36 protein-coding genes are annotated in these 43,941 nt (G+C 71.0%); 8 read left to right on the forward strand and 28 right to left on the reverse strand.

Annotated features, from left to right (window positions below):
• Nucleotides 1-60 precede the first annotated feature (60 nt).
• The 4 genes from DI005_RS06170 to DI005_RS06185 form a co-directional block, all read right to left on the reverse strand.
• Entirely contained in the window at nucleotides 61-975 is a 915-nt protein-coding gene (locus DI005_RS06170) for an ABC transporter ATP-binding protein (RefSeq protein ID WP_113641512.1), read from the reverse strand.
• A 68-nt stretch (nucleotides 976-1,043) separates the two neighbouring features.
• Nucleotides 1,044-4,364: a phosphodiester glycosidase family protein gene (locus tag DI005_RS06175; RefSeq protein ID WP_233520008.1), complete on the reverse strand. Its 3,321-nt coding sequence runs from the start codon at nucleotides 4,362-4,364 to the stop codon at nucleotides 1,044-1,046.
• 88 nt (nucleotides 4,365-4,452) lie between these two features.
• Nucleotides 4,453-5,196 carry a FadR/GntR family transcriptional regulator gene (locus DI005_RS06180; protein WP_113641493.1) on the reverse strand — a complete coding sequence of 248 codons (744 nt, stop codon included), beginning with the start codon at nucleotides 5,194-5,196 and terminating at the stop codon, nucleotides 4,453-4,455.
• Nucleotides 5,189-6,118: a dihydrodipicolinate synthase family protein gene (locus tag DI005_RS06185; protein WP_113641494.1), complete on the reverse strand. Its 930-nt coding sequence runs from the start codon at nucleotides 6,116-6,118 to the stop codon at nucleotides 5,189-5,191. The genes DI005_RS06180 and DI005_RS06185 overlap by 8 nt, the downstream gene beginning before the upstream one ends.
• 74 nt (nucleotides 6,119-6,192) lie before the next feature.
• Between DI005_RS06185 and DI005_RS06190 the strand changes: the two genes are divergently transcribed.
• Nucleotides 6,193-7,638, forward strand: coding sequence for an MFS transporter (locus DI005_RS06190; RefSeq protein ID WP_112275592.1), 1,446 nt, complete (start codon nucleotides 6,193-6,195; stop codon nucleotides 7,636-7,638).
• The gene (locus tag DI005_RS06195) at nucleotides 7,628-8,554 is read left to right on the forward strand and encodes a dihydrodipicolinate synthase family protein (RefSeq protein WP_113641495.1); all 927 of its coding nucleotides are present in this window, start codon (nucleotides 7,628-7,630) and stop codon (nucleotides 8,552-8,554) included. The genes DI005_RS06190 and DI005_RS06195 overlap by 11 nt, the downstream gene beginning before the upstream one ends.
• Before the next feature lie 71 nt (nucleotides 8,555-8,625).
• On the opposite strand, the gene DI005_RS06200 is transcribed toward DI005_RS06195, so the two are convergent.
• From DI005_RS06200 to DI005_RS06230, 7 genes are all read right to left on the reverse strand, one after another.
• Nucleotides 8,626-10,191, reverse strand: coding sequence for an alpha/beta hydrolase (locus tag DI005_RS06200; RefSeq protein ID WP_233520009.1), 1,566 nt, complete (start codon nucleotides 10,189-10,191; stop codon nucleotides 8,626-8,628).
• Between the two features lie 179 nt (nucleotides 10,192-10,370).
• On the reverse strand, nucleotides 10,371-10,781 hold the full coding sequence (ndk, locus tag DI005_RS06205) for a nucleoside-diphosphate kinase (RefSeq protein WP_110342831.1): 411 nt from the start codon (nucleotides 10,779-10,781) through the stop codon (nucleotides 10,371-10,373).
• Nucleotides 10,782-10,836: 55 nt separating this feature from the next.
• A complete protein-coding gene (locus DI005_RS06210) occupies nucleotides 10,837-12,384 on the reverse strand; it encodes an alkaline phosphatase (protein ID WP_113641496.1) in 1,548 nt (515 codons plus the stop codon).
• A 142-nt stretch (nucleotides 12,385-12,526) separates the two neighbouring features.
• Nucleotides 12,527-12,925, reverse strand: a complete 399-nt coding sequence (locus DI005_RS06215) for a DUF4233 domain-containing protein (RefSeq protein ID WP_112275584.1) — start codon at nucleotides 12,923-12,925, stop codon at nucleotides 12,527-12,529.
• A complete protein-coding gene (locus DI005_RS06220) occupies nucleotides 12,922-14,397 on the reverse strand; it encodes a folylpolyglutamate synthase/dihydrofolate synthase family protein (RefSeq protein WP_113641497.1) in 1,476 nt (491 codons plus the stop codon). The genes DI005_RS06215 and DI005_RS06220 overlap by 4 nt, the downstream gene beginning before the upstream one ends.
• Nucleotides 14,398-14,479: 82 nt before the next feature.
• Nucleotides 14,480-14,671, reverse strand: a complete 192-nt coding sequence (locus DI005_RS06225; RefSeq protein ID WP_112275580.1) for a ferredoxin — start codon at nucleotides 14,669-14,671, stop codon at nucleotides 14,480-14,482.
• A 9-nt stretch (nucleotides 14,672-14,680) separates the two neighbouring features.
• Nucleotides 14,681-15,862: a cytochrome P450 gene (locus DI005_RS06230; RefSeq protein ID WP_112275578.1), complete on the reverse strand. Its 1,182-nt coding sequence runs from the start codon at nucleotides 15,860-15,862 to the stop codon at nucleotides 14,681-14,683.
• 101 nt (nucleotides 15,863-15,963) lie between these two features.
• Between DI005_RS06230 and DI005_RS06235 the strand changes: the two genes are divergently transcribed.
• Nucleotides 15,964-16,587 (forward strand): TetR/AcrR family transcriptional regulator, encoded by a 624-nt coding sequence (locus DI005_RS06235; protein WP_112275576.1) that lies wholly within the window; start codon nucleotides 15,964-15,966, stop codon nucleotides 16,585-16,587.
• A 104-nt stretch (nucleotides 16,588-16,691) separates the two neighbouring features.
• Here the strand turns inward: DI005_RS06235 and DI005_RS06240 are convergent, their stop codons facing one another.
• The 7 genes from DI005_RS06240 to DI005_RS06270 form a co-directional block, all read right to left on the reverse strand.
• Nucleotides 16,692-17,348: a hypothetical protein gene (locus tag DI005_RS06240; protein ID WP_137096136.1), complete on the reverse strand. Its 657-nt coding sequence runs from the start codon at nucleotides 17,346-17,348 to the stop codon at nucleotides 16,692-16,694.
• Complete coding sequence (locus DI005_RS06245) at nucleotides 17,348-20,959, reverse strand: ThuA domain-containing protein (RefSeq protein ID WP_113641499.1); 3,612 nt, start codon at nucleotides 20,957-20,959, stop codon at nucleotides 17,348-17,350. The genes DI005_RS06240 and DI005_RS06245 overlap by 1 nt, the downstream gene beginning before the upstream one ends.
• 60 nt (nucleotides 20,960-21,019) lie before the next feature.
• Complete coding sequence (locus DI005_RS06250) at nucleotides 21,020-21,874, reverse strand: sugar phosphate isomerase/epimerase (protein ID WP_112275801.1); 855 nt, start codon at nucleotides 21,872-21,874, stop codon at nucleotides 21,020-21,022.
• Nucleotides 21,875-21,882: 8 nt separating this feature from the next.
• Nucleotides 21,883-23,058, reverse strand: coding sequence for a substrate-binding domain-containing protein (locus tag DI005_RS06255; protein ID WP_113641500.1), 1,176 nt, complete (start codon nucleotides 23,056-23,058; stop codon nucleotides 21,883-21,885).
• Nucleotides 23,055-24,050: an ABC transporter permease gene (locus DI005_RS06260; protein WP_113641501.1), complete on the reverse strand. Its 996-nt coding sequence runs from the start codon at nucleotides 24,048-24,050 to the stop codon at nucleotides 23,055-23,057. Before DI005_RS06260 ends, DI005_RS06255 begins: the two co-directional genes overlap by 4 nt.
• The gene (locus DI005_RS06265) at nucleotides 24,047-25,039 is read right to left on the reverse strand and encodes an ABC transporter permease (protein ID WP_369973560.1); all 993 of its coding nucleotides are present in this window, start codon (nucleotides 25,037-25,039) and stop codon (nucleotides 24,047-24,049) included. The genes DI005_RS06260 and DI005_RS06265 overlap by 4 nt, the downstream gene beginning before the upstream one ends.
• Nucleotides 25,040-25,112: 73 nt before the next feature.
• Complete coding sequence (locus tag DI005_RS06270; RefSeq protein WP_113641503.1) at nucleotides 25,113-26,627, reverse strand: sugar ABC transporter ATP-binding protein; 1,515 nt, start codon at nucleotides 26,625-26,627, stop codon at nucleotides 25,113-25,115.
• A gap of 186 nt (nucleotides 26,628-26,813) precedes the next feature.
• On the opposite strand from DI005_RS06270, the gene DI005_RS06275 reads away from it, so the two are divergent.
• Entirely contained in the window at nucleotides 26,814-27,695 is an 882-nt protein-coding gene (locus DI005_RS06275) for an SGNH/GDSL hydrolase family protein (protein WP_113641504.1), read from the forward strand.
• Nucleotides 27,696-27,753: 58 nt separating this feature from the next.
• On the opposite strand, the gene DI005_RS06280 is transcribed toward DI005_RS06275, so the two are convergent.
• On the reverse strand, nucleotides 27,754-28,365 hold the full coding sequence (locus DI005_RS06280; RefSeq protein WP_113641505.1) for a bifunctional 2-polyprenyl-6-hydroxyphenol methylase/3-demethylubiquinol 3-O-methyltransferase UbiG: 612 nt from the start codon (nucleotides 28,363-28,365) through the stop codon (nucleotides 27,754-27,756).
• Nucleotides 28,366-28,438: 73 nt separating this feature from the next.
• Nucleotides 28,439-31,069 (reverse strand): valine--tRNA ligase, encoded by a 2,631-nt coding sequence (locus DI005_RS06285; protein WP_113641506.1) that lies wholly within the window; start codon nucleotides 31,067-31,069, stop codon nucleotides 28,439-28,441.
• A gap of 60 nt (nucleotides 31,070-31,129) precedes the next feature.
• Here DI005_RS06285 and DI005_RS06290 point away from each other — a divergent pair, with 60 nt between their 5' ends.
• Together DI005_RS06290 and DI005_RS06295 are read left to right on the forward strand one after the other, a co-directional pair.
• Complete coding sequence (locus DI005_RS06290; RefSeq protein ID WP_233520010.1) at nucleotides 31,130-31,402, forward strand: class I tRNA ligase family protein; 273 nt, start codon at nucleotides 31,130-31,132, stop codon at nucleotides 31,400-31,402.
• A 58-nt stretch (nucleotides 31,403-31,460) separates the two neighbouring features.
• Nucleotides 31,461-33,764: an FdhF/YdeP family oxidoreductase gene (locus tag DI005_RS06295; protein ID WP_113641515.1), complete on the forward strand. Its 2,304-nt coding sequence runs from the start codon at nucleotides 31,461-31,463 to the stop codon at nucleotides 33,762-33,764.
• Between the two features lie 51 nt (nucleotides 33,765-33,815).
• Here the strand turns inward: DI005_RS06295 and DI005_RS06300 are convergent, their stop codons facing one another.
• The 5 genes from DI005_RS06300 to DI005_RS06315 all read right to left on the reverse strand — a co-directional run bounded on the left by DI005_RS06300 (nucleotide 33,816) and on the right by DI005_RS06315 (nucleotide 39,093).
• A complete protein-coding gene (locus tag DI005_RS06300; protein WP_112275554.1) occupies nucleotides 33,816-34,493 on the reverse strand; it encodes a GPP34 family phosphoprotein in 678 nt (225 codons plus the stop codon).
• 43 nt (nucleotides 34,494-34,536) lie between these two features.
• Nucleotides 34,537-34,962, reverse strand: a complete 426-nt coding sequence (locus tag DI005_RS06305; protein WP_112275552.1) for a VOC family protein — start codon at nucleotides 34,960-34,962, stop codon at nucleotides 34,537-34,539.
• A gap of 5 nt (nucleotides 34,963-34,967) precedes the next feature.
• A complete protein-coding gene (locus tag DI005_RS06310; RefSeq protein WP_233520011.1) occupies nucleotides 34,968-37,502 on the reverse strand; it encodes a M14 family zinc carboxypeptidase in 2,535 nt (844 codons plus the stop codon).
• A 95-nt stretch (nucleotides 37,503-37,597) separates the two neighbouring features.
• Nucleotides 37,598-37,732 (reverse strand): hypothetical protein, encoded by a 135-nt coding sequence (locus DI005_RS39425; protein WP_255565667.1) that lies wholly within the window; start codon nucleotides 37,730-37,732, stop codon nucleotides 37,598-37,600.
• Entirely contained in the window at nucleotides 37,729-39,093 is a 1,365-nt protein-coding gene (locus DI005_RS06315; RefSeq protein ID WP_113641508.1) for an OFA family MFS transporter, read from the reverse strand. The genes DI005_RS39425 and DI005_RS06315 overlap by 4 nt, the downstream gene beginning before the upstream one ends.
• Nucleotides 39,094-39,217: 124 nt before the next feature.
• Between DI005_RS06315 and fdhD the strand changes: the two genes are divergently transcribed.
• Nucleotides 39,218-40,045 carry a formate dehydrogenase accessory sulfurtransferase FdhD gene (gene fdhD / locus DI005_RS06320; RefSeq protein WP_112275547.1) on the forward strand — a complete coding sequence of 276 codons (828 nt, stop codon included), beginning with the start codon at nucleotides 39,218-39,220 and terminating at the stop codon, nucleotides 40,043-40,045.
• A 25-nt stretch (nucleotides 40,046-40,070) separates the two neighbouring features.
• Nucleotides 40,071-41,000: an alpha/beta hydrolase family protein gene (locus tag DI005_RS06325; protein ID WP_113641509.1), complete on the forward strand. Its 930-nt coding sequence runs from the start codon at nucleotides 40,071-40,073 to the stop codon at nucleotides 40,998-41,000.
• A gap of 44 nt (nucleotides 41,001-41,044) precedes the next feature.
• Here DI005_RS06325 and DI005_RS06330 read toward each other — a convergent pair whose 3' ends face one another.
• The 3 genes from DI005_RS06330 to clpX form a co-directional block, all read right to left on the reverse strand.
• Nucleotides 41,045-41,980 (reverse strand): anti-sigma factor RsbA family regulatory protein, encoded by a 936-nt coding sequence (locus DI005_RS06330; protein WP_369973559.1) that lies wholly within the window; start codon nucleotides 41,978-41,980, stop codon nucleotides 41,045-41,047.
• A gap of 75 nt (nucleotides 41,981-42,055) precedes the next feature.
• Entirely contained in the window at nucleotides 42,056-42,358 is a 303-nt protein-coding gene (locus DI005_RS06335) for a hypothetical protein (protein ID WP_113641511.1), read from the reverse strand.
• A gap of 67 nt (nucleotides 42,359-42,425) precedes the next feature.
• Entirely contained in the window at nucleotides 42,426-43,721 is a 1,296-nt protein-coding gene (clpX, locus tag DI005_RS06340; RefSeq protein ID WP_112275540.1) for an ATP-dependent Clp protease ATP-binding subunit ClpX, read from the reverse strand.
• Nucleotides 43,722-43,941 lie beyond the last annotated feature (220 nt).

Raw genomic sequence — 43,941 nt, forward strand, 5'->3', positions numbered from 1 at the left:
CAACGCAGCCGGCGGGAAGCTGGGCCGCCGAATTATGTGGCGAACTTCCGGCGGGGCGCACTAGTCCACCAGCGTCCGGCCGGTCAGCCGCAGGAAGACGTCCTCCAGCGTGCTGCGGCGCACGAGGCTCGACAGCGGCCGCACTCCCCTGCCGTGCGCCTGTTCCAGCGCCGCCTCACCGGTGGCGGTGTACAGCAGGATCCGGTCGGGCAGCACCTCGACCCGCTCGCCGAGGTCGGTCACCCGCGCCACGGCCGCCTCCTGGTCACCGGGGGCGAAACGCAACTCCAGCACCTCCCGCGTGGAGTACCGCGCGATGAGTTCGGCCGGCGAGCCCTCGGCGACCACGCGCCCGCCGTCCATCACGACGAGCCGGTCGCAGAGCTGTTCCGCCTCGTCCATGTAATGGGTTGTGACGATGAGCGTGACCCCGGCGGACTTGAGCCGGAAGAGCCTGTCCCACAGCAGGTGCCGGGCCTGCGGGTCGAGCCCCGTGGTGGGCTCGTCGAGCAGCAGCAGCTCGGGGTCGTTGACGAGCGAGCGCGCGATGGTGAGCCGCCGCTTCATGCCGCCGGACAGCGGCTCCACCTCGTCGTCGGCCCGCTCGGTGAGCTGCGCGAACTCCATCAGCTCGACGGCCTTGCGCCGCACGTGGGCCTTGGAGAGCCCGAAGTACCGGCCGTACACCTGCAGGTTCTGCCGGACCGTGAGCTCGGTGTCGAGGTTGTCCTGCTGCGGCACGACGCCGAGCCGGGCGCGGACGCGCGGACCCTCGCGGTCCGGGTCCATGCCCAGCACCTTCAGCTCACCGTCGGAGCGAGGCGACACGCACGCGATCATGCGCATCGTGGAGGACTTGCCCGCGCCGTTCGGGCCGAGGAATCCGAACGCCTCTCCCTTGCGGACGTGCAGGTCGATGCCGCGGACTGCCTCGAACTCGCCGAAGCGCTTCACCAGCGCCTTGGCCTCCACCATGGTGGTGTCGTCTGTCTCCGCTCCCACGGTTGGCACACTGCCACGCACCTCCGACAGAATCGAGCGGTTTAGCCGATGGCGCAGCGCAGGGTGGCGCTCACCCCGTTCACGGTCACGGTCAGCTCGGCGACGCCCCTGCGCAGCGCGGTGAGGGTCCCGGTCGCCGGGTCGAACGTCGCGAGGTCGCGCGGTGACGGCCGGCTTCCCGGTGCGGCCACGTGCACCCGGTCGCCCGCCCAGTCGGCGCTCACCGGGTAGGCGACCGGAACCGTGCGCCCGGACTGCGTCACCTCGGCCGTCACGGTTCCCTCCGCGCCCCTCGCGAGCCGGCCGGGCCCGGCGACCGTGAGCTCGTCGACGTGCGGGCGGGTCTCGACGCGAACGGGTTCGCCGCGGTCGTCCGGGTCGACCCGCACGATGCTCCAGCCCGTGAAGCCCCCGTCGCCGGGCGCGGCCGAGGGCGCCTTGCCAGAGTTGCCGTTCACCAGGTACGGCACGCCGTCCTCGCGCGTGAGGTCGAAGACACCGGCGTGGGACGTGATCGCGGCGGCCGGCTTGCCGGAGCGCTCCTCGAACTCCGTCAGCCAGTCGGTGACCAGATCCGCCTCCTTACGGTCGGCCAGCTGCGAGTTGCCCGCCGGAGCGGGGTCGTCGACCGGGTGGTGCATGGCCACCACCACGCCGCGGATCGCACGGTCGCGGGCGGCGCGGTCGAGGGCCTCGTCGAGCAGGCGCACCTGGTCGAACCCGCCCGCCCGCAGGCTGCCGCGGGAGGTGTCGAGCAGCACGAGCCGGATGCCCTCGACGTCCACGACCCGGTAGGGTTCGCCGAACTCGGCCTGGAACTCCGCGAGCCCGCTGCCGCCGTCGGCCTCGTGGTTGCCGGGCACGTAGTACCAGGGGACCTTGCCCTCCAGCTCCTCGCTGATCACCGTACGGGCGAGAGCGAAGTCGGGAGCCGTGCCGCGATCGGTGAGGTCACCGTTGATGAGCACGAGGTCCGGCCGCGCGGCGACGGCCTCGCGCATGGTGCGCCTGGCCTGCGCGACGAGCGGGCCGTCCGGGTTGTCGGCGGTGAACTGGGCGTCGCTGAGCACGGCGATCCGCAAGCCCCGAGGGCCCACCGTGCCGTCGGTGACGAGCGCGGGGTCGCGGGTGCCGGGGTCGGCGGGCGGCTCGGCCGTCGCCGCCACGTGCGCGGTCAGGTCGTCGAAGACGAGCCTGCCCTCGTACTGCTGGGCCGGCACGTTCTCAACGGCGTAGAAGCGCGTGAGCCGCTGCCCCTGCGGCAGGCCCTCCGGCAGGACGGCCTCGACGTAGCGCCAGCCCGTCCAGTCGACGCTGAGCGCCAGGTCGACCACCGACGCCACGTTCGCGGCGTCCCGCAGCTCGGCGCGCAGCCACGCGCCCTTGCCGTCGCCATTGACCCACAGGCCGACCTTCTGCGTGCCCTCGGGCAGCGCGAGCGGCTGCGCGGCGGTGACGTAGGCGGCGCGCGTGGCGTTGGTTCCGGTGAGGCGGTAGTCGAGCGCGAGCCCCTGGCCGCCGTCGCGGCCCTCGGCCGCCGACAGCGCCGCGCCGACCACGCTGGGGTAGACCGTCGCGCGCCAGCCCCCGGTGCCGTCGAGCGGGGCGAGCACCCTCGGCTCGCTGCCGACCGCGGCGGCGAGGTGGGTGGTGAGCCCGGCCGCGCCGGCCTTGATCACCGAGGCTCCGGTGTCTTTGAGCGCGGTGACGGTGAAGTGGTCGCCCTCGGCCTCGACTCGGACGACCGAGGGGTCGTACTCCAGCTTCACGTCGCGGGGTTCGAGCCACGTGCCGTAGCCGTCGGCGTCGTAGCCGTAGACCTGGAAGGCGCCGGTGGCGCCCTTGCCGGACAGCGCGAGCCGTTCGGTGCTCGTGCCGAGGCGCTCGGGCTCGCCGAGCACGGTGAGCGTGGTGCTGCCGCGCTTGCCGCGCTCCATCGCGACGACGTCCACCTCGGCGCGCTTCGCGGCATCGCGCCGGTCGGCCCGCGCCGTGAACACGCCGTTCCTGACGGTGCCCCGCGCGGCGTTTGTGGTGCGCCAGAACGGCCTGCTCGCCACGGCGGCGCCGGTCTCGTCGTGCCCGCCGGCGTCGAGCACCCGGGTGAGCCCCGAGAGCACGCGTGTGGCGTCCTCGCTCTGCTGCGCGGGTTCCGGCGCGAAGCCGGTGAGCCTGCCGCTGCCGGGCTTGGTCGCGAAGCCGATCCCGTTGGGCACGAGGCGTTCCCCGCCGTCGGAGGGCGAGTTGTGCACGGTCGGAACCTGCTCCCCCTGTTCGCGGGCGAGGAGTGTGGAGGAGCCGCCGCCGTCGAGGTTGAGCGCGTCGTCGGCGCCGAGCGACTTCAGGTGCCGTGCGAGCTCCAGCTCGGTCATGCCCCTGCTGTCGGCCTGCCTGCCGTCGACGGTGACGAGCCACATCCTCGTGCCGTCGGCGGAGAACCCGGCCGCCGTGCGCGGATGCGCCGTCGCCGCGTCGACGTTCTGCACCACGCCGTCTCGCAGCAGCACCTTGTTGCCGCCGACCGCGACGGAGACGTCGCCCGCCTCGGTGCGGGGCGCGTACTCCACCGTCACCGCGTCGCCGGGCTTCAGCGCCGCGAGCGCGTCCGCACCGCCGTCGCGCGCGAGCACGACGGTGCTGCCGCCCGCGATCGGCCCTTCGGCGGGCTTGTCCCGCACGGCGGTGACGACGCCGTCGCGGACCTCGACCTCGCGGACGCGCTGCGCTCCGGCGACCGACGTGGCCCGGGAAGCGCTGCCCCACAACGGGGTGTAGACGCCGATACCGTTCGCGGGCAGGCGTGCGCCGTTGAGGTTGGTGGCCGGCACGACCTCGCCGCCCGGCAACGTGAGCGACGCGGTGAGGAACACCTCGGCGAGCCGGGCGGTCCCGTCCTCCGTGATGGCCGCGGTGAGGTTGTGCCCCGAGGCCGGTGCCGTCTGCAGCTCACCGTCGTCGATGCCGACGCCGAGCGGAGCGCCGGTGGCGTTGATGTCGAAGAAGTCGCCGTTCACGCCCGCGACCGCGCCCGCACGGGCCACCTGCTCGGACAGCGGCGTCCGCGCCGACACGGCGCCCGGGCTGAGATAGGTGGGGCGCAGGCCGGCGGTGAGGTCGATGGCGAGAGTGTCACCGCGGATCCAGCCCTGAGGGTCGAAGCGGTCGAATTCCGTGAGCGTCAGTCCCGGCGCGACGGGAGTCGTCGCGGTGTCGGTGATCAGTCCGGCGTCGCCGTCCGCCGCCGCGACCGTCTCGACGGGAGGCGGCCCGAGCGGCGCGTCGAGCGGATCCGCCGCCGACGGCGTGACGGGCAGGACGACCACCACCGCGGCGCACACCGCGGCCACACGTGCAGTTCTCACCGAACACCCCAGCTTTCCCCAGCGGTCGTGATCATTAGACCGGGGCCGGGCCGACGCCGGAAGTACTGGGAATGAACGGAAAGCGAACCTACGGCGAGGTGGCCACGCGCGCCCTGATGCCGCGGAAGTGCTCGTCGACGGCCGCGCGCAGGGCGGGTTCGTCCTTGGCGCGCAAGGCTTCCAGGATCGCGCGGTGCCACTGCGCGGTGACCACGGGGGTGTCGTCGGCCCTCGGCAGCTGCGCGTCGAGCGCGTTGAACACCTTCCAGAACACCTGCAGCAGATCGAGCACGAGATCGTTGCCGAGCGGCCGGTAGAGCGTCTCGTGGAAGCGCCAGTCCTCCGTCGGCGCGTAGCGGCCCTGCTCGGCCTCGCGCTCCATCGCGGCGACGGCCTCGTCGAGCGCGGCGAAGTCGAGCCGGTCGTAGGCGGCGAGCACGTGCCCCACGAGGCCGGACTCCAGCACCTCGCGCACCTCGAGGAGGTTCCGGATGTCGGCGTAGTCGCCCCGCACCGACAGCGCGCCGCGGAAAGCCAGCCCGGTCTCGAGCGCCGACAGCGGCACGGAGCCGACGTAGGTGCCGTAGCCGTGCCGGATGTCGACGATGCCGACGGCCTCGAGCGCCTTCATCGCCTCGCGCAGCGGGTGCCTGCTCACCTCGAGCTCCTCCATGAGCTCGAACTCGGTGGGCAGCGGGGAGCCGGGCACGAGCCCGCGGTCCACGATCAGCCGCTTGATCGACTCCTGGAGCGCACGCTGGTTGGCGCGTGCGCCCGACTGCCGCCCACTCGCCGAGGTACCCACGGGTACGGAGTCTAGATGTTCACCCATGGGCCACCGGTTCGGCGAGCAGTTCGGGCACGGCCGCGGCGGCCGCGGCGCGCAGCCCGGGGATCCGCTCCGGCGGCACCGAGCGGTGCGGCCAGCGCACCCGCGTGCCGAGGTCCGCCCAGCCGCCGATCGCGGCGAGGGTCTTGTCGAGCGCGGGATCGCAGTAGCCCTCCCGCGCCAGCGGAACGATGTGCTGGTCGAGGAACGCGCGCAGCCGCCGTTCCAGGTCGAGGGCCGACGCCGGGTCGGTGCGCATCGACTCGTACCAGCGCACGGCACCGGCCGGGCTCAGGCACGCGACGTTGGAGTACGAGCCGGCCGCGCCCTCGGCGGTGGCCGACGCGAGCGTGTGGCCGGCGACGAACACCGCGAGCCGCCCGGTGAGGTGGCGTGCGACGGCGATGCCGGGCACCTTCACGCCGATCAGCTCCGGTACCTCCCCGGCGAGGCGGCCGAGCAGCTCCGGACCGAGCTGGGTCTTGGCGTAGGGCGGGCTGTAGAGCACGAGGGGCACGCCGTCCGCCGCATCGGCCATTCCGCGCACGGCGTCGACCACCTCGTCCTGGCCCAGTGGCAGCCAGTCTGGCAGCACGACCTGGATGGCGCCTGGCCGCAGCGCGGCGGCGCGCCGGATCCGGCCGAGGGACACCTGCCCGCTCGGATGGCTCGCGCCGAGCTGGAACGGAACGCCGGCCACCGTGGCCCGCTCGGCGACGAGCGCGTGCAGCTCGTCGCACTCGGCCTCGGTGAGCGTGAAGAACTCCCCCGCGGTGCCGTTGGTGTAGACGCCGTGCACACCAGAGCCCAGCACCTTGTCGAGCGCGGCGCGGAGGCGCTCGAAGTCGATGGCGTCGTCCGGCCCGACGGGCAGCAGCACGCTCGCCCAGATGCCGCTGAGCGTGCCGGAACGGAGTGCTTGCATCCTGGCCTTTCCGAAGCTACGGTACCGCCTGACATAGGACATCCTATGTCCTCGAACCTACGGAGGTCCAGGCCATGGCAGCGTCGCCGCCCGCCAGCCAGGGGTCGTTCCGTGAGCTCGACCGAGGACAGCGCAAGGCGTTCTTCGCCGCCTGGCTCGGCTACCTGCTCGACGGCTTCGACTTCATCCTGATCACGCTCATCCTCACCGAGATCGCCGACGACTTCGGGCTCGACCTGACGCAGGCGGCCACACTCGTCTCCGCCGCCTTCGTGTCCCGCTGGCTCGGCGGGCTCGTCCTCGGCGCGATCGCCGACCGCTACGGCCGCAAACCGGCGATGATCCTCGCGATCCTCGCCTTCTCGGTCGGCAGCGGGCTCTGCGGTTTCGCGTGGGACTACTGGTCACTGTTCATCTTCCGCGCCGTCGTGGGCATCGGCATGGCCGGCGAGTACGGCTCCAGCGCCACCTACGTCATGGAGTCGTGGCCGAAGTCGATGCGCAACCGCGCCACCGGCTTCCTGCTCTCGGCCTATCCCATCGGCACGGTGCTCGCCGCACTCGCCTACGAGCTCATCGTCCCTGCCGCGGGCTGGCGCTGGCTGTTCTACGCCGGGCTGGTGCCGATCGCGCTCACCCTGTACCTGCGGCGCGCGCTGCCCGAAGCCGCCGAATGGAAATCCGAGGTCGGCGACCGCAAGGACGTCACGACCTCGTCGGTGCTGTTCTCGCCGAAGCGACGGCTGCCCAACGCCGCGCTCGCCGTGGTGCTCTCCGCCGCGCTGGTGTTCATCTTCACCAAGACCGGCGGCGGCGCGACGCCGTACCTGATCGCGCTCACGGCGCTCTGCTTCGTGGTGCTCGCGATCCAGCTCGCGGGTCGCATGTGGCCGGTGATGATCGCGATCATGATCACGGTCTTCTGTGCGTTCCTGTACTCGTGGCCGATCCAGTCGCTCCTGCCGACCTACCTCAAGACCGACCTCGGCTACGACGCCGGGCAGGTGTCCAACGCGCTCACGTGGGCCGGGCTCGGCTACGCGGCGGGCTCGTGCCTCGCGGGGATCATCGGCGACAAGCTCGGCACGCGCAGGGCCTACGTGCTCGGCCTGTTCGTGTCGCTGCTGTTCGTGTTCCCCGTGTTCGCGCTTCCGGCCGGCAACATCGTGCTGCTGTGGGTGCTGCTGTTCGTCATGCAGGCGACCAGCCAGGGCATCTCCGGGCTGCTGCCCAAGTACATCGGCGACCACTTCCCGACACGGCTGCGCGCGGCCGGCCTCGGGTTCTCCTACAACGTCGGCGCGCTCGGCGGCGCGGTCGCCCCGCTGGCCGGTGCCGCGATCGCGGAGGACATCGGCAGCCTCGGCACCGCGCTCACCGTGCTCGCCGGCTCGCTGACGATCGTGGTCGCGCTGATCATCGGCTTCAACGTGCCCGCGCGGATCGGCCGCGCCCTCAAGATCGACTCCGACGCGCCCGCGTTGCTGCCCCCTGAAAGGAAGACCACCAGTGGTGTCTGATTCCGGCCTTTTCCTGCACGGTGTCATCCCCCCGCTCGTGACCCCTCTCGACGAACGCGGGGAGGTCGACCGGCGCTCGCTGGAACGGCTCGTGGCCTGTCAGCTCGACGCCGGCGTCGACGGCGTGTTCGTCGGCGGATCGAGCGGGGAGGTCGCCCTGCTGGACACCGCGCAGCGGCGTGCCGTCGTGGAGGTCACCGTTGGCGCCGTGGCCGGTGCCGTGCCGGTGCTCGCGGGCGCCGTCGACACCGGCACGCGGCGGGTGATCGAGCACGCGCGGCAGGCCGCCGAGCTGGGCGCCGACGCCGTGGTGGTGACGGCCCCGTTCTACGTCAAGCCGCACCCGGCCGAGATCGTCGCGCACTTCCGGCACGTGCACGCCGCCGTGGACGTGCCCGTGGTGGCCTACGACATCCCGAGCGCGGTCGGCGCCCGGCTCACACCCGACATCGTCGTGGAGCTCGCGGAGTCGAAGGACGTGGTGGCGCTCAAGGACTCCAGCGGTGACCTGGCGACCTTCCGGGAGATCCTGCGGCGCACCGGGCTGCCCGCGCTGAGCGGATCGGAGCTGCTCGCCGACACGGCGGTGCGACTGGGCGCGGCGGGACTCGTGCCGGGCCTGGGCAACGTGGACCCGCACGGTTACGTGCGGCTGTACCGGGCCGCGCGCGACGGCGATGCGGCCGCCGCGGCCGCCGAGCAGGACCGGCTCGCGCGGCTGTTCGAGATCGTCTCGGTGGCCGACCTCGGCCGCATCGGATTCACCGCGGGGGCACTCGGCGCGTTCAAGGCGGCGATGGCGTTGCGGGGCATCATCGACTGCCCCGCGACGAACCGGCCCCTGGCACCCCTGTCGCCCTCGGAGACAGAGACGATCGCGGAGATCCTCGCGGCCGAGGGCCTCGGCAAGCTCTGACCCCGGATGCAGTGAAGGCCACCATGCCTGCGTTGAACGCAGTGATGGTGGCCTTCACTGCATGGCGCGAACTAGGAAACCGGGTCGAAGGGCTTGCGGTCCGGTTGGCAGACGGTGCCCTCGGCGGGAAGCCTGCCCTCGATGAAGTAGGCGTCCAGGGCCGAGTCGACGCAGGCGCTGTTGCCGCGGGCGCCGTGGCCGAACGACTCCAGCGTCAGCAGCCGCGCGTCGCCGAGGCGCTGGGCCGTGCTGACGGCGTCCTCATAGGGGGTCGCGGGGTCGCCGAGGCTGTTGCCGACCACGAGCACCGGGTTGGCGGTCTGCTTGTCCCACGGGCCCGCGTAGCGGTCCGGATCGGACGCTGGCCACGAGGCGCACGGCAACGACAGCCACGTCCACTGTGGACCGAATCCGGGTGCCTCGCGGTCGGCCTTGCGGCCGTACGCCGTCCACGCCCACGGGTTGCGCGGGTTGTCGGTGTCCGCGCAGAAGACGCCGATCCCCTGCTCCGGTCCCGCGTAGTACTCGTCCTGCTCCTGGAATCCGGGCTGCGGCGCGGGTTCCGGGATCTCGGCGACCGGGACACTCCGGGCCTGCACCCCGGGCTCGGTCGCGTCGGACAGCGCCTGGAGGAACTCGGCGAGACCCGCCGACCCGCTCGCGTCGTAGAGCGCACCGAGCGTGGACGACACGGCCTGCTGGTAGGTCACCTCCACCGGCTCGCCGGCACCCGGCGGCAGGATGTCGACCGGCCCCTCGCGCAGGGCGCCGAGGATCGCGTCGTATTTCTCGCCGAGGTCGCGGCCCGGCTCGCGGAACGCGCAGCGCTCGTCGGCCTCGCACTCGGCAAGGAAGGTCTCCAGCGACCGCTGCGAGCCGTCGAAGCTGCCGAGGCGGTAGGGGAACGGCTGGAAGCGCTCTGCGGGATTGCTCCCGGTCGTCCACTCGACGGGGTCGAGCACGGCGTCGATCACCAGCGAGCGGACGTTCTCCGGGAACAGGTTGGCATAGACGGTGCCGAGGTGGCTGCCGTAGGAGATGCCGTAGTACGACGCCTGTTCCTCGCCGAGCGCCTGGCGAAGCAGGTCCATGTCGCGGGCGACGTTCGCGGTGGACATGTGCCCGATGAGCGGTCCCGCGTTCTGCGCGCAGAGCCGGGCGCCCTTGCGCGTGTCGGCGATGCGCTGGCGGGTTTCCCCGGGCGTCACCGGGAAGTAGCCCGCGAGCAGCTCACCCTGCGCGGGGTCGTCGAAGCAGCGCAGCGGTGTGCTCTCGGCGACGCCGCGCGGGTCGAACCCGACGATGTCGAAGCGCTGGTGCAGCTCCGGGGTCAGCTCGGGCAGGATGCGGCCGGAACCGCCGGGCCCGCCGGGGTTGTAGAAGATCGTGCCGAGCTTGTTCGCCTGGTCGACGGCGGGCAGCCTGCCCAGCGCGAGCGTGATGGTCTCGCCGTGCGGGTCCCGGTAGGACAGCGGCACCTCCGCCTCGGCGCACTCGTACTCCGGGGACACCCACTCGGCACAAGGTCCCCAGCTCAGCTCCGGTACCGGCGCGCCGTTGGTGCCCAGTACCTCGTCCGCGGCTCCGGCCTGTCCCGCGGCGACCAGCCCGGCTGCGACCACGAGCGAACCCAGCACGGCCACACTTCGAAAACGTCTCACATCCCCCAGCCCCTTATGGAGATCAACTACCAGTCACTTGACCGACGGTAGCGAAGAAGGGGGATCACCCGCCAGGGCTGAACACAACAGCCCCCAAGGCCACCTTTGGTGCGCTCAACGCACCAAAGGTGGCCTTGGGGCCGATCAGAGTTGGCTCAGAGGTCGGGGAACCAGAGCTTCAGCTCGCGCTCGGCGGACTCCGGGGAGTCGGAGCCGTGCACCAGGTTGAACTGCGTCTCCAGGGCGAAGTCGCCGCGGATCGTGCCCGGCGTCGCCTTCTCCACCGGGTCGGTGCCACCGGCGAGCTGACGGAACGCCGGGATGGCCCTCGGGCCCTCCACGGCGATCGCGACGAGCGGACCGGAGGTGATGAACTCCAGCAGCTCACCGAAGAACGGCTTGTCCTTGTGCTCGGCGTAGTGCTCCTCGGCGACCGAACGCTCCACGACGCGCAGGTCCATCGCGGCGAGCGTGAGCCCCTTGCGCTCGATGCGCGAGATCACCTCGCCGACGAGGCCCCGCTTGACGCCATCGGGCTTGACCAGAACCAGCGTGCGCTCACTCACGGGGTGTTACTCCTTCATTAACTGCGAGAACGGTGCTGGCAGCCTAGCGGCCCGCTCACCCGCGCTCGGGGCGCAGGGTCCTCGACCAGAGCGAGGCACCCGTGCCGTCGCGCAGGTCCACCGTGAGGTCCCCGCTCCCACCGTCGATGTTGAGCTCCCCGAAATGCTGGTAGCCGTCCATCGGCGAGGTGTTCGCCACCGGCGGCGCGTGCACGAACTCCGCCTTCGGCCCGAACGTCGGGTCGAGCGTGTTCGGGCCGAACGCCCCCGCGTGCAGCGGGCCGGACACGAACTCCCAGAACGGCTCGAAGTCGGTGAACGACGCGCGGTCCGGCGAGTAGTGGTGCGCCGCCGTGTAGTGCACGTCGGCCGTCAGCCACACGACGTTGCGCACCCGCCTGCGCGCGATCTCCCGCAGCACCCAGGCGAGCTCGCTCTCCCGCCCGCCCGGCGCACCGGGCAGCCCGTTCGCGACACCCTCGATGTGCTGGCCATCGGGCACGATCAGCCCGATCGGGAGGTCGGCCTGGATGATCTTCCACGTCGCGGTGCTGCGCGCCAGCTCGCGGACGAGCCAGCTCGCCTGCCGCTCTCCCAGCACCGTGCCCGGCGCCGTCTTGTCCGACGTGTTGGCGTCCTTGTAGGAACGCATGTCCAGCACGAAGATCTCGGCGTGCCTGCCGCGAGTGAAGCTGCGGTACACCCGGCCGTCGACGGCGGCCTTCGCGTCGATGGGCTGCCACTCGTGGAACGCCTGGAACGCCCGCTTCGCCAGCACGTCCACGCGCTTCTCGGTGTACTGCGGCAGGTCCAGGATCTCGCCGGGGTACCAGTTGTTGGTCACCTCGTGGTCGTCCCACTGGACGTAGCTCGGCACGGCCGCGGCGAACGCGCGCACGTTCTCGTCGAGCAGGTTGTACGCGAACTGTCCCCGGTACTCGTCGAGCGTCTCCGCGACTTTGGTCTTCTCGGGCGTGACGACGTTGCGCCACGTGCGGCCGTCCGGCAGCTCGACGGTCTCGGTCAGCGGCCCGTCGGCGTACACGGTGTCGCCGTTGTGCAGGAACAGATCCGGGCGACGTGCGGCCATCGCCGCGTACGCCGTCATGCCGCCGATGTCGGGGTTGATGCCCCAGCCCTGCCCGGCGACGTCGCCCGACCACACGAGGCGCACATCGGCGCGGCCGAGCGGCGCGGTGCGGAACCGGCCGGTGAGCGGCTCGCTGGAGACCCGGCCGTCGAGGTCCTCGGCGGTGACGCGGTAGTGCACCTCCGTGCCAGGCGTCAGTCCGGGGATCCGCAGCTTGCCGGTGCCCCCGGTCTCCGGCGTGAGCAGCGGTCCGCGCAGCCGGCGGGCGCGGCGGAACGACGGGTCCGCGGCGATCTCGACGAGCATGCGCGAGGGCCGGTCCGCGCGGGTCCACACGATCGCGGAATTGGTGCTCACGTCGCCGGACTGCACGCCGTGGGTGAGGACGGGGCGTCCGCCGCGGACGAACGCGGCGGCGGTACCGGCGCCGAGGACGCCGGAGGCGAGCACGCCCGCGCCGGCCAGGCCGGCCTTGAGCACGCCGCGACGGTGGAGGGGAGTCTGTTCGGTCATGCCGAACTTCTATCCGGCTCCGGGGTCCGCCCGGCCAACGGCAGCTTGCCTGCCGGTGAATCCCGGACCGTGTCTGGCGATCCCCTGCCGAGCGAGCGGAATCAGCGTGGTGTCCCGCAGCGGGATGGTCAGCCGCCGCCTATCAGACCTGTTGGCTCGGCAGGCGGCCCTGGGCCATGCGGATGGCGACGTCGCGGCGCAGCCACATCAACCACAGCCACACGGCGAGGAACAGCACGCCGATCACGGCCACCGCCACCATCGACACGACGAACGCGATGAGCGCGACGTTGAGCGCCAGGATCACCCAGATCGTCCACGGCTTGCGCAGGAACCCGCAGCACGCCACCAGCGCCACGGCGATCGCGATGACCGCCCAGCCCTGGAAGCTGGTGATGCCGCTGCCGAGCGTCGCGACGACGGGCAGCGCGAGCGCCACCACGATCGCCTCCAGGATCAGCGTCCCGGCCTGCACGCCGCGGAAGCCCTTCATCGGGTCCTTCGCGGGCGGCTTCGGGGTCTCCTCGGGTTGCTCGCTCATACCGGCTCCCTGCCGAACAACGTACGTGCCTCGCCGACGGTGACCACCGAGCCGGTGACCAGGACTCCGCCCCCGGCAAGGGGTTCCTCGGGATCGTCGGTCTGCTCGACGAGCCCGATGGCGGTCTCGATCGCGGTGCCGAGCACGGGCTCGACCGTCACCCGCTCCTCGCCGAACACCAGCCGGGCCAGCTCGGCGAGCTCCTCCACCGGCATCGCGCGTTCGGAGTTGTTGCGGGTCACCACGATCTCGGACACCGCGGGCTCCAGCGCCTCCAGGATCCCGCGCACGTCCTTGTCGCGCAGCACGCCGACCACGGCGGCGAGCCTGCGGAAGGCGAACTCCTCGTCGATGGTTCTGGCGAGCGCAGCGGCGCCGTGCGGGTTGTGGGCGGCGTCGAGCAGCACGGCCGGTGCGGCCCTGACGCGCTCGAGCCTGCCGGGTGTCTGCACCTCGGCGAACGCCTCCCGCACCGCGTCGGGCACCAGTTGCCGGTCCCTGCCCGCGCCGAAGAAGGCCTCGACGCTCGCCAGCGCCAGCGCGGCGTTCTTGGCCTGGTGCTCGCCGTGCAGCGGCAGGAACACCTCCTCGTACACGCCGCCGAGCCCCTGCAGGCGCAGCAGCTGCCCGCCGACGGCGACATCGCGCGCGAGGACACCGAACTCGCTGCCCGCCCTGGCGACGGTGGCGTCGACCTCGACGGTGCGCTCCAGCAGGACGCGCTCGGCGTCGGGCTCCTGCTCGGCGAGCACCGCGACGCTGCCCTGCTTGATGATCCCGGCCTTCTCCCCCGCGATGCTCGTCCGGTCGCCGCCGAGGTACTCGACGTGGTCGATACCGATCGGGGTGATCACCGCGACCTGCCCGTCGGCGACGTTGGTGGCGTCCCAGGTGCCGCCGAGGCCGGTCTCCAGCACGGCGACCTCCACCGGGGCGTCGGCGAACGCGGCGAACGCCATCGCGGTGAGGACCTCGAACTTGCTCATCAGCGGGTCGTCGGGGCCGGCGCCGCGGTCGACCATGCTCACGAACGGCGCGATGTCGCGGTAGGTGGCGACGTACTTCTCGGCCGAGATGGGAGCACCGTCGATGCTGATGCGCTCGGTGACGAGCTGCAGGTGCGGGCTGGTGTACCGGCCTACGCGCAGCCCCATGCGCGTGAGCAGCGCCTCGATCATGCGGGCGGTCGAGCTCTTGCCGTTGGTGCCGGCGACGTGGATCACCGGGTACGTCGTCTGCGGGTCGCCGAGCAGGTTGAGCAGCGTCGTGATGCGGGTGAGCGACGGCGCGATCTTGCTCTCGGGCCAGCGCTGGTTCAGCTCGGCCTCGACGGCCAGCAGCTCGCGGCGGGCCTCCTGCTCGATCGCGGCCTCGTCGATGGCCGGCGGCTCCGGCTCGTCCGGCAACGGACCGGCGATGAAGTTGTCCCCCTCGGTGAGCTCGGGCGGAAACTCCTGGTCGTCGGACGACACGCGCAACTCCCTGCTGGTTCGGCTGGTCAGCCGAGTCTACGTCCGGGCCGGTGCGCCCGGACGTAGCCCTCGGTGGTCCCGCTCAGCTACCGGCGAGCCGCAGCGCCCCCGACGGGCACAGCTGGACGGCCTCCTTGACGGCGTCGGTCGACTCGGGTCCCGGCTCGTCGGTGAGCGTCACGACGAGCCCGTCGTCGTCCTGGTCGAACACCTCGGGCGCGGTGAGCGCGCACATCCCGGCGCCGATGCAGATGTCGCGGTCGGCTTCGATCACTGTTCCTGCCTACCACTCCACCGGGAGGCTGTGCACCCCGTAGATGGACATGTCGTCGCGCAGGGGCACCTCCTGCGGCGGCACTGCCAGCCGCAGCGCGGGGAACCGCCGGAACAGGGCCCCGTAGGCCACGCGCATCTCGATGCGGGCCAGCTGCTGGCCGAGACACTGGTGCACGCCGTGCCCGAACGCGAGGTGCCCGTGCGCGTCGGCTCCGAGGTCGAGGCTGCCGGGCTCGGCGAAGCGCTCCGGGTCCCGGTTGGCGGCGGGCACCGAGATCGCGACCGACTCCCCCGCCCTGATCACCTCCCCGCCGAGCTCGACGTCCTCGGCCGCGGTGCGCGTGGTGCCGAACTGGATCACCGACAGCCAGCGCAGCAGCTCCTCCACCGCCTTGTCCTCGTCCACGCGTCCCGAACGCAGGTCGTCGGCCTGGTCGGGATGGGTCAGCAGGGCGAACGTGCCGAGGCCGAGCATGTTCGCGGTCGTCTCGTGGCCCGCGATCAGCAGCAGCATCGCGACGCCGACGAGCTCGTCACCGGTGAGCTCGCCGCCCTCGATCAACCCGCTCAGCAGGTCGTCGGCCGGTTCCCTGCGCTTGCGCTCGACGAGCCCGGCGAGGTAGCCCGTGAGCGAGGCCAGCGCCGCGTTGGCGTCCTCGACGGTCGCGTCGAGGCTCAGCAGTACCGCGCTGTCGTGCTGGAACCGCTGGCGGTCGGCGTAGGGCACGCCGAGCAGCTCGCAGATGACCAGCGACGGGATGGGCAGGGCGAACGCGGACACGAGGTCGGTCGGCGGTCCGGTCCGCTCCATCGCGTCGAGATGCTCGTCGACGATCTGCTCGACACGCGGGCGCAGCTGGTTCATCCGGCGCACCGTGAACTGGCCGGTGAGCAGGCGGCGGTAGCGCGTGTGGTCGGGCGGGTCCATCGCGATGAAGAACCCAGGGGGTGCGGGTTTGCCCGGCCGGATCTCGTCGGTCTCGGTCCGGCGAACGACCTGGCGGCGCAGTTCGAGCCGGCTGCTGAACCGCACGTCGGCGAGCACGGCGCGGGCCAGCGCGTAACCGGTGACGAGCCAGCCGGTGTGCCCGTCCGGGAAGGCGAGCCTGCGCAGCGGGCGCTCCTCGTCGGCGAGGTCGGGTGGTGGATCGAACGGGTTGTCGCGGCGGGTGGGCAGGACGGCGGCCATGTTCGGACCCCTTCGAACGGCAATATGACAGTAACTATCAAACACCTATCAGTGGCATTTTACAATCGATGTAAATATGGATCGCCGGTTAGAGTGAGCCGGTGACCGGAGATGGCCTGCGGGAGCGTAAGAAGCAGCAGACGCGCGCGGCGCTGTCCGAGGCCGCCACGCGGCTGTTCCTGGAGAAGGGCTACCAGAGCACGACCGTGGCCGAGATCGCCGCAGAGGCGGGCGTGTCCACCAAGACGCTGTTCAACTACTTCTCCGGCAAAGAGGACGTCCTCTTCGCCCACCGGCGCCAGCGCATCGACGAGATGGAGCGCGTGCTCGCCGAGCAGGTGCGGGCGACGGGGCCGGCCGAAGCGCTGCATCGCACGGCCGAATGCGTGCTCGCGTGGATCGGCACGGGCGACGGGCCCGGGCTGGAGCCGAACGCCACACAGGCCCGGCTGATCATGAGCGTGCCGGAGCTGCGGTCCCGGCTGCTGTCGCTGTTGTGGGAGCTGGAACGCAGGCTGGCGACGGTGCTGCACGAGGCGTATCCCCGGCAACTGGACCTGGTCACGGCGGCGGCCGCGGTGGGAGCGCTGGTGGGCGGGATGCACGCCGCGGCGCGCGCGTGCCTCGACCGCGGCGATCCCGTCGAGGCACTGGTCCCCGCCGCCGAACGCGGCATCGCGGTCGCCATGCGCGGCCTGGAAGACGTGGTGGCCCAGCTGCGGTGAAGGCCACCATCACTGCGTTGGATCAACACAGCGCGCGCAGCGTCTCCGTTTGGGTGGTGATGGGAGACGGGTGGGCGCAGTGATGGTGGCCTTCACCGCGGTCGTCAGCCGCCGTGGGGATCAGTGCCGTCGAGGAAGACGTGCACGTGGCCGATGCCGCTGGCGACGCCCGCGACGTCGAGCTGGGTCGCCGCCACCGACCACGCCACGACGGCGTCGTGGTGCAACTCCCCCGCCAGCGCCCGCAGCCGGACGGCCAGCTCACCCGACGCCTCGAGTGACGCCGCGTAGGTCTCCACGGCCCGGCCGGCCACGGTGACGGCCCCGGCGAAGCCGGACCTCGCCAGGTTGACCTCCGTCCCGCCGGACGGCCGCTCCTCGAACGGCTCCGCCGCCGCCAGCACGGCCCGCCGCCAGCGCGAGACATCCTCCGCGGTGGCGGAGCCGGACCCGGTGGCCTGCTCCAGACCGTCGAGCACCGGCGTCACCTCGGCGCGGGCCCGCTCGGCCGTGGTCACCAGTTCCCTCGTCAGCCCGGCGTCGCGCTGCCGTTCCTGGGCTTCCAGCTCCGCCACGCGGTCCTGTGCGGCCTCCTCGGAGCCACCGAACGGCAGCACCAGCACCGCCGCCACGGCGAGCAGCACACCGGCCAGCAGCCCGGCGACGGCCCGGGGCCGGAGCCGGGACGGGCGCACCCGTCCCGGCTCCGGTCCGTGCGCGGGGCGGCCCGGCAACCGCCCCCGCGTCTTCACCGATCCCATCAGCCGCGCCACCGCTGGATCAGCGACTCGGCATCCCGGACCAGCACTGCCTTCACCTGCGCGTCGGACACCTTGCGCTCTGCCGTCGCGATGAAGACCTCGAGTGCCTGCGCCGCCGCCCGCGGCCTGCCCCACGCGTAGAGCAGCTCAGCCGTGCCGAGCTGCGTGTGCAGAACGAACGCGGCCTGCCGGTCGATCCGGCCCTCGTCGGTGAACCGCGTGACGAGCGCCCGCAGGTCCTTCGTGGACGTGGTCACCGTGAACGACACCGACTTCTCCGTGACGTTGCCCGCGTTGTCGGTGGCCGTGACCACCAGCTCGTGCTCGCCCAGCGCCAGGGTGTGCAGCGGCAGCACGGCGCCGTTCTCCACGGGCTGCCCATCGAGCGTGGCCCCGCTCGTCGCGACCCCCGAGCCCTCGTCGGTGGCCTCCCAGCCCACGGTGAGGTCTTTCGAGTCGCCGTAGGACGCGCCGTCCTCGATCCCGGACACCGCGACCGACGGCGGCTGCTCGTCGGCCGGCACCGCGATGCCGTCGCCGACCACCGTCATCGAGTCGAGGTCGAACGGGCTCGCCGCCGCACCGCGGAACACGAGGAACAGCTCCGCCGTGCCACCCGGATCGGTCACCGGGACCCCGGGCAGCGAGACGTAGTTGTCCCAGCCGCCCGTGCTCGGCACTTCCACCGTGGCGACCAGCGGCCCGTCGACCGCGCCTGAGCGCAGCTCCACGGAACCGCCCGCGCCGTCGGGCGCCGACACCCGCAGCGAGACCGCGTCGATGCCGGTGAGGTTCACCGGGTCGAACGAGATCCAGTCGCCGTCGTTGATGTCGCCGATGCGCTTGCCGTTCTCCGCGCCCTCCTGCGACACGACGCGGATGCCCGACGAGCGCGTGAAGTACTCGCCCTGCTTGTGCTTGGGCTGCAGCAGCACCGTGTCGCGGCCGGTCAGCGCGGGTACGCCGTCGGCGCCGCGGTCGGTGTAGCTCGCGTCGATGGAGTAGTAGATGTTCGCGCCGGCGTGCCCATCGTCCACAATGGTCTCGAGCGTGCCCTCACAGGCGTTGACCGGGTCGAGCGGGTGGGCGTGCGCGTCGTGGCCCAGTGCGGGCTGTACCACCACGTCGGCGCAGTCGATCTCGCCGTCCTCGGGGTCGGTGACGTCCACGTCGAACGGCACGTGGTCGCCGAACTCGAAGAACCCGCCGTGTGCCGGGGCCGCCAGCTCCACAGTCGGCGCCGTGTTGCCCACGGTCACCGTCAGGTTGGTGACCCCGGCCTTGCCGGTCTCGTCGGTCACCGTCAGCTGGACGTTGTACTGCCCCTTGGTGGTATAGGTGTGCACCGGGTTGGCCTCGGTCGACGTCGCGCCGTCGCCGAAGTCCCACCCGTAGGTCACGTCGGTGCCCTCGGGGTCGTGCGATCCCTCACTGGAGAACGTGATCTCCAGCGGCGGCAGCCCGGACTCCGGCGACGCCGTGGCCTCGGCCACCGGCCTGCGGTTGCCCTGCGTGTGCTCGATGCGGTACAGCCCCGAGTCGGGGTTGTCGCGGCCGTAGCCGCCGCCCCACTCCAGCAGGTACATCGCGCCGTCCGGACCGAACCGCATGTCCATCGGGGCGAGCGTCTGCTGGCTGGTGAGCCACGGGTCGATGTCGAGCAACGAACCCTGATCGTCGAGCGCGAACGTGAAGATCTTGTTCCGCGCCCACTCGTAGAAGAACGCCTTGCCATCGTAGTACTCGGGGAACTTGATCTCCGACTCGAGGTTCGGGTCGAAGCGGTACACCGGACCCGCCATCGGGGCGGAGCCGCCGGTGCCCATGTCCGGGAACTCCGCGGACGCTCCGTAGCCGTACCAGACCTCCGCCTCCTGCGACGGCGGCAGCTCGGTCAGGCCGGTGTTGTTCGGCGAGTCGTTGACGGGATTGGCGCAGTCGAACTTCTCGCCGGACGTGCCGGCGGCGAAGTCGTAGTCGTTGTACGGGATGTTGTTGCCGATGCAGTACGGCCAGCCGTAGTTGCCCGGCTCGCGGATGATGTTCCACTCCACCTTGCCGTCGGGACCCCGGTCGGGGTTGGCCGTGCTGGAGTCGGGACCGTAGTCCGCGGCGTAGACAGTGCCGTCGGTGTCGACGGTGAACCGGAACGCGTTGCGGAAGCCCATCGCGTAGATCTCGGGCCTGGTCAGCTCCGTGCCCGACGCGAAGAGGTTGCCCTCGGGGATCGTGTAGCCGCCCTCGGGCTCCGGGTGGATCCGCAGGATCTTGCCGCGCAGGTCGTTGGTGTTGGCCGACGTCTTCTGCGCGTCGAACAGGTCCCGGCCGTCCCGCTCGTCGATCGGCGTGTACCCGCTGGACTCGAACGGGTTGGTGTCGTCGCCGACGCCGATGTAGAGGTTCCCGTTCGGGCCGAACGTCAGGTAGCCGCCCGTGTGGCCGGGTTCCGACCGGCGTGACGCGGGGATGTCGAGCACCTTCACCTCGGACGCGGGGTCGATCGTGGTGCCCTGCACCGTGAACCGCGAGACCCGGTTGAGCTCCTCGGTGCCCGGCGGCGAGTAGTACAGGTAGACCCAGCCGTTGTCGGCGAAGGCGGGGTCGAAGGTGAGCCCGACGAGCCCGTCCTCCCCGCCCGAGTACACGGGCAGGTCCAGCGCCGTCGTCACCGCGCCGGTGGCGGGGTCGTAGACCCGCACCTGGCCGAGGATCTCGGTGTAGAACACCTTTCCGTCCGGCGTGACGTCCAGCGCCGTCGGCGCGCTCGTGTTGGTGTCGAGCGGCACCTTCTCGAACGCGGTGTCCACTGTGGCCGCACAGTCGGCCGCCACGACACCGGCGGCCGTGCGCACGCCGCCAAGGACGTGCTGGACGAACTCGGGCTCGCTGTAGGCGGCGGTCGGGTGACCCATGGCCGTGGCCCACACGCGAGCGGTGCCCACGTCGCGGCACCACGAGATCGGATGGTCGGCGCCCATGGCGTCGGGGCCCGGGTTGTAGGTCGACTCGTCGGCGCTCACCAGCACGTGCGCCTTGCCGCGGATGCTCTGGTCGAAGTTGTACCACTCCTCCGCGCGCTCCCAGCGCTCCGGGAGTCCCGCGGTCGACGGATGCTGCTCGTCGGCGACATAGGCGGTGCCCTGCAGCACGCCCGGCGAGTGCGATGGCATGTGCGCGCCCGCGTTCACCAGGTCGTCCCACCACGGGAATTCGCTCTCGATGCCCATGTCCGTGGCGTTGTGGATCGCGGCGATGCCGCCGCCGTTGTCCACATAGGTCTGGATGGCCTCGCGTTGCGCGTCGTTCTCCCAGACCATGCCCGAGGTCTGGAACATGATCACCACGTCGTACTCGGCGAGCGTGGCGTCGTTGAAGACGCTGGAGTCCTCCGTGTGCTCGATGGTGAAGTCGTGCTCCGCGGCGAGCTGTTCGAACATCGCGACGCCCGCGGGGATGGAGTCGTGCCGGTAGCCTGCGGTCTTGGTGAACAACAGTGCGTTGAACTTGGGTTCCTGCGCCTGCGCCGCCACCGCGGGGGCGAGCCCCGCGGCGACGAGCGCGCCGATCATCACAGCGCCGACCCGTGGCAAGAGCCTCGTGCGTCTGCTCATGGATTCCTCACGTATGGGGAAAGGGAAGAAGACACGGCGTGCCGGCGCCGTCGAGACAACTCAGGACTGCCGCGCTACCACCTCCCTCAGGAACGCCAGGCCGTCGAAGGCCAGCGCGTCCTGGCTCGGCGCCAGCGGCCGCCAGATCGAGGCGGCGGTGGCGATGCTCTGGTTGTGCGCGGTGAACGACTCGATGCACAGCGGCCCGTCGTAACCCGCGTCGTCGAGCGCGCCCAGCAGGGTGGGCCAGTCGAAGTGGTCGCGCCCCGGCGTTCCCCGGTCGTTGCCGCACACCTGCACGTGGGCGATGCGCCCTGCGGCACCTCTGATCGCCGCCGGGATGTCGGTCTCCTCGATGTTCTGGTGGTAGAAATCCAGCGCGACACCGCACGAGGGCAGGCCCTCGACGGCTTCGAGGGTCTGCGAGACGGTGTTGAGCAGGCTCGTCTCGTAGCGGTTGAGCGGCTCGACGCCCAGCACCACGCCCACAGCGGCCGCGTGCTCGGCGACGGGCGCGAGGTTGTCACGCAGCTGCGCGAGGCATTCGGCCCGCTCGTGGTCGGTCATCCGCCACGTGCGCCCCACGGAGGCGTAGGCGGGCCCGCACAGGGCGGGCGCACCGACCTCGGCAGCGATGTCCACGCACGCGCGCAGGTAGTCCTGCGTTGCCGCGACCGTCGCGGCGTCGGCGCGCACCAGCTCGCGGCCCGGTGGCATCACGAGCGCCACCGCGGCCCCGAGCCCGAGGTCCGCCAGCAACGTGGCGGCCTCGGCGGGCTTCCAGTCACCGAGGTTCTCGACGGGCAGCTCCAGCACGTCGAACCCGGCCTCCGCGACCTTGGGCGCGAGCACCGACAGCGACTCGTCAGTCAGCGGCGAGGTCCACACCCATGTGTTGACGCCCAGTGCGTGCATCGTCATGGTCACTGCCACCGCTGCGGGAACCCCGGCATCTCCTGGCAACCGCACAGGCCGTAGTGCAGGGGCGGCATGCCGGCGGTGAGGTACCGGTCGAGGTTCGAGTCGTCGATCACCGGCTGCGGCAGGATCCACTCACTGGGCACCTGCTCGCCTCGCAGGATCTTCAGCGCCGCGATCACCGGGGTCCGCCACTGGTAGGTCGGGTACGTCGGCGCGAGCGCCGTGAGGCCCTCGTCCTTCCACTTCTGCAGGAACTGCTGCTGGTCCTCACCCGAGATCGCGGGCGGCTCCATTCCGGCGTCCTCGAAGGCCTCCAGCACTGCGACGGCGGCGGTGCCGTCGTCCATCCAGATCCCGTCGATCTGGCCCTCTCGCTGGAGGTAGTCCGAAACGATGCTCTTGGCGGTCGCGCTGTCGTTCTCGGTGAACTCCGCGCCGACGACCTGGACGCCGCTGTCGGCGAACTCGCGCTCGGCGGCCGCCCAGCGGTGCTCCAGCACGTCAACGCCGGGCAGCACGCGCAGGCCGAGCACCTTGCCGCCCTCACCGACCTGCTCGGACAGGAACTCCGCCGCCGTGGCCCCGAAGGCGTAGCCGCCGATCGGGTGGATGAACGTCACCGGGCAGTCGGTGTTCACGCCGCGGTCGAACACGATCACGGGGATCCCGCTGTCGCACGCCGACTCGACCGCGGGTGTCAGTGTCGCGGTGGTGTTGGGCGAGACGATCAGCGCGTCGCAGTCCTGCGAGGTGAGTGAGGCGATGTCGCTGATCTGCTTGTCGTCCTTGGCCTCCGCGTCGAGCACGCGGAACTGCGCGATCTCGTCGTGCAGGTCCGCCTCGGCCTGCATCGTCTTGTAGCCCACCTGCCGCCACGGGTTGTCCACGGAGGCGTTGGAGAAGCAGATCTCGTAGGGACCGTCCTTTCTGTACTGGGCGGTGTCCACCATCTCCGGTTCGAGCGCCTGCTCCCACGGCCTGTCGGCGGGCCCCTCCGGGGTGGCGTCGCGCAGCGCGAGCTGGCGTTCGTACTCGGCCTGGTCGAAGAACTCCGACTGGCCCGTGCTCTCCCCCGGCGCCTGCGACGGTGCCGCACCGGTGTCGGCGGGCAGGTCGCTGGAACACGCCGAGAGGATCAGCGCACCCGCGGCCAGCACCACCGTGCAAGCCCTTTTCATGTGGACCTCCTTGTCCGGAAAGGAATCCGGCCGACCGAGGCGTAGGCCACGGCGGCGATGATGATCACGCCTTGCACGGCCGATTCGAGGCCGCCCGCGACGCCGAGCAGGTTGAGCAGGGAGAACAGTGCTTCGAGGGTGAGCGCGCCAGCCATGGCCGCGACCACGGAGCCGCGCCCTCCGCCGAGCACCACACCGCCGAGCACCACGGCGGTGATGACGCGGAACTCAAGGCCGTCGCCGACCTGTGCCGAGACCCCGGCGAACCCGCCGAGCAGGATCGCGGCGATCGCGGCGGAGACGCCGGAGAGCACGAAGGCGAGCGTGCGCAGCCGCTCCACCCGGCCACCGCCGAGCCGCACCGAGGTCTCGTTGTCCCCGATCGCGACGAGCATGCGCCCGGTGCCGCCCCGCATGAACAGCACCGCCGCCACCACGAGTGCGGCGAGCAGCAGCACCGACCACGGGACGGCTCCGAGCAGGGGCACCTCGAACCCTTCGCGGCCCACCACGCGGAAGGCCTCCGACAGCGCGCCGCGCGGCGAGCCGCCGGTCCACAGGAACACCGCGCCGTCGAGCACGAGCAGCATCCCCAGCGTCACGATGAACGAGGGCACGAGCAGCCGCGTGGTGATCAGCCCGTTGACCAGGCCGACGAGCGCACCGGTGACGAGCAGCAGCGGGATCACCCACACCGTCGCGCCCTCGTCGCCGTCGATCAGCCGCGCCGCGATCACCACCTCGGCGGTGACCAGCGAACCGACCGAAAGGTCGAAGCCACCGCTGACGATCACGAAGTACTGCCCGATCGCGAGGATCATCAGCGGTGCGGCTCGCTTGAGCAGAGCGAGGTAGCCGGCGGGCTCGCTGTAGGCGGGGCCTGCGAACGCGAGCGCGACGAGCAGCACGGCAAGCACCGCGAGCACGGGGCCGGTGCCGTCGGCGAGCCGGACGCGCCGGGACTTCCGGCTCGTGGGCAGTGCCTCTGTCATCGCAGCACACCCCGCCTCCGCGCGTAGAGGGCCACCGCGATGATCAGCACGGCGCCGCGGACGACGTCCTTGAAGAACGGCGTGACGCCGAGGTCGTCGAAGATCGTGTCGAGCGTGGCCAGGATCAGAACGCCGCCGATCGTGCCCGCGACACCGCCGCGGCCGCCCGCGAGCAGCGTGCCACCCAGCACCACGGCGGCGATCGACTCGAGGTCGTAGCCCGCGTCCACGCCCACCCACGGCGCCCCGGAGCCGAGCCTGCTGGCGAGGAAGAGCCCCGCCAGGCCCGCCGCGACGGCGCACAGCACATGGACCTTGATGATCGTCCGGTCGGTGCGGATGCCGGAGAACCGCGCGACCTCCTCGTCCCCGCCCACGGCGTAGACGTGGTATCCGCCCTTGGTACGCATGAGATACCACCACGCGAGGGCGGCGAGCGCGACCATCAGCAGTGCCGACACCGGGATCGGCCCGATCCTCGCGTAACCGAGGTGCTGGAAGGCGCGAGGCACCTCGCCCGCCGGACCGGAGTAAGCGCTTTCCAGGTAACCGCGGATGACGAGCGCGGTGCCAAGCGTGGCGATGAACGCGTTCACCTTGAGCTTGGTGATCACCAGCCCGTTGACGAGCCCCACCCCGGCGGCGCACGCGAGGGTCAGCAGCACGGCGGGCACGATCATTCCCGGATCGCCCGCCATCGTTTCGGCGCCGATCAGCGAACAAAGGCCGATCAGGTACGCCACCGACAGATCCAGCTTGCCGGTGAGGATCACCATCGTCTGTCCGATCGCGACCAGCCCCAATGCGGTGCTGCGCGTGAGGATGTTGAGGATCCCGCCCTGGTCGAGCAGGACCCCGCCCCGCACCCCGACGAGGATGCTGCCCGCGATGAGCAGCAGCACCAGAGCGAGGTAGACGACGACGGTGGGTTGCAGGACGCGCGAAAGGCGTTGCGCCGGACGCGTGGCCACGGCGGGAGCGGCCGCCATCATGCGGCCTCCAGTGCCCTGCGGGACACCCGCACCCGGTCGGCCCGCACGAGCGCGCCCCGCCAATCCTGGCTCATGCGGCCTCCACCGTTGCGTGCCCGGTGGCCAGGGTCATCACGGCCTCCTCGCTCGGGCCCGCGGGCAGCTCACCGGCGAGGCGACCCTCGTGCATCACGAGCACGCGGTCGCTCATGCCGATCAGCTCGGGCAGCTCCGAGGAGATCATCAGGATCGCCACGCCGCCGCGCGCGAGACCGCGCAGCAGGTCGTACACGGCCTTCTTGGCGCCGACGTCGATGCCGCGCGTGGGCTCGTCGACCACGAGCACGTGCGGTTCGACGGCGAGCCACTTGGCGAGCACCACCTTCTGCTGGTTGCCGCCGGAGAGGTAGCGCACCTCCTGGTCGGGGCCCCGCGCCACGAGCGTCACCGAGCGCAGCAGCGCGGCGAGGTCGAGCGCGCCGAGCCCCCGGGCCCTGCCGAACGCCGCCCTGCGCACCAGCAGTGCGTTGTCCCGCACCGACTGCCGCAGCGCCAGGCCATCGCCCTTGCGGTCCTCGGTGACGAACGCGATGCCGTGCCGGATCGCCGCGCGGGGCGATCCGATGGTCACCGGCCTGCCATCCAGCTCCAGCGTGCCCGTGGTGAACGGGTCCACACCGCAGATCGCGCGCGCCACCGCGGAACGCCCGGCGCCCTGCAGCCCGGCGAGCCCGACGATCTCGCCTGCTCGCAACTCCAGGTCGATGCCGGCGAGGCGCGCGTTGCCGCCGCCGCGCACGGCGAGCCGGACAGCGCCGGTCTCCGGCTCGGCGGCCCGGTCGGGAAAGAGCGCGTCGAGCGGACGGCCCACCATGTGCCGCACCAACTGGTCGGGCGTGAGCTCCGCCGTGGCCTTCGAGGTGACCAGCTCGCCGTCCTTGAGCACCGTGATGCGCTGGCTGAGGTCGAACACCTCGCGCAGCCGGTGCGAGACGTAGAGGATCGCGATTCCCCTCTCCCGCAGGCGTTTCACGAGACCGTAGAGCAGCTCGACCTCGTGGTCGGCGAGCGCGGCGGTGGGCTCGTCCATCGCGAGCACGCGAGCGTCCGTCGACAGCGCCTTGACGATCTCCACCACCTGGCGCTGCGCCACCGCGAGCCTCCGGACGGGTGTGCGGGGCGAGATGCCGCGCTCCCCCAGCCCGTCCAGGAGCTCGGCGGTGTCGGCCTCCATGCGCCTGCGGTCGACCTGACCACGCCGAACGGGTTCGCGGCCGAGGTAGACGTTCTCCGCGACCGTGCGGTCGCCGAGCAGGTTGAACTCCTGGTGGACGATCGAGATCCCCGCCGCCTGCGCCTCCCGCGGTGACCCGAAGGCGACCTCGGACCCGCCCAACTCGACCGAACCGGCATCGGGCCGGTGCACTCCGGCGAGGATCTTCATCAGGGTCGACTTGCCCGCGCCGTTCTCGCCGACGAGCGCGTGCACCTCGCCGGGGCGCAGGTCGAGGTCGACATCGCGCAACACCGCGTTGCCGAGGAACTGCTTGCCGATGCCGCGCATGCGCACCAAGGGCGCCTCATCGGTGAGGCCGGTCACAACCATGCGCCCACCGTAGCGGAACTTTTGCCCGAATCAAGCAGAAGTTTGGACTAGTACGGCAAAATGACGTTCACACTGGGCTGAACGGTGCCGTGGCCGAATCGGGCGAAGCACCCGTTCGGAACTACCCAGAAGGCCCCGCTCACGGCTAGGAATTGAAGGGGAACACCGCGGGGAACGGGGGCTCACATGCACGGCAGGCGGCGGCTGGCCATCCTGCTCGCGTCGGTACTCGCGCTGGTGCTCGCCGGCTCGGGCGCGGCGACGGCGAAACAGCAGATCAAGCGCTACGTCGCACTCGGCGACTCCTACACCTCGGGGCCGCTGATCCCGCTGCAGCGGCTCGATCCGATCGGATGCGCGCGCTCGACCAACAACTACCCGTCGATGGTCGCCAGGCAGCTCGGCGTCAAGCGGTTCACCGACGTGAGCTGCGGCGGCGCGGACACGACGCACATGACGCAGCCACAGGAGGTCACACTCGGGGTCAACGCACCACAGTTCGACGCGCTGCGGCCCGAGACCGACCTCGTGACGCTGGGCATCGGCGGCAACGACCACGGCGTGTTCGGCAACGTCGTGGGCGTCTGCCCGACCCTGCGCGCGTCCGATCCGGCCGGTGCGCCGTGCCAGGAGCACTTCACCGTGGACGGCGTCGACACGCTGAAGGTCGCGATCGCGGACACGGGCGAGCGGGTGTCCGAGGTGCTGGCCGGCATCCACGAGCGCTCGCCGCGGGCGACGGTCCTGGTGATCGGCTACCCACGCATCGCGCCGCCGAGCGGGACCTGCCCGGACGTGCTGCCGTTCGCCGACGGCGACTACGTGTGGCTGAACGACATCGAGGAGACCCTCAACGCAGCACTCGCGAAGGCGGTCGCCGAGGACGGCCGCTCGACCTTTGTCGACATGTACCCGGCCTCGCTCGGGCACGACGCGTGCGCCGGAGCCGACGCGTGGATACAGGGCAAGGACACCGACGTGCTCGCCGCCGCCTCGTACCACCCACGCCGCTCGGGCATGGCGGGTGTAGCCAAGGAGATCATCGGCGCCCTCCAGCACTCCGCCTGAACTGCCCCCAAGGCCACCTTTGTTGCGTTGAGCGCAACAAAGGTGGCCTTGGGGAGCGTCACACGGGGCGGCGGTGGCCGCGGAGGACCGTGTCGTGCATGGTGCCACCGTGGCCTGCTGGGGCCGGGCGGGTTCTCGATTCGGCGACGGCGACGGTCCAGACGTCCGGGTCGAGCACGGCCGCGACCTCATCGGCGGTGAAGTGCGTCGAGGCGATGCTCGGATCGCCGTGGTGGTGCCCGACCACGAGCAGCGTGCCGCCGGGAGCCACCAGGCCCGCCAGCGTGCGGACCAGCTCGTCCTGTGACCCGGCCGCGTGCACGTAATGCGTCGTGACGAGGTCGAACCGCTCCGGAGGAGCCCACTCCGTCAGATCGGCGCGCACCCACTCGATCCGCCCCGCGACCTCCTCAGCCGCGTCGGCGGCGTGCCGGCGCGCGCGGTCCAGCGCGGCCTCGGCGATGTCCACCGCCGTGACCCGCCAGCCGCGCGCGGCCAACCAGATCGCGTCGGCTCCCGCGCCACAGCCCGCGTCCAGCGCCGTGCCAGGCGGCAGCTCGGCGACCTCGGCCACCAGCTGCGGGTTGGGCCGACCGCCGCCGTGCCCACCGTGGCCGTGGTAGCGCTCCTCCCAGAACGCCCTGTCGAACTCCTCGCCTGTGCCGGTCATCCCGAAACCACCTCCGAGACGACCATGCACCCGAACTGAGCCGAAACGCAAACCACTTTGCCGAATCGGCAAATCAGGACGGCAGGGCCTCCAGGCGAGCCGTGATGCGCTCGATGTCGGCGGCCGCGGTGTCGCGGCGCACGCGGATCTTGTCCACGACCTCGGCGGGAGCCTTGTCGAGGAACGCCTGGTTGCCGAGCTTGCCCTCGGTCTGCTTGAGCTCCTTCTCCGCCACGGCGAGGTCCTTCTGCAGGCGCTTGCGCTCGGCGGCGACGTCGATCGTGCCCGAGGTGTCCACCTCGACAGTCGCCGCGCCGCTCGCGAGTGAGACCTCCAACGACGCCGTCGCCGCGAAGTCGTCCCCCGGGGCACCGAGGCGGGCCAGCGAGCGGATCGCCTCCTCGTGCCCGGCCAGCGCGGCGAAACCGGGGCCCGAGAGCCGGGTGGTGACGCGCTGCCCCGGCTTGAGGCCCTGGTCGGAGCGGAACCGGCGGATCTCGGTCACGAGCTTCTGCACGTCGGTGATGCGTGCGTCGGCCGTGGCGTCGGCGACGGGCAGCGCGTCCGCGCTCGGCCACTGCGCGACGACGAGCGACTCTCCCTCGCCGCCGGTGAGCGTGGTCCACAGGCGTTCCGTGATGAACGGGATGAACGGGTGCAGCAGCCGCAGCACGGTGTCCAGCGCGTGCCCGAGCACCGCACGCGTGCCCTCGGCCTTGTCGCCGGAGAACTGGACCTTCGCCAGCTCCAGGTACCAGTCGCACAGCTCGTCCCACGTGAAGTGGTAGAGCGCGTTGGTGGCCTTGGCGAACTGGAAGTCCTCCAGCAGCTCGTCCACTTCGGACACCACGGCGGCGAGCCTGCCGAGGATCCAGCGGTCGGCCTCGGTGAGGTCCTCGGCGGCGGGCAGCGGGGTGGCCACGGTGGCGCCGTTCATGATCGCGAACCGCGTTGCGTTCCACAGCTTCGTGCAGAAGTTGCGCGAACCGGCGGCCCACTCCTCCGCCAGTGCCATGTCGGCGCCCGGGTTGGCGCCCCTGGCGAGCGTGAAGCGCGTGGCGTCGGCACCGAAGCGGTCCATCCAGTCGAGCGGGTCGATCACGTTGCCGCGCGACTTCGACATCTTCTTGCCGTTCGCGTCGCGGATGAGCCCGTGCAGGTAGATGTGGTCAAAGGGCTGGACCTCGTCCATCGCGTACAGGCCGAACATCATCATCCTGGCGACCCAGAAGAAGAGGATGTCGTAGCCGGTCGACAGGACGCTGGTCGGATAGAACTTCGCCAGGTCGGCGGACTGCTCCGGCCAGCCCATCGTCGAGAACGGCCACAGGCCGGACGAGAACCACGTGTCCAGCACGTCGGGGTCCTGGTGCCAGCCCTCGCCCGACGGCGGCTGCTCGTCGGGGCCGACGCACACGGTCTCGCCGTCGGGGCCGTACCAGACCGGAATCCGGTGCCCCCACCACAGCTGGCGCGAGATCGTCCAGTCGTGCATGTTGTCGACCCAGTCGAAGTAGCGCTTGGCCAGCTCCGGGGGGTGGACCTTGGTGCGGCCATCGCGCACGGCGTCGCCCGCGGCGCGGGCCAGCGGCTCGACCTTGACCCACCACTGCAGCGACAGCCTCGGCTCCACCACCGTGTCGCAGCGGGAGCAGTGCCCGACGGCGTGCACGTACGGCCGCTTCTCCGCGACGATCCGGCCCTGCTCACGCAGCGCGGCGACCACGGCGGGGCGCGCCTCGAACCGGTCCATGCCCTCGAACGGGCCGTGCGCGGTGATCACCGCGCGTTCATCCATGATGGACAGCATCGGCAGGTCGTGGCGCCTGCCGATCTCGAAGTCGTTGGGGTCGTGCGCCGGCGTCACCTTCACGGCGCCGGTGCCGAACTCGGGGTCGACGTGCTTGTCGGCCACGATCGGGATCCGGCGGCCGGTGAGCGGCAGCTCCACCTCGGTGCCCACCAGGTGCGCGTAGCGCTCGTCGTCGGGGTGCACCGCGACGGCCGTGTCGCCGAGCATCGTCTCCGCACGCGTGGTGGCCACCACGATCGCGGCGTCTGCGTCGCCGTAGCGGATCGAGACGAGCTCGCCGTCGTCGTCGGAGTGGTCGACCTCGATGTCCGACAGCGCCGTGTGGCAACGCGGGCACCAGTTGATGATGCGCTCGGCGCGGTAGATCAGGCCGTCGTCGTAGAGCTTCTTGAACATCGTCTGGACGGCGCGTGAGAGCGTCTCGTCCATCGTGAACCGCTCGCGCGACCAGTCGACACCGTCGCCGAGCCTGCGCATCTGGTCGAGGATCTTGCCACCGTACTCGGCCTTCCACTCCCAGACGCGCTCGACGAAACGCTCCCGGCCGAGGTCGTGCCGGGAGACGCCCTCATTGGCGAGCTGCCGCTCGACGACGTTCTGGGTGGCGATGCCCGCGTGGTCCATGCCGGGCAGCCACAGCACCTCGTAGCCCTGCATCCGGCGACGGCGCGTGAGCGCGTCCATCACGGTGTGGTTCAGCGCGTGGCCCATGTGCAGGCTGCCGGTGACGTTCGGCGGGGGTAGCACGATCGTGAACGGCGGCTTGTCCGACGACGCGTCGGCGGTGAAGTAGCCCGCGTCTACCCAGCGCTGGTACAGGGCGGCCTCTTCGTCGGCCGGGTTCCAGGCGTTGGGCAGGTCGGTCTGCTGCTGGGGCGTCTTCTCCGTCACAACCAGTCAGTCTACGAACCGCCGTTTTCCGCTCGTCACCGACGCCCGGGCCCGCCCATAATGGCCGCGTGGCCGAGGTCACCCCGGACGTCCCGGACCGGCCGTCGCTCGACGGTCTCGACGTGCGGTGGGCCGCTGGGCGCCTACCGCTTCACCCCGCCCGGCACGCGGGCCGGGGTCTTCTCGATCGGCACCCCGCCACCCACGGTGAGCGGCTCACTGCACATCGGCCACGCCTTCTCCTGCACCCACACCGACATCGTGGCCCGCTTCCAGCGCATGCGCGGCGGGCACGTCTGCTACCCGATGGGCGAGGTCGCACTCGGGGTGTGATCAAGCAGACAGCCTCGGGCGACGGCGCCGAGGGCCCCGTCGGCTGAGAATGGCGGACGTGGCACGACACGCACCGGAGCACGACGTCGACGAGAACCAGCTGGAAGTCGGCAAACCCAAGGAGTGGGCAGCGGGCCTGCCCGGTGTGGCGGCGTCGCTGCGCCGGGGCTTCGAGCAGATGGGCGCCGGACGGACCGTCCGCACGCTCCGCCTGCTGAACCAGCGCGAGGGCTACGACTGCCCCGGCTGCGCGTGGCCGGAGCCGAGGGAGTCCGACGGCGAGCACCGCAAGTTCGCCGAGTTCTGCGAGAACGGCGCCAAGGCCGTCGCCGAGGAGGCGACCAAGCGCAGGGTGGGTCCTGAGTTCTTCGCGACCCATTCGATCGCCGACCTCGCGGACAAGAGCGACTACTGGCTCGGCCAGCAGGGCCGCCTGACGCAGCCGATGGTGCTGCGCGAGGGCGCCACGCACTACGAGCCGATCTCGTGGGACGACGCGTTCGCGCTGACAGCCGAGAAGCTGCGAGGCCTGGCCGATCCGAACGAGGCGATCTTCTACACCTCCGGGCGCACGAGCAACGAGGCCGCGTTCCTCTACCAGCTGCTGGTGCGTTCGTTCGGTACCAACAACCTGCCCGACTGCAGCAACATGTGCCACGAGTCGTCGGGCGCGGCGCTGTCGGCGTCGACGGGCATCGGCAAGGGCACGGTGTCGCTGGCCGACATCCATGAGGCCGACCTGATCGTCGTGATCGGACAGAACCCCGGCACCAACCACCCGAGGATGCTCTCGGCGCTGGAGCGGGCGAAGGCCAAGGGCGCCAAGGTGATCGCGGTGAACCCGTTGCCGGAAGCCGGGCTGCTGCGGTTCAAGAATCCGCAGAACGTGCGCGGCGTCGTCGGCAAGGGCAGCCCGCTGGCCGACGAGTTCTGCCAGATCCGCCTGGGCGGCGACCTCGCGCTGTTCCAGGCGATCGGAAACCTGTTGCTGCGGTGGGAGGACGCGGCGCCCGGCACGGTACTCGACACCGGCTTCATCGAGAAGTCCACCCACGACTTCGCCGACTACGCCAAGCAGGTGCGCGCCCTCGACTGGGCCGAGGTCGACCGCGCGACCGGGCTCGCGCGCGAGCAGATCGCGAAGGTCGCCGGCATGATCGCCGAGTCGGAGCGCACGGTCTACTGCTGGGCGATGGGCCTGACGCAGCACAAGCACGCCGTGCCCACCATCCAGGAGGTCGCGAACCTCGCACTGCTGCGCGGCATGGTCGGCAAGCCGGGCGCGGGCCTGTGCCCCGTGCGCGGGCACTCGAACGTCCAGGGCGACCGCACGATGGGCATCTGGGAGAAGATGCCCGAACCGTTCCTCGCGGCGCTGGAGACGGAGTTCGGCATCCCCGTGCCCCGGCAGCACGGCTTCGACGTCGTGGACTCCATCCGCGCGATGCGCGACGGACAGGGCAAGGTGTTCTTCGCCGTGGGTGGCAACTTCGCCTCGGCGACCCCGGACACCGAGCTGACCGAGCGGGCGCTGCGCTCGTGCGAGCTGACCGTGCACGTGTCGACCAAGCTCAACCGATCGCACGTGGTGCACGGCCGCACGGCGCTCATCCTGCCGACCCTGGGCCGCACCGAGCGGGACGTGCAGGCGGGCGGCGAGCAGTTCGTGACGGTGGAGGACTCGATGTCGGCGGTGCACGCCTCGCGGGGTCGGCTGGCGCCCGCGAGCGAGCACCTGCTCTCCGAGGTCGCGATCCTGTGCCGGCTCGCACGGGCGCTGTTCGGCGAGGAGCACCCGGTGCCGTGGCGCGAGTTCGAGCGCGACTACGACGCGATCCGCGACCGCATCGCGCGCGTGGTGCCCGGCTGCGAGGACTACAACGCGCGGGTGCGTGAGCCGGACGGGTTCGTGCTGCCCAACCCGCCGCGAGACTCCCGCGAGTTCACCGGAACCCTGACGGGCAAGGCGATGTTCGGGGTGAACGAGCTGGAGTACCCCACCGTGGGCGAGGGCAGGCTGCTGCTGCAGACGCTGCGCAGCCACGACCAGTACAACACCACGATTTACGGCCTCTCCGACCGCTACCGCGGCGTGGAGGACGGGCGGCGTGTGGTGTTCGTGAACCCGGCCGACCTCACCGACCTCGGGATCGCGGACGGCGAGCTGGTGGACCTGGTGTCCGAGTGGTCGGACGGCGACCGCAGGGCCGAGCGGTTCCGCGTCGTGGGCTACCCGACCGCACGGGGCTGCGCCGCGGCGTACTTCCCCGAGGCGAACGCGCTGGTGCCACTGGACTCCGTGGCGAGGACGTCCAACACCCCGGCGTCGAAGGCGATCGTGGTCCGGCTCGAACGCGCCTGACCGCCGCCTGACCCCACGCAGTGAAGGTGGCCTTCACTGCGGTTGGCCGGGCTACGTGTTGGGGGTGGTGAGGATCGTCGGGACGAACAGGGCGACCATCACCGCCGCCGTCATCTCCTCGACGGCCTTGCGCATGGCCTCGCCGGCCCAGTTGCCCTCGGCGATCTCCTTGGCCCTGCGCTCGACCAGACCGGGATCGTCGCTCTCTACGACGCGAGTGACCACGCCCATGCCGGTGAGCAGCGCGATCAGCGCGCCGGTGCGCTCACCCGGGTCCTCCCCGTGAACGAGCACACGGTCGAGCTCGGCCCGCGTCCGCTCCTCGTCCCGGGAGTCCTCGGCGGGCCAGCGCGTGACGGGAAAGAGCTTGAGGATCCTGCCTTCCTCGCGGCGAAGGATGCCCCGCTCGGCGAGCCCTGCGAGCAGACGCTCGGACAGTCCCTTGCCCGTCAGCGGGCCGATCGCGTCCTTCGGCTTCCGGCCCTCCATTGTGGACAGCGTCGCGAGCGCGCCGTCGAGCACGCCATGCCCGGCCGGTGAGTCGTCCCTGACCGCGAGCCTGCCCGCCTTGCCATCGTCGGACTCGGGGGTGACGTCGACCCGGCCCAGCATCGCCAGCTCGATCAGCAGCGCCCCGGCCAGTGAGTACTCCAGGTTGTGCACCCCGGAGACCGGCTTGCCCTCGGTGTCGTCGAACACCAGCAGGAGCAGGTCCTCAGCGATCAGCATTCCCCGAGCCTAGAGGCCGTGGACGACGTTCGCAGGAGAACCGCTACTTCGCGAAGATCTGCGACTCGTCGGCGAAAGCCTTGAACTCCAGCGCGTTACCCGCCGGGTCGAGCAGGAACATCGTCCACTGCTCCCCCGGCTCGCCCGCGAAGCGCTGGTACGGCTCGATGACGAACTCGGTGCCCGCCGCCCGCAGCCGCTCGGCCAGCTCGTGGAAGCCGTCGACCGGCAGGATCAGCCCGAAGTGGGGAACGGGAACCGCGTGGCCGTCGACCGGGTTGTGCCCCGCGGTCGGCTTGTGCCCCGGCACCACGTGGGTCACCACCTGGTGGCCGTGGACGTTCCAGTCCACCCACGCCGTGTCGGAGCGGCCCTCGGGAAACCCGAGCACGCCACCGTAGAAGTCGCGGGCCTTACCCAGGTCGTCGACGGGAATGGCGAGGTGGAAGGCGGGGCGGTTCGAGCTCATGCCGCCTAGCCTACTGCCGTCCAGTACAGCGCCTTGGCGACCTGCGAGTACAACCCCTTCGGGTGACCGCGGAACAGCGGCTCCGTGCCGAAGAGCACCGTGCGCGCACCCGCACCGGCGACCCCGGACACCACCGACGCCTCACCCGCCGCCTGGGCCGGACCGCGGTCGGCGGACCCGGGCAGCCAGTGCCCCGCCACGAGCGGGCCGTCCTCGGCGTACCGCTGCTCGGCGACCACGCCGGAACCCAGGTCCGTGAACCACAACGGCGAGTACACGAACGAATGGGCAGGCGAGCCCGCGCCGGTGACGCCCTCGCCGCCCGACACGGCGACCACACCGTTGGCATCGGAGCGGCCCCTGACCGCGGTGACGGGAAGCAACCCGGCCTCGGCGTTGAACGTCGCACCCGTCGAGCCCCTGGTCACCACACCGCCGTCGGTGAGGAACGCGGCGAGCCGCTGCCTCGCCTCGCCGGTCAGCTGCGAGTAGGAGAGCCCCGCCGACACGAACAGCGTGTCCACCTCGGCGAGGTCGAAGCCGTCGTTGAGCGCCCGCGTCGAGAGGGGCCGCACGTCGAAGCCCAGCTCCCGCAGCACGAACAGCTCATCGGCCGACACGGCCGCGGCGATCACCGGTTTGCGCAGCACCGGCCCGCGCTCGCCCGAGGGCGCACGGGTGAACCGCACGCCGAAGCGCTCGGCCGCCGTCTCGGCCTGCCGCCGCGCGGACGCGGGCACCACGACGGTGCCGTCGTCCTGCCGGTGCGCCGTGACTCCCTGTCCGGCGAGGAAGTTCACCGCCTGCACGTCCTTGCCGTCGGCGACGGCGAGCGCGAGGTCCTTGCCGCGCGGGACGTCGATACCACCCGTCGGCGACGCCACCGACACCGGCGTGGTCCGCACCTTCGGCGCCTGCTCGCGCGAGACGTCCACCGTGGCGCCCCAGAGCAGCCCGAGGCTCCAGCCGGAGATGTCGTACATCCTTGGCACGTCGGCGGAGATGTCCTTGCCCTCGGCGAGGATCACGTTGGCGAGCCCGCGCTTGGGCTGGTGCATGTCGACCACGTAGGAGCCGGCCGGATAGGTCCGGCCCGCGAGCCGGAACGGGTGCAGGGCGCGGGTCACGCGCACGTCGTTGGCGATCAGATGGTCCACGAGCCGCGCGGCGGCGGGCGCCGAGCGCTGCGCGTCGCCGGCGGGGATGACGTAGGCGCGGGGGAACTCGGCCGAGTAGCGGTCCTCCTCGCCGAATCCGGGCACATAGCCGTCCGGGATCTCCCGCTGCGGCTCACCGGCCCAGCCGCGGCGGAACATCTCGATCTGGTCGGCGATCAGCTCGCGCCGGTTGTCCTCGGCGTAGGCGATGCCCGCGGTGATCGTGGTGGCGGCGACGTCGGTGTTGATGCCCGAGCGGCGGCGCAGCTCCTCGACCGGCAGCTGATCGTACTCGCCACGGTTGACCCGCAGCGGCACCTCGACCGTGTGCCCGATGGCGCCGTGGTAGATCGCGTACATGGGGGTGAAGATCGGCGGCCAGTCGTCCCACTCGCCAGGCGGGTAGTCGCGGAAGGGGATGTCGGCGCGGGCGGTCTCGGGGTGCCCGAGCCCGGCGATGGCCTTCTCCATGCCGAGTGCGTTCTCGTAGGCGTGCTTGAGGTACAGGTCGTACTCGTAGTTCTGGCCGTGCGGCGGGGTTCCCGGCTCGATCAGCGTGGTGCCGGTGTAGCCGTGTTCGTCGAGCATCACCAGCGGCTGCGTGCCGATCACCACGTCGCGCACCGCCCTCGACTCCGGCTGGGTCGACGTGATGTGGTCGCGGTTGACGTCGAACCCGGCCGCGTTGGCCCTCGTGCCCGCCACGCGGCCGTCGGGGTTGTTGGTGACGGTGAAGTAGATCCGGGTGCTCTGCAGCAACCGCACCCCGGCGGGGTCGGTGGTGGTCGCGAGGTCCTCGATCACGCGCATGGCGCCGTCGGTGCCCTCCCACTCGTCGCCGTGGATGTTCGCGTTGATCCACACCGGCGCCTTGTAGCCCGCGGCGAGCCCGCGGTCGCGCGCCGCCGCGCGGGGATCGTTCTCGATCAGCTCACGCCACTGGTCCTGCTGCCGCGCCTGCGCAGGCGTCTCCGGTGCTGTCACCGTCACCAGGTACAGGTCGCGCCCGAGCGTGCTCTGCCCGATGACCTCGGCTGAAACCCGGTCGCTTCGGTCCTGCAGGTCGTTGAGCCTCGGCGCGATCGCGTGGTAGGGCAGCAGCCCGAGCTTGATGGCCTTGTCGGCCGGTTCCTCGGGGAAGACCCGCAGCTCGGTCTGCCGCGGATAGCCCTGCCGGCCGCCGCCTCGGCGGTTCTCGTCCTCGGCGGCGACCAGCGCGCGTGCTGGCACGGCGGTCGCCGCGGCCGTGCTGCGCTCGGCGCCGTTGCCGGGATCCCGGTGCGCCGAGGGGGTCTGCGCCTGCGCGGGGACGGTCAGCACCGGCAGCACCAGCGCCAGCAGGACCACGAGCACAGCTCGACGAACCGAACGCGGTGCGACCACACCAACCTCCCCAGCCCCAGGCAACGCCCGCTAGTCTTTCCGCTCGCTAACGAGTTGGCAAGACGCGGAACGTAACCGGCTGGTAAAGCGTGGTCTCAACCGCCGAAGAGCTGCACGACCTTCCTGATCAGCTCGTAGAGGCCGTAGGCGAAGGGCAGGCCGACCCACAACCACACGAGGACCAGCAACGGCGTCCGTCGCGCGGGCCGGGACTCGGGTGTCTCGCTCACCGGGCCTCCTTCTCCGAGCCGACCGCCTGCTCGGCGGAGGGCTCGTGGAACTTCGGGTGGACGGGCCGCACCAGCTCGTTGGCGATGAAGCCGACGATCAGCAGGCCCATCATGATGAACAGCGACGTCGAGTAGAGGGCGGGTCCCTGTTTGCCCGCCGCCTCCTGGCTGTCGGCGATCGCGTTGACGATCAGCGGGCCGAGCACGCCCGCCGCCGACCACGCGGTGAGCAGCCTGCCGTGGATAGCGCCGACCTGATAGGTGCCGAACAGGTCCTTGAGGTACGCGGGCACCGTCGCGAACCCGCCGCCGTAGAACGACAGGATCACCATGGCGCACAACACGAACACAAGCTTCGAGGTGTTGGTGGTGAGCGCGATGACGAGGTACAGCAGCGCGCCGACCCCGAGGTAGAGGCGGTAGATGTTCTTCCGCCCGACGATGTCCGATGTGGACGACCAGACGAACCGGCCGAGCATGTTGGTCAGCGACAGCAGCCCCACGAACCCGGCCGCGGAGGCGGCACCGACCGGCGTGGACGTCTCGCGGAAGAACTCCGTGATCATCGGCGAGGCCTTCTCCAGGATGCCGATGCCCGCGGTGACGTTGAAGCACAGGATCACCCACAGCAGCCAGAACTGCGGGGTCCTGATCGCGTTGCGCGCGGAGACGTGTGCCGTGGTGATCATCTTGCTGGCGGTGCCGTCTCCGGGATTCCAGCCCGCCGGCTTCCAGCCCTCGGCGGGCACGCGGACCAGCAGCACGCCCATCGACATGAAGACGAGGTACACAAGGCCGTGCACGAGGAACGCGGTGGCGATGCCGCTCGTGGTCCCGCCGAAGGACTCCAGCATCTGGCTCGACCACGGCGAGGCGATCAGGGCACCGCCTCCGAAGCCCATGATGGCGATGCCGGTGGCCATGCCCGGCCGGTCGGGAAACCATTTGATGAGGGTCGACACCGGTGAGATGTAGCCGATGCCGAGCCCGATCCCGCCGATGACGCCGTAGCCGAGCACCACGAGCCAGTACTGCGAGAGCGCCACACCCAGCGCCGAGACGAGGAAGCCGGAGCAGAAGCACGTCATCGACACGAACATCGCCCAGCGCGGCCCGTTGCGCTCCACGAGCGTGCCGCCGAACGCGGCCGAGAGCCCGAGCATCACGATGCCGAGCTGGAACGGAAGGGCACTCTCGGTGCCACTGAGCCCGAGGGCCTCCTCCAGCGGCGGTTTGAACACACTCCAGGCGTAGACCTGCCCGATCGCCAGGTGTACGGAGAGGGCGGCCGGGGGAACCAGCCACCGGCTCCAGTTCGCTGGTGCGATGCTGTGAGAACGGTCCAGGAAACCGAGTGCCACTCCGGCACCTCCGTACACTGAATACTGTCGAAAGTATGCGAAGACTTCGCTAGCCGAGAATGTATTACACGAAGTGGACGCTCGCAGCAAAGGGCTGTCGAACGTCGGTGGGGAGTGAGGTCCTATGGGCAGAGTGACGGTACGCAGACCGGTACGCAAGCTCACCGCCGACGGGCAACGGCGCAGGCCGGACGCGCTGGCCGCGGAAGAGCCTCTCGAGCTGCGGGTCTCCGGCAAACCGCTCGCGGTGACCATGCGCACACCCGGACACGACGTGGAGCTCGCCCACGGCTTCCTGCTCTCCGAGGGCGTCATCGGCTCGCGCGAGGACATCGCCACCGCCCGCTACTGCGACAGCGTCGACGACACCGGCCGCAACACCTACAACGTGCTCGACCTCGCGCTCGCCGAGGGCGTGCCGGAGCCGGACACGGGCGTCGAGCGCAACTTCTACACGACGTCCTCGTGCGGGGTGTGCGGCAAGGCCGCGCTCGACGCCGTCAAGCTGCGCACCCGGTTCGACCCGTCCGGCTCGCCGTTCACGGTCGGCACGACCGTGCTGGCAGGCCTGCCCGACGCCCTGCGCGAACGGCAGCGGGTGTTCGCCGCGACCGGCGGCCTGCACGCGGCCGGGCTGTTCACCTCCGAAGGGCGGCTGCTGGCCGTGCGGGAGGACGTGGGCAGGCACAACGCCGTCGACAAGGTGCTCGGCTGGGCACTGCTCGAAGGGCGCATCCCGCTGTCCGACTGCGGCCTGCTGGTCTCCGGGAGGGCTTCCTTCGAGCTGGTTCAGAAGGCGGCGATGGCGGGTATGCCCATGCTCGCCGCGGTGTCGGCTCCGTCGTCGCTCGCCGTGGAACTCGCCGAGGAGAACGGCATGACCCTCGTCGGTTTCCTGCGCGGCGAGAGCATGAACCTCTACACCGGGGAAAAGAGGATCATGGAAGGCTGAGGACGGCGAGCTGGAGGGAGGACGTGTGCCGGCAGGGCGAGACGGTGCGGCTCGCGGGCCGAGCAGGCGGGCGGTCCTGCTGGCCGGTGTGGCTTCCGGTGTGGGAGCCGCCGCGGCGATCACGACCGGTGTCCTCAGCGAGTCGTCCTCCACCCCCGCTTCGGCGCTGCGCCGCTCGGCGAGCTCGTCGTTCCCCGCCGTCCTCTCCGGTCCCGGTGCCACCGTGGCCGACCGCGTGTACTCGCACGCTCGGGGCCGCCACGTCGACCTCGTGCTCGTGCTGCCGACCCGGAAACCGCCGCCAGGGCTGCCCATGTCGGTGCTGCTGCACGGGCGCAACGGCTCCGCCCGCAACGCGGCTCCGCCGGGCCTCGCCCACCGGCTCGGCAGGGACATCTCCAACGGCAGGGTGCCGCCGTTCGGGTTCGTCGCCGTGGACGGGGGCAACAGCTACTGGCACGAGCACCACCCCGGCGACGACCCGCTGGCCATGCTGCTCGACGAGATACCCGGCTGGCTGCGCGAGCGTGGCCTCGGCGACGCGAAGGGCAAGCCGTTCGCCGTCACCGGCACCTCGATGGGCGGCTTCGGCGCGTTCGTCTACGCCCGGCGGCGCAACGAGCGGCACGACCCGGTCGACGCCATCACGGCGATCTCCCCCGCGTTGATCACGTCGTGGAGGCAGATGCGCAAGCGCAAGGCCTTCGCCGGCGAGGCGGAGTGGGCGTCGCTGGACCCGTTGCGCCACATCGGCGCCACCCGGGGCACCCCGACCGCCGTGTGGTGCGGCGAGCAGGACCCGTTCATCAAGGGCGTGCGGCAGTTCATCCGGCGGGCCAGGCCCGAGCTGGCGCACACCGCGCCGGGCGGACACAACGGGAAGTTCTTCCGGAGCACGGTGCCGAGCCTGGTCCACTTCCTCGGCCTGCACGCGCCGCGCCTGCGGATGGATTAGCTCGCGGCTGAGGCCGCCCTGCGAGCGCCATCGTCAGACACGGCCTAGGGCAAGCGAAGGTAGACCCTCGTGATGGTGCCGCTGTCGGTGCGGTACGTGCGCACCAGGTCGGCGATGTGGTTGACCAGGAGCAGGCCGCGGCCGCCGACCTGGCTCAGCGGCACCGGGCGGCGTCCCGCCAGCGGATCGGCGAGCTGACCCGAGTCCTCGACCTCGCACACGAGGTGGCCGCCTTCGGCCCACAGCCGCAGCTCGCCGCCGCCCCCGCCGTGCTGCACACTGTTGCCGGTCAGCTCACCCACGGCCAGCACGAGGTCCTGTAGCCGCTCCCCCGGCAGCCCGGCGTCGGCGGCGAAGTCGAACGCGAAATGCCGGACCCTGGCCAGCTCACTGACGGTGAAGGTCATCGCGACCGCGGCGGGCGACGGCGACAGCGGGGCGTTGTACGTCGCCACGATGTCGTCGGGCGAGTAGCGCTCGCTGACGGTCTGCCCGGTGTCGTCGATCAGCAGCGGGTGGGTGGCCTCCGCGTCGGCCAGCACCGACGCCGCCAGGCTCGTCGTGTCGTACGGGCACAGGATGGTGGCCTCCCGGCCCGCGAACGCGGCGTTGATCAATGCCTCGTGCTGGGCACAGGCCGGGTACTCGTCCTCGCTGCGGCCGGCCCAGATCGGCTCGCCGATGATGCGCACTGGGCCGGGGTGGGCGTCGGCGAACGCGCGCAGCACGCCAGGGATGATCCGGCCCGGATTGCGCCCCGCGTCGCCCATGTCGATCAGCAGGACCTCGCCCGCGGCATCCCCCAGCGCGTCCTCGATCCGGGCCAGGTTCCGCCCGGGAACCGCCACCGCAACGGGCTCACCCCCAGCGAGGCCGTCGAGCACGAACGGGACGGTGCCGGCCAGATACGTCGACTCGTCGCGATAGAAGAGCGCCGGATGGATGAACGCACCGGCGTCCATGTCGCGTATCGTCGTCACAACCTGCGGTCCTCTTCGTTCGACGCGCTTCCCTGCTGGTTAGCGATAGCCACCGACGACCCGCGCGAAACCAGTTCAGAGGATACGGCCGACAAAGCCGAGGAGCCAGAAACCAACAGCCGTCGCCAGCGCGGTCACCGCCGACCAGCCCACCACCTGCCGGTCGCTGTCGGCGGAGGAGGCCCGCCAGCAGGCGAAAGCCGCCGCCCCGAACGGGGCCAACGGCAACAGCGGCAGCGGCGACAACCGCGTCAAGGTGGCCGCGACGCACACCGCGGCCAGCACCCCGAGCACGATCAGCGTCGCCCGCTGCACGCGGGGGCGCCGCAGGCGCAGCACGGCCACGAGCCGTTCGGCCACGTCCCCGAACTCGCGCACGCCGTGAGACGGCTGCCCGCCGGGACCCGGAAGCGGTGACGAACTCATCGGACGCGGTCAGCCGGGCTTAGGCCGACTTCTCGCCGCGCTCGCTGCGCTGCCTTCGCGACGGCTGCCGCGACACGATGGTGGGGTTCACGTTCTCGCGCACCGTCTGCTCGGTGATCACGACCTTCGCCACGTCGTCGCGGCTCGGGATGTCGTACATCACCGGCTGCAGCACTTCCTCCATGATCGCGCGGAGGCCACGGGCGCCGGTGCCCCTGAGCAGGGCCTGGTCGGCGATGGCCTCGAGCGCGGTCTTGGTGAACTCGAGCTCGACGTTGTCCATCTCGAAGAGCTTCTTGTACTGCTTGATCAGCGCGTTGCGCGGCTCGGTGAGGATCTTCACCAGCGACGGCTTGTCGAGGTTCGTCACGCTCGCGACCACGGGCAGACGCCCGATGAACTCGGGGATCAGCCCGTACTTGATGAGGTCCTCCGGCATGGTGTCGGAGAAGACGTCGCTCTCCTCGATCTCACGCTTGGTGCGGATCTCCGCGCCGAAGCCGAGGCCACGCTTGCCGATGCGGTCGTTGATGATCTTCTCGAGGCCCGCGAACGCACCCGCCACGATGAACAGCACGTTCGTGGTGTCGATCTGGATGAACTCCTGGTGCGGGTGCTTGCGGCCGCCCTGCGGCGGCACCGACGCGGTGGTGCCCTCCAGGATCTTCAGCAGCGCCTGCTGGACGCCCTCGCCGGACACGTCCCTGGTGATCGAGGGGTTCTCCGACTTGCGGGCGATCTTGTCGACCTCGTCGATGTAGATGATGCCGGTCTCGGCGCGCTTCACGTCGTAGTCGGCGGCCTGGATGAGCTTGAGCAGGATGTTCTCGACGTCCTCACCGACGTAGCCGGCCTCGGTGAGTGCCGTGGCGTCGGCGATCGCGAACGGGACGTTCAGCAGCTTCGCCAGCGTCTGCGCGAGGTAGGTCTTGCCGCACCCGGTGGGCCCGAGCATCAGGATGTTGGACTTGGCGAGCTCTACCGGCTCGTCCTTGGAGTCCTTGGGACCCGACTTGCTCTCGGACTGGATGCGCTTGTAGTGGTTGTACACCGCGACCGCGAGCGCGCGCTTGGCGTCGTCCTGGCCGATGATGTACTGCTCGAGGAACTCGTGGATGTCCGCGGGCTTGGGCAGCTCGTCGAGCTTGACGTCGCCGGCCTCGGCCAGCTCCTCCTCGATGATCTCGTTGCACAGGTCGATGCACTCATCGCAGATGTAGACGCCTGGCCCGGCGATGAGCTTCTTCACCTGTTTCTGGCTCTTGCCGCAGAAAGAGCACTTCAGCAGGTCTCCGCCGTCGCCGATGCGTGCCATGACCGCTGACCTCGTCCCCTCCGGTGCCCCAGGTGCACCTGACTCGTCTCGCCGGCCCCTCCCCGAGAGTGGGGCCGAAGCGCTGCCATTGACGGTACCCGCCCCAAGCGCCCGGCGGGAGGACCAACGGTAATTCCGGGCGTGCGGGTCACGATAGCCCCGCGGGTGGCCCGTGAGTACGCGCTGGCCTTCGCCGCTGGGCTCACGGACGCGGGCGTGC

It is taken from the genome of Prauserella sp. PE36 (genome assembly GCF_003311655.1).
Taxonomy (GTDB): domain Bacteria; phylum Actinomycetota; class Actinomycetes; order Mycobacteriales; family Pseudonocardiaceae; genus Prauserella_A; species Prauserella_A endophytica.

Excerpts from the sequence above, each read along its gene's own strand:
- DI005_RS06190 (WP_112275592.1), top strand. The coding sequence starts at position 6,193 with ATGGCAGCGTCGCCGCCCGCCAGCCAGGGGTCGTTCCGTGAGCTCGAC.
- DI005_RS06215 (WP_112275584.1), bottom strand. The coding sequence starts at position 12,925 with ATGAGCGAGCAACCCGAGGAGACCCCGAAGCCGCCCGCGAAGGACCCG.
- DI005_RS06185 (WP_113641494.1), bottom strand. The coding sequence starts at position 6,118 with ATGCAAGCACTCCGTTCCGGCACGCTCAGCGGCATCTGGGCGAGCGTG.
- DI005_RS06250 (WP_112275801.1), bottom strand. The coding sequence starts at position 21,874 with ATGCACGCACTGGGCGTCAACACATGGGTGTGGACCTCGCCGCTGACT.
- DI005_RS06270 (WP_113641503.1), bottom strand. The coding sequence starts at position 26,627 with ATGGTTGTGACCGGCCTCACCGATGAGGCGCCCTTGGTGCGCATGCGC.
- DI005_RS06180 (WP_113641493.1), bottom strand. The coding sequence starts at position 5,196 with ATGGGTGAACATCTAGACTCCGTACCCGTGGGTACCTCGGCGAGTGGG.
- DI005_RS06230 (WP_112275578.1), bottom strand. The coding sequence starts at position 15,862 with ATGGCCGCCGTCCTGCCCACCCGCCGCGACAACCCGTTCGATCCACCA.
- DI005_RS06280 (WP_113641505.1), bottom strand. The coding sequence starts at position 28,365 with ATGACCGGCACAGGCGAGGAGTTCGACAGGGCGTTCTGGGAGGAGCGC.
- DI005_RS06290 (WP_233520010.1), top strand. The coding sequence starts at position 31,130 with ATGGCCGCGTGGCCGAGGTCACCCCGGACGTCCCGGACCGGCCGTCGC.
- clpX (WP_112275540.1), bottom strand. The coding sequence starts at position 43,721 with ATGGCACGCATCGGCGACGGCGGAGACCTGCTGAAGTGCTCTTTCTGC.
- DI005_RS06255 (WP_113641500.1), bottom strand. The coding sequence starts at position 23,058 with ATGAAAAGGGCTTGCACGGTGGTGCTGGCCGCGGGTGCGCTGATCCTC.
- DI005_RS06260 (WP_113641501.1), bottom strand. The coding sequence starts at position 24,050 with ATGACAGAGGCACTGCCCACGAGCCGGAAGTCCCGGCGCGTCCGGCTC.
- DI005_RS06305 (WP_112275552.1), bottom strand. The coding sequence starts at position 34,962 with ATGAGCTCGAACCGCCCCGCCTTCCACCTCGCCATTCCCGTCGACGAC.
- DI005_RS06170 (WP_113641512.1), bottom strand. The coding sequence starts at position 975 with ATGGTGGAGGCCAAGGCGCTGGTGAAGCGCTTCGGCGAGTTCGAGGCA.
- DI005_RS06265 (WP_369973560.1), bottom strand. The coding sequence starts at position 25,039 with ATGGCGGCCGCTCCCGCCGTGGCCACGCGTCCGGCGCAACGCCTTTCG.
- DI005_RS06240 (WP_137096136.1), bottom strand. The coding sequence starts at position 17,348 with ATGGGATCGGTGAAGACGCGGGGGCGGTTGCCGGGCCGCCCCGCGCAC.
- DI005_RS06275 (WP_113641504.1), top strand. The coding sequence starts at position 26,814 with ATGCACGGCAGGCGGCGGCTGGCCATCCTGCTCGCGTCGGTACTCGCG.
- DI005_RS06210 (WP_113641496.1), bottom strand. The coding sequence starts at position 12,384 with ATGACCGAACAGACTCCCCTCCACCGTCGCGGCGTGCTCAAGGCCGGC.
- DI005_RS06245 (WP_113641499.1), bottom strand. The coding sequence starts at position 20,959 with ATGAGCAGACGCACGAGGCTCTTGCCACGGGTCGGCGCTGTGATGATC.
- fdhD (WP_112275547.1), top strand. The coding sequence starts at position 39,218 with ATGGGCAGAGTGACGGTACGCAGACCGGTACGCAAGCTCACCGCCGAC.
- DI005_RS06300 (WP_112275554.1), bottom strand. The coding sequence starts at position 34,493 with ATGCTGATCGCTGAGGACCTGCTCCTGCTGGTGTTCGACGACACCGAG.